Annotated in this window: 51 protein-coding genes and 1 pseudogene (1 of these 52 cut by a window edge); 20 read left to right on the forward strand and 32 right to left on the reverse strand. The window is 64.6% G+C overall.

The features are described 5' to 3' along the window. Window positions 1-1,171: the 3' portion of a DegQ family serine endoprotease gene (locus tag FHP89_RS19335; RefSeq protein WP_144176101.1), read on the forward strand. Its footprint begins 305 nt before the window's first position; 1,171 of the gene's 1,476 nt are visible here — the last part of the coding sequence; its start codon lies beyond the left edge, outside the window; it ends in the stop codon at window positions 1,169-1,171. 159 nt (window positions 1,172-1,330) lie between these two features. After that, a complete protein-coding gene (locus FHP89_RS19340; RefSeq protein WP_186300246.1) occupies window positions 1,331-3,361 on the forward strand; it encodes a TonB-dependent receptor plug domain-containing protein in 2,031 nt (676 codons plus the stop codon). 6 nt (window positions 3,362-3,367) lie between these two features. On the opposite strand, the gene FHP89_RS19345 is transcribed toward FHP89_RS19340, so the two are convergent. The 11 genes from FHP89_RS19345 to FHP89_RS19395 form a co-directional block, all read right to left on the reverse strand. Then, window positions 3,368-3,721 (reverse strand): YbaN family protein, encoded by a 354-nt coding sequence (locus FHP89_RS19345; protein ID WP_144176103.1) that lies wholly within the window; start codon window positions 3,719-3,721, stop codon window positions 3,368-3,370. A 13-nt stretch (window positions 3,722-3,734) separates the two neighbouring features. Next, window positions 3,735-9,317, reverse strand: a complete 5,583-nt coding sequence (uvrA, locus tag FHP89_RS19350; RefSeq protein ID WP_222105451.1) for an excinuclease ABC subunit UvrA — start codon at window positions 9,315-9,317, stop codon at window positions 3,735-3,737. A 163-nt stretch (window positions 9,318-9,480) separates the two neighbouring features. Continuing rightward, on the reverse strand, window positions 9,481-10,275 hold the full coding sequence (locus FHP89_RS19355) for a metal ABC transporter permease (RefSeq protein ID WP_144176104.1): 795 nt from the start codon (window positions 10,273-10,275) through the stop codon (window positions 9,481-9,483). Beyond that, window positions 10,272-10,847, reverse strand: a complete 576-nt coding sequence (locus FHP89_RS19360) for an ATP-binding cassette domain-containing protein (RefSeq protein ID WP_144176105.1) — start codon at window positions 10,845-10,847, stop codon at window positions 10,272-10,274. The genes FHP89_RS19355 and FHP89_RS19360 overlap by 4 nt, the downstream gene beginning before the upstream one ends. Further along, a complete protein-coding gene (locus FHP89_RS19365; protein ID WP_222105452.1) occupies window positions 10,844-11,743 on the reverse strand; it encodes a metal ABC transporter substrate-binding protein in 900 nt (299 codons plus the stop codon). The genes FHP89_RS19360 and FHP89_RS19365 overlap by 4 nt, the downstream gene beginning before the upstream one ends. A gap of 10 nt (window positions 11,744-11,753) precedes the next feature. Further along, window positions 11,754-13,109 carry a TonB-dependent receptor gene (locus FHP89_RS19370; protein WP_144176107.1) on the reverse strand — a complete coding sequence of 452 codons (1,356 nt, stop codon included), beginning with the start codon at window positions 13,107-13,109 and terminating at the stop codon, window positions 11,754-11,756. 93 nt (window positions 13,110-13,202) lie between these two features. After that, complete coding sequence (locus FHP89_RS19375; RefSeq protein ID WP_144176108.1) at window positions 13,203-13,556, reverse strand: hypothetical protein; 354 nt, start codon at window positions 13,554-13,556, stop codon at window positions 13,203-13,205. Window positions 13,557-13,566: 10 nt separating this feature from the next. Further along, window positions 13,567-14,172 (reverse strand): DUF3299 domain-containing protein, encoded by a 606-nt coding sequence (locus FHP89_RS19380; RefSeq protein WP_144176109.1) that lies wholly within the window; start codon window positions 14,170-14,172, stop codon window positions 13,567-13,569. Window positions 14,173-14,179: 7 nt separating this feature from the next. Next, window positions 14,180-15,445, reverse strand: coding sequence for an ABC transporter permease (locus tag FHP89_RS19385; RefSeq protein WP_144176110.1), 1,266 nt, complete (start codon window positions 15,443-15,445; stop codon window positions 14,180-14,182). Further along, on the reverse strand, window positions 15,442-16,158 hold the full coding sequence (locus tag FHP89_RS19390) for an ABC transporter ATP-binding protein (RefSeq protein ID WP_144176111.1): 717 nt from the start codon (window positions 16,156-16,158) through the stop codon (window positions 15,442-15,444). Before FHP89_RS19390 ends, FHP89_RS19385 begins: the two co-directional genes overlap by 4 nt. Continuing rightward, on the reverse strand, window positions 16,134-16,679 hold the full coding sequence (locus tag FHP89_RS19395) for a DUF2796 domain-containing protein (RefSeq protein WP_260851680.1): 546 nt from the start codon (window positions 16,677-16,679) through the stop codon (window positions 16,134-16,136). Before FHP89_RS19395 ends, FHP89_RS19390 begins: the two co-directional genes overlap by 25 nt. 114 nt (window positions 16,680-16,793) lie before the next feature. Here FHP89_RS19395 and FHP89_RS19400 point away from each other — a divergent pair, with 114 nt between their 5' ends. The 4 genes from FHP89_RS19400 to FHP89_RS19415 all read left to right on the forward strand — a co-directional run bounded on the left by FHP89_RS19400 (window position 16,794) and on the right by FHP89_RS19415 (window position 19,935). Then, window positions 16,794-17,228: a Fur family transcriptional regulator gene (locus FHP89_RS19400; RefSeq protein WP_144176112.1), complete on the forward strand. Its 435-nt coding sequence runs from the start codon at window positions 16,794-16,796 to the stop codon at window positions 17,226-17,228. A 192-nt stretch (window positions 17,229-17,420) separates the two neighbouring features. Next, on the forward strand, window positions 17,421-18,152 hold the full coding sequence (locus FHP89_RS19405) for a metal ABC transporter ATP-binding protein (protein WP_186300247.1): 732 nt from the start codon (window positions 17,421-17,423) through the stop codon (window positions 18,150-18,152). Continuing rightward, window positions 18,149-19,003 carry a metal ABC transporter permease gene (locus FHP89_RS19410; protein ID WP_144176114.1) on the forward strand — a complete coding sequence of 285 codons (855 nt, stop codon included), beginning with the start codon at window positions 18,149-18,151 and terminating at the stop codon, window positions 19,001-19,003. Before FHP89_RS19405 ends, FHP89_RS19410 begins: the two co-directional genes overlap by 4 nt. A gap of 17 nt (window positions 19,004-19,020) precedes the next feature. Next, entirely contained in the window at window positions 19,021-19,935 is a 915-nt protein-coding gene (locus FHP89_RS19415) for a metal ABC transporter solute-binding protein, Zn/Mn family (RefSeq protein ID WP_260851681.1), read from the forward strand. 38 nt (window positions 19,936-19,973) lie between these two features. On the opposite strand, the gene FHP89_RS19420 is transcribed toward FHP89_RS19415, so the two are convergent. The 4 genes from FHP89_RS19420 to FHP89_RS19435 form a co-directional block, all read right to left on the reverse strand. After that, window positions 19,974-21,056 carry a potassium channel family protein gene (locus FHP89_RS19420; protein WP_260851682.1) on the reverse strand — a complete coding sequence of 361 codons (1,083 nt, stop codon included), beginning with the start codon at window positions 21,054-21,056 and terminating at the stop codon, window positions 19,974-19,976. Window positions 21,057-21,126: 70 nt separating this feature from the next. Then, window positions 21,127-21,459 (reverse strand): VanZ family protein, encoded by a 333-nt coding sequence (locus FHP89_RS19425; protein ID WP_144176117.1) that lies wholly within the window; start codon window positions 21,457-21,459, stop codon window positions 21,127-21,129. A 7-nt stretch (window positions 21,460-21,466) separates the two neighbouring features. Continuing rightward, on the reverse strand, window positions 21,467-22,375 hold the full coding sequence (locus FHP89_RS19430; protein WP_144176118.1) for a recombination-associated protein RdgC: 909 nt from the start codon (window positions 22,373-22,375) through the stop codon (window positions 21,467-21,469). Window positions 22,376-22,397: 22 nt separating this feature from the next. Next, window positions 22,398-22,871 carry an SRPBCC family protein gene (locus FHP89_RS19435; protein WP_144176119.1) on the reverse strand — a complete coding sequence of 158 codons (474 nt, stop codon included), beginning with the start codon at window positions 22,869-22,871 and terminating at the stop codon, window positions 22,398-22,400. A gap of 69 nt (window positions 22,872-22,940) precedes the next feature. On the opposite strand from FHP89_RS19435, the gene FHP89_RS19440 reads away from it, so the two are divergent. The 9 genes from FHP89_RS19440 to FHP89_RS19480 all read left to right on the forward strand — a co-directional run bounded on the left by FHP89_RS19440 (window position 22,941) and on the right by FHP89_RS19480 (window position 30,447). After that, on the forward strand, window positions 22,941-23,660 hold the full coding sequence (locus FHP89_RS19440) for a pseudouridine synthase (RefSeq protein ID WP_144176120.1): 720 nt from the start codon (window positions 22,941-22,943) through the stop codon (window positions 23,658-23,660). Between the two features lie 504 nt (window positions 23,661-24,164). Next, window positions 24,165-25,295, forward strand: coding sequence for an elongation factor P maturation arginine rhamnosyltransferase EarP (gene earP / locus FHP89_RS19445; RefSeq protein WP_144176121.1), 1,131 nt, complete (start codon window positions 24,165-24,167; stop codon window positions 25,293-25,295). 56 nt (window positions 25,296-25,351) lie between these two features. After that, window positions 25,352-25,909 carry an elongation factor P gene (gene efp / locus FHP89_RS19450; protein ID WP_144176122.1) on the forward strand — a complete coding sequence of 186 codons (558 nt, stop codon included), beginning with the start codon at window positions 25,352-25,354 and terminating at the stop codon, window positions 25,907-25,909. A gap of 167 nt (window positions 25,910-26,076) precedes the next feature. Further along, window positions 26,077-26,556 (forward strand): hypothetical protein, encoded by a 480-nt coding sequence (locus tag FHP89_RS19455; RefSeq protein ID WP_144176123.1) that lies wholly within the window; start codon window positions 26,077-26,079, stop codon window positions 26,554-26,556. A 15-nt stretch (window positions 26,557-26,571) separates the two neighbouring features. Then, window positions 26,572-27,885, forward strand: coding sequence for an AmpG family muropeptide MFS transporter (locus tag FHP89_RS19460; RefSeq protein WP_391525966.1), 1,314 nt, complete (start codon window positions 26,572-26,574; stop codon window positions 27,883-27,885). Then, window positions 27,882-28,604: a uracil-DNA glycosylase family protein gene (locus FHP89_RS19465; protein ID WP_144176124.1), complete on the forward strand. Its 723-nt coding sequence runs from the start codon at window positions 27,882-27,884 to the stop codon at window positions 28,602-28,604. The genes FHP89_RS19460 and FHP89_RS19465 overlap by 4 nt, the downstream gene beginning before the upstream one ends. Window position 28,605: 1 nt before the next feature. Next, window positions 28,606-29,505: an ROK family protein gene (locus FHP89_RS19470; protein ID WP_144176125.1), complete on the forward strand. Its 900-nt coding sequence runs from the start codon at window positions 28,606-28,608 to the stop codon at window positions 29,503-29,505. Beyond that, the gene (locus tag FHP89_RS19475) at window positions 29,502-30,197 is read left to right on the forward strand and encodes an MOSC domain-containing protein (RefSeq protein ID WP_260851683.1); all 696 of its coding nucleotides are present in this window, start codon (window positions 29,502-29,504) and stop codon (window positions 30,195-30,197) included. Before FHP89_RS19470 ends, FHP89_RS19475 begins: the two co-directional genes overlap by 4 nt. After that, entirely contained in the window at window positions 30,190-30,447 is a 258-nt protein-coding gene (locus FHP89_RS19480) for a PGDYG domain-containing protein (protein WP_222105453.1), read from the forward strand. Before FHP89_RS19475 ends, FHP89_RS19480 begins: the two co-directional genes overlap by 8 nt. 6 nt (window positions 30,448-30,453) lie before the next feature. Here the strand turns inward: FHP89_RS19480 and FHP89_RS19485 are convergent, their stop codons facing one another. The 17 genes from FHP89_RS19485 to rpmH all read right to left on the reverse strand — a co-directional run bounded on the left by FHP89_RS19485 (window position 30,454) and on the right by rpmH (window position 49,875). Beyond that, entirely contained in the window at window positions 30,454-32,625 is a 2,172-nt protein-coding gene (locus FHP89_RS19485) for a primosomal protein N' (RefSeq protein WP_144176126.1), read from the reverse strand. A gap of 406 nt (window positions 32,626-33,031) precedes the next feature. Continuing rightward, window positions 33,032-34,102, reverse strand: a complete 1,071-nt coding sequence (gene hemE, locus FHP89_RS19490; RefSeq protein WP_144176127.1) for a uroporphyrinogen decarboxylase — start codon at window positions 34,100-34,102, stop codon at window positions 33,032-33,034. A 91-nt stretch (window positions 34,103-34,193) separates the two neighbouring features. Continuing rightward, window positions 34,194-35,657 (reverse strand): TrkH family potassium uptake protein, encoded by a 1,464-nt coding sequence (locus FHP89_RS19495; RefSeq protein WP_144176128.1) that lies wholly within the window; start codon window positions 35,655-35,657, stop codon window positions 34,194-34,196. Between the two features lie 16 nt (window positions 35,658-35,673). Next, window positions 35,674-37,131 carry a TrkH family potassium uptake protein gene (locus FHP89_RS19500; RefSeq protein WP_144176129.1) on the reverse strand — a complete coding sequence of 486 codons (1,458 nt, stop codon included), beginning with the start codon at window positions 37,129-37,131 and terminating at the stop codon, window positions 35,674-35,676. Window positions 37,132-37,198: 67 nt separating this feature from the next. Further along, window positions 37,199-38,602, reverse strand: coding sequence for a Trk system potassium transporter TrkA (gene trkA, locus FHP89_RS19505; protein WP_144176130.1), 1,404 nt, complete (start codon window positions 38,600-38,602; stop codon window positions 37,199-37,201). Between the two features lie 97 nt (window positions 38,603-38,699). Continuing rightward, entirely contained in the window at window positions 38,700-39,950 is a 1,251-nt protein-coding gene (locus FHP89_RS19510; RefSeq protein ID WP_144176131.1) for a sigma-54-dependent transcriptional regulator, read from the reverse strand. Window positions 39,951-39,954: 4 nt separating this feature from the next. After that, window positions 39,955-42,075: a sensor histidine kinase gene (locus tag FHP89_RS19515; protein WP_144176132.1), complete on the reverse strand. Its 2,121-nt coding sequence runs from the start codon at window positions 42,073-42,075 to the stop codon at window positions 39,955-39,957. Further along, window positions 42,072-42,632: a DUF4390 domain-containing protein gene (locus FHP89_RS19520; protein WP_260851684.1), complete on the reverse strand. Its 561-nt coding sequence runs from the start codon at window positions 42,630-42,632 to the stop codon at window positions 42,072-42,074. Before FHP89_RS19520 ends, FHP89_RS19515 begins: the two co-directional genes overlap by 4 nt. Window positions 42,633-42,639: 7 nt before the next feature. Beyond that, window positions 42,640-43,965: a 16S rRNA (cytosine(967)-C(5))-methyltransferase RsmB gene (rsmB, locus tag FHP89_RS19525; protein WP_260851685.1), complete on the reverse strand. Its 1,326-nt coding sequence runs from the start codon at window positions 43,963-43,965 to the stop codon at window positions 42,640-42,642. After that, window positions 43,962-44,834 (reverse strand): polyamine aminopropyltransferase, encoded by an 873-nt coding sequence (gene speE, locus FHP89_RS19530; RefSeq protein ID WP_222105454.1) that lies wholly within the window; start codon window positions 44,832-44,834, stop codon window positions 43,962-43,964. The genes rsmB and speE overlap by 4 nt, the downstream gene beginning before the upstream one ends. Before the next feature lie 18 nt (window positions 44,835-44,852). Continuing rightward, window positions 44,853-45,317, reverse strand: coding sequence for an adenosylmethionine decarboxylase (gene speD / locus FHP89_RS21110; protein ID WP_260851686.1), 465 nt, complete (start codon window positions 45,315-45,317; stop codon window positions 44,853-44,855). A gap of 21 nt (window positions 45,318-45,338) precedes the next feature. After that, window positions 45,339-46,109 carry a sulfite exporter TauE/SafE family protein gene (locus FHP89_RS19535; protein WP_144176134.1) on the reverse strand — a complete coding sequence of 257 codons (771 nt, stop codon included), beginning with the start codon at window positions 46,107-46,109 and terminating at the stop codon, window positions 45,339-45,341. 51 nt (window positions 46,110-46,160) lie between these two features. Beyond that, complete coding sequence (mnmE, locus tag FHP89_RS19540; RefSeq protein WP_144176135.1) at window positions 46,161-47,507, reverse strand: tRNA uridine-5-carboxymethylaminomethyl(34) synthesis GTPase MnmE; 1,347 nt, start codon at window positions 47,505-47,507, stop codon at window positions 46,161-46,163. Further along, window positions 47,491-49,137, reverse strand: a complete 1,647-nt coding sequence (gene yidC, locus FHP89_RS19545) for a membrane protein insertase YidC (RefSeq protein WP_144176136.1) — start codon at window positions 49,135-49,137, stop codon at window positions 47,491-47,493. Before yidC ends, mnmE begins: the two co-directional genes overlap by 17 nt. A gap of 24 nt (window positions 49,138-49,161) precedes the next feature. After that, window positions 49,162-49,371, reverse strand: a complete 210-nt coding sequence (gene yidD / locus FHP89_RS19550; protein WP_144176137.1) for a membrane protein insertion efficiency factor YidD — start codon at window positions 49,369-49,371, stop codon at window positions 49,162-49,164. Further along, entirely contained in the window at window positions 49,368-49,739 is a 372-nt protein-coding gene (rnpA, locus tag FHP89_RS19555) for a ribonuclease P protein component (protein ID WP_144176138.1), read from the reverse strand. Before rnpA ends, yidD begins: the two co-directional genes overlap by 4 nt. A 1-nt stretch (window position 49,740) precedes the next feature. Beyond that, window positions 49,741-49,875 (reverse strand): 50S ribosomal protein L34, encoded by a 135-nt coding sequence (gene rpmH / locus FHP89_RS19560; protein ID WP_144176139.1) that lies wholly within the window; start codon window positions 49,873-49,875, stop codon window positions 49,741-49,743. Window positions 49,876-50,133: 258 nt separating this feature from the next. Between rpmH and dnaA the strand changes: the two genes are divergently transcribed. The 5 genes and pseudogenes from dnaA to FHP89_RS19585 form a co-directional block, all read left to right on the forward strand. Continuing rightward, on the forward strand, window positions 50,134-51,585 hold the full coding sequence (dnaA, locus tag FHP89_RS19565; protein WP_144176140.1) for a chromosomal replication initiator protein DnaA: 1,452 nt from the start codon (window positions 50,134-50,136) through the stop codon (window positions 51,583-51,585). A 49-nt stretch (window positions 51,586-51,634) separates the two neighbouring features. Then, window positions 51,635-52,741, forward strand: coding sequence for a DNA polymerase III subunit beta (gene dnaN, locus FHP89_RS19570; protein ID WP_144176141.1), 1,107 nt, complete (start codon window positions 51,635-51,637; stop codon window positions 52,739-52,741). 155 nt (window positions 52,742-52,896) lie between these two features. Continuing rightward, window positions 52,897-55,380 (forward strand): DNA topoisomerase (ATP-hydrolyzing) subunit B, encoded by a 2,484-nt coding sequence (gene gyrB / locus FHP89_RS19575; RefSeq protein ID WP_144176142.1) that lies wholly within the window; start codon window positions 52,897-52,899, stop codon window positions 55,378-55,380. A 204-nt stretch (window positions 55,381-55,584) separates the two neighbouring features. Continuing rightward, window positions 55,585-56,634: a Fic family protein gene (locus tag FHP89_RS19580; RefSeq protein WP_144176143.1), complete on the forward strand. Its 1,050-nt coding sequence runs from the start codon at window positions 55,585-55,587 to the stop codon at window positions 56,632-56,634. Window positions 56,635-56,712: 78 nt separating this feature from the next. Beyond that, a pseudogene (locus tag FHP89_RS19585) lies at window positions 56,713-56,943 on the forward strand (hypothetical protein); the annotation flags it as partial. Between the last annotated feature and the right edge of the window lie 279 nt (window positions 56,944-57,222).

The raw sequence follows: 57,222 nt of genomic DNA on the forward strand, positions 1-57,222 counted from the left end.
CAATATTCCAGGCATCCCCGGTCAAGGCCAGGGGGGTCGGCAGATCGCCCGCGGCGTGGGCTCGGGTTTCATCGTCAGCGCCGACGGCTATGTGCTGACCAATGCGCATGTGGTCGACGATGCCACCGAGGTGACCGTGCGCCTGACCGACAAGCGCGAGTTCAAGGCCAAAGTCGAAGGCGTGGACAAGCGCACCGATGTGGCCCTGCTCAAGATCGACGCCAAAGACCTGCCCACCGTCCGCATTGGCGACCCGGAAGCGACCCGCGTCGGTGAATGGGTGGTGGCGGTCGGTTCGCCCTTCGGCTTCGACAACACCGTCACCGCCGGCATCATCTCGGCCAAGGCGCGCCGCTTACCGGATGAAACCTATGTGCCTTTCATCCAGACCGACGTGGCGATCAACCCGGGCAACTCGGGCGGGCCGCTATTCAACCTGGACGGCGAGGTGGTCGGCATCAACTCGCAGATCTACTCGCGCTCGGGCGGCTTCATGGGCATCTCCTTCGCCATCCCCATCGATGTGGCGATGAAGGTCAAGGACCAGTTGCAGACCTTCGGCGTGGTGCGTCGCGGCCGCCTCGGCGTCATCATTCAGGGGCTGGACAAGGAACTGGCCGACTCCTTCGGGCTGGACGATCCTAAGGGCGCGCTGGTCTCCAGCGTCGAGCCCGGCTCGGCCGCCGCCAAGGCCAAGCTGCAACCCGGTGACGTGATCCTCGGCGTCAATGGCGACCGCGTCGCCGATTCGGCCGATCTGCCGCGCATCATCGGCGAGATGCCCCCGGGCACCACGATTCGGCTGGAGATCTGGCGCGACCGCAAAGCGCGCAGCATTGAAGCCACGCTGGGCGGCCAGGACAATGAGCGTCTCCAGGCGCGTGGCGGTGGTCAGCAAAATGCCGGCGGCAAACTGGGCCTGTCGGCTCGCCCCCTGAGCGCCGCCGAAGCCGAACAGCTCAAGGTGCCCGGCGGTCTGGTGGTTGAAGACGTTGATGGCCCCGCTGCACGCGCCGGTATCCAGAAGGGCGACGTGGTGCTGGCGCTGAACAACACGCCCGTCAAGGACGTGGCGGGCTTTCGCAAGCTGCTGGAACAGGCCGGCGACCGCTTCGCACTGCTGGTGCAACGCGGCGAGGGTCGGCTCTACCTCGGCGTTCGACTGAAGTAATCGCTTGATCCCGACAGCACGCCGCCCGTCGGCGGCGTGCTGTCGGGGTATGCCAAATCGCTATCACACGGCACTGCGGTCATTTCGCACAAACTTTTTGCGCCCTTGCGGTATAGTCTGCGGGTTTGTCCGATCGCCGCGTAGATGATGATGAATGCGATGACTGCTGCCGTCGGAGAGCGCATCCGGCGTGGGTCAGCGGTCTCCCTGTTGCTGAGCCTGCCTGCGCTCGCATCGGCGTCGCCGATTCTGGACGAACGCGAAAGCGCGTACTTCGAACACCTGCCGGTCGTGCTCACCGCCTCCCGACTGCCCCAGGCGCTGCAAGACGCCCCCGGCGCCATGACCGTCATCGACCGCGGCGTCATCGAGCGCAGCGGCTATCGCGATCTGGCACGCCTGCTGCGGCTGGTGCCCGGCATGCTGGTGGGGCAGGAGCGAGGCAACGCCAGCTGGGTCAGCTATCACGGCCTCGGACAATCCATCCCGGGTGAGCTTCAGGTGCTGATCGACGGTGCGCCCACCTACGTGCCGGTGAGCTTTGGCACCTCTGCCTGGAGCGGTCTGCCCGTCTTTCTCAGCGAAATCGAACGTATCGAGGTGGTGCGCGGTGCCAGTGGCAACAGCTATGGCGCCAGTGCGCTGCAAGGCGCGGTCAACCTGATCACCCGTCCGGCGGCGGAAGACCCCGGCAGCCATGTGCAGATCGCCATCGGCGACCCATCGATACGCGATGTCGAAATGGGCTGGGCCGGCGGCACCGCCCCACTGGCCTTGCGCATCACCGCCGGCGAACACACCGACGGCGGCTTTCGCGGCCTGCATGATCACCGCCGCACCCAGCGCGTCAGCCTGCGCGGCGACGCGCAGATCAACCCGGAAAACACCTTCAGCTTCCGACTCGGCAGCACACACGAAACCACCGGTCGCGGCTACCCGGACTCGCCCTTCGGCAACAACGCCCTGCGTGACGGCGAAGACACCGCTCATCTACTCCACCTGCGCTGGCAGCATGTCGACAGCATCGATAGCGAATGGTCGCTAAGTGCCTATCATCATCAGCTCGACTACCGCGACCGCTGGATCGGTGGCATCCCCAGCATCCCGGACGTTCCCCTTTCACGCGACCGCCGGGATCTGCGCAGCAGCATCGAATTCCAGCAGCGCGATCGCTGGTCAGAGCGCGTTCGCGGGGTCTGGGGGGCCGAGGCCACCCAAACACAAACGCGCTCGCCCTTCAGCTTCTCCAGCAACGCCTCGGTCCGTGTCCCGATCTATCGCTTGTTCAGCAATATCGAATGGCAAGCCACCGATGCAACCCAGCTCAATCTGGGCCTCGCCCTGGAACGCAGCAACGATGACGGCTGGCGTTTCAGCCCGCGCCTGTATGCCAACCATCGCCTAACGCCGGCCGACACACTGCGAATCGGCGTCGCGCGGGCCTGGCGAAGCACCAGCCCGTTCGAGCGCCACAGCGACACGCGTATCTATCACCCCGCGAATCCTGCCTTGCTGCTGGCGCGGCCCTTCCTCCCCAATCCCGATCTTCGCCAGACGCGTGCCGACACCTTTGAACTCGGCTACATCCGGCAACTGCACTGGGCGCGCAGCACCGCCGAAATCCGCATCTTCCAGGAGCGTCTGCGCGATCTGGTGATCCGTCAGCAGGTCACGCCGCCACCGCCCACACCCTTGCTTGCGGCGCAGATCCCCACCACGCGCGAAGAGAACTTCGGCAACGATCTCTACGTCCGGGGGGTTGAGTTGCAGTGGGAAGCGCACCCGTGGCGAAACGGCGATATCCGCCTGGCCTGGAGTGTCTTGCAACGCGACGCCGGCGACGCTCAGGTGGAAGCGGGAATCGCCCCCTACACGGCCAGCCTGATGTGGATGCAGCGCTGGCCGCAACGCTGGAGCAGCATGGTGCATCTCAACCGGGTCGGTCCGGTGGCCAGTGGCGACAGCTACATCGCCGGCCAAACCTATGTGGTGCGCGCTTACACTTCACTGGATATCGCCCTTTCCCGGCCGATCCGGCTAGCGGGGCAATCCGCCCGACTGACTTTGGCGGCGCTCAATCTCGGCCCGCGCCACCAGGAAGTGGCCAACCCGGCGCAGCAACTGAACAGCACTCAGCCCGTCAACCGTGTGTCACGCCAAGTCTATCTTGGCCTCGACATGCGCTTCTGAGCGCGCTCAGGCCGACGGCCGGGTCAGCACCCAGGCGCCCACCACAGCGCAAAACCCCGCCGGCACCATGTGCCAACCGGGCGGCAACAAGAACCAGCCCCCCAACGCGCTGACCAGCATCATCAGCACCGCCAGGCGCTTACCCTGCGCGGGAATCGCGCCGCGCTCGCGCCAGGCACGGATCGACGGTCCGAAGCGCGGATCAGCCAGCAGCCGCGCCTCCCAGGCCGGGTTGCCGCGCGCAAAGCAGAAGGCCGCCAGCAGCACGAAAGGCGTGGTCGGCAGCAGCGGCAGGAAGATGCCAGCAAAGCCGAGCACCAGCGACAGCGCCCCGGCGGTCAGGTAGATCGGTTTTCGCATCCGCTCATCCCGCTCATGTCATCGCCTCGGCCCGCGTGCGGCGCGCCTGCAGAAACTCGCCCAGCAGCCGCGCGGTGTGCCCCGCACCCGCCTTCAGCACCGTATCGACCGCACCGCAGCCAACCACGCTGCCGCCGCCGTCGCCGCCTTCCGGCCCCAGGTCGACCAGCCAGTCGGCCTCGGCCATCACGTCCAGATCGTGTTCGATCACCACCACCGTGTTGCCGGCCTCGACCAGCCGGTGCAACACATGGATGAGCTTTTCCACGTCGGCCATGTGCAGGCCGACGGTCGGTTCATCCAGCACATACAGCGTGTTCGCGCCGCCGCCGCCGCGGCCTGGCCGAGTCGGCGTGCGCGCCTTGGCCAGTTCGGTGACCAGCTTGATGCGCTGCGCCTCGCCGCCGGACAGCGTCGGGCTGGCCTGGCCGAGCGTGAGGTAGCCGAGGCCGACATCCTGCAGCAACGCCAGGGTGTGATGAATGCGCGGATGGGCGGCGAAGAAGTCCACCGCGGTATCCACGTCCATCGCCAGCACCTCGCCGATGTTCTTCTCGCGCCAGCGCACCGACAGCGTCTCGCGGTTGAAGCGCTTGCCGGCGCAGGTCTCGCAAGGCACTTTCACGTCCGGCAGAAAGCTCATCTCGATGCGTTGCTGGCCCTGGCCCTCGCAGGTCGGGCAGCGCCCGGCGCCGGTGTTGAAGGAGAAGCGCGCCGCCGTCCAGCCGCGCATGCGCGACTCGTTGGTGTCGGCGAAGCACTTGCGGATGAGATCCCAGAAGCCGACATAGGTCGCCGGGCAGGAACGCGGCGTCTTGCCGATGGGGGTCTGATCGACCTCCAGCACCCGGCCGATCTGCTCCCAGCCCTCGACGCTCGCACAGCCCACCGGCGCCCCGCCGGCCACCAGCTGCTTGAGGCTGTCGAGCAATACGTCGCGCGCCAGCGTGGACTTGCCGGAACCGGAGACGCCGGTCACCACGCTCAGGCGCGCCAGCGGCACGCGCACATCCACGGTTTTCAGGTTGTGCAGGCTGGCGCCACGCAGCCACAGACTATCGGTGTCTTTCTTGACCGGGCGCGGCGGGGCCAGCGGGTGCTGCAGCGGCGACCGCAGATGCCGGCCAGTCACCGAGTCCGGCGAGGCCATCAGCGCCGCGGCATTGCCCTCGGCCACGATATGCCCGCCCCGGCTGCCGGCGCCCGGCCCGAGGTCGATCACATGGTCGGCGCGGCGGATGGTGTCCTCGTCATGCTCGACCACCACCAGCGTGTTGCCCTTGGCTTCCAGCCGCGCCAAGGTGTCGAGCAGCACCTGGTTGTCGCGCGGATGCAGGCCGATGGTCGGCTCGTCGAGGATATAGCACACACCGGTCAGGCTGGAGCCGAGCTGCGCCGCCAGCCGGATGCGCTGCGCCTCGCCACCGGAGAGCGTAGGCGCGGCGCGATCCAGCGCCAGATAGCCGAGGCCGACCTGCTGCAAAAAACTCAATCGACTGCCCAGTTCGCTGACGATGTCGCGCGCGATCTCGGCCTCGCGGCCAGCCAGCGGCAGGTCGGTGAAGAAGCCGGCCACCGCATCCACCGAGCCGGCGGTCAGCGCCGAAATCGGCTGCTCGCGATAACGCACATTGCGCGCGATCGGGTTCAGGCGCGTGCCCTCGCAGCTCGGGCAGGGCGTGCTCGGTTCTTCGTCAAAGCTGGCGAAGTCGAGCTCGTGCACGTCCTCGGCCTTCACCTTGCCGACGACCAAGCCGGTGCCAAAACACGCGCCGCACCAGCCATGCTTGCTGTTGAAGGAGAACAGGCGCGGGTCCAGCTCGGGGAAACTCTTGCCGCAGCAAGAACACGCGCGGTGGATGGAAAAGGTCTCCGGCGTCGCGCCCAGCGTGCCCAGCCGCAAGACTCGCAACACGCCCTTGCCGATGTCGAGTGCCTCGCGCACCTGCTCGCGCAGCAGCGCCTCGTTCTCGGGCACCACCTTGACCATGCCGACCGGCAACTCCAGCGTGTGTTCCTTGTAGCGGTCGAGGCGCGGCCATTTGCGCGTGGGCAGATATTCGCCATCGACACGCAACTGCTCATAGCCCTTGCCGCGCGCCCACTTGGCCAGATCGGTGTACAAGCCCTTGCGGTTATTCACCAGCGGCGCCAGCAACTCCACCGACTCGCCGCGATGCTCGGCGCTGATCCGCGCAATGATCGCCTCGAAGCTCTGCGGTGCCACCGGCACCTGACAGTCCGGGCAGTACTGCGTGCCCAGCTTCACATAGAGCAGACGCAGAAAGTGGTACAGCTCGGTCAGCGTCGCCACCGTGCTCTTGCGCCCGCCGCGGCTGGTGCGCTGCTCGATGGCGACGGTGGGCGGAATGCCGTAGATGGCATCCACGTCCGGCCGCGCCGCCGGCTGCACAAACTGTCGCGCGTAGGCATTGAGCGATTCGAGATAACGCCGCTGGCCCTCGCCGAACAGGATGTCGAAAGCCAGCGTGGATTTGCCCGAGCCGGACACCCCGGTGATCACCGTGAAGCCGCTGCGCGGGATCTTCACGTCCACGTTCTTGAGGTTGTGTTCGCGCGCATGGTGAATGCTGATGTGGCCGGCGCCCCGCGCCCGGTAAGCCACGGCCGGCTCGGCCGCGAGACGCACCGGCGGGGCGGCCAGCGCCGCTTCGTACTCGGCCAGCGCGCGGCCGGTGTGCGAGGTCTTGTGTTTCGCCACCGCCGCCGGCGGCCCTTCGGTCACCAGCAGTCCGCCACCTTCGCCGCCCTCGGGGCCGAGGTCGACCAGCCAGTCGGCGGCGCGAATCACGTCGAGGTTGTGTTCGATCACCAGCAGCGAATGGCCGGCATCGACCAGCTTGCGGAAGGCGCCAAGCAGGCGCGCGACATCGTCGAAATGCAGGCCGGTGGTCGGCTCATCAAACAAAAACAGCGTGCCACCGGCCGTCGTCGGCTCGGTGGACTTCTTGCGCTTGCCCGCCTTGGCCGCAAACGCCGCCAGATGCCCCGCCAGCTTGAGGCGCTGCGCCTCGCCGCCGGACAGGGTCGGCACCGGCTGGCCGAGGCGCACATAGTCGAGGCCGACATCGATGATCGGCTGCAGCGCGGTGGCCACCGCCTTGTCACCATCGAAGAAGGCCAGGGCTTCGGAGACGGTCATCGCCAGCACGTCGGCCACGTTGCGGCCGTCGATCTCCAGTTCGAGCACCTCGGGGCGGTAGCGCTTGCCGTCGCAGTCCGGGCAGCGCAGATAGACGTCCGACAGGAACTGCATCTCCACATGCTCGAAGCCCGAGCCGGTGCAGGTCGGGCAGCGACCCTGGCCGGCGTTGAAGCTGAAGGTGCCCGGCGTATAGCCGCGCTGCTTGGCGGCGGGCAGGGCGGCGAAGCGGGCGCGGATCGCGTCCCAGGCGCCGACATAGCTCACCGGATTGGAGCGCGAACTCTTGCCGATGGGCGACTGATCGACCATCACCACATCCGTGATGTGTTCGATGCCATCAATGCCGGCGTGCGCGCCGGGGGTCTCGGTGGGCTGGCCGAAAGATTTACGCAGGGCGGGGTAGAGCACGTCCTGCACCAGCGTCGATTTGCCCGAGCCGGACACGCCGGTGATCACCACCATGCGGTTCAGCGGCAGGGCGACGTCGATGCCTTGCAGGTTGTGGTCGCGCGCCTCGCGAATGGTGAGGCGCGGGGTGTCGGCATCGACCGGGCGCTGCGCGGTGCCGGGGTCGACATGCTTGCGGCCAGACAGATAGTCGGCGGTCAACGTCGAGCCCTCGGCGCGCAGCGCAGCCGGCGTGCCGGAGAACACGATCTGCCCGCCGCGCTCACCGGGGCCGGGGCCGATGTCGAAGATGTGGTCGGCGGCCAGCATCACCGCCGGGTCGTGCTCGACCACCACCAGCGAGTTGCCGGCGTCGCGCAGCCGGCGCATGACCTGCACGATGCGATCCATGTCGCGCGGATGCAGGCCGATGGACGGCTCGTCGAGCACGAACAAGGTGTTCACCAGCGAGGTACCCAACGCCGTGGTCAGGTTGATGCGCTGCACCTCGCCGCCCGACAGCGTGCGGCTCTGGCGATCGAGCGTGAGATAGCCGAGGCCGACTTCGGTGAGGTAGCGCAGACGGGCGCGAATCTCGTCACAGACCATGCGCGTGGCTTCGTCTTCAGCGGTGGTGCCGGTGGCTTCGATGCGCTCCACAAAACCGGCCAGCCGGTCGATGGGCAGCTGCATCAGGTCGTGCAGCGTGAGGCCCGGCAGCGTGGCGAGGCGGTCGCGGCCACCAGCGAGTCCCGGCGGCAGGAAGCGCGCGGCGGCCGGCATCACCGCGTCGGCGGCTGCGGCATCACCAACTCGCCACAACAGGGATTCGGGCTTCAGACGCGAGCCCTGACACGCCGGGCATTCCGTGTAGCTGCGGTATTTCGACAGCAGCACGCGGATGTGCATCTTGTAGGCCTTGCTCTCCAGCCAGTCGAAAAAGCGCCGCACGCCGTACCACACGCCCGGCCAGGATCGGCTCCAGTTCTTCCACTGCGGCTCGCCTTCGAGCACCCAGTGGCGCTGTTCGTCGGTGAGATCGCGCCAGGGCACGCCGAGCGGAATGCCGGCCTTGGCGGCCATCTTTTCCATGTCGTCCTGGCATTCGGAATAGCTCGCCGTCTGCCAGGGTTTGACCGCGCCCTGCGCCAGCGTCTTGCTCTCGTCGGGCACCACCAGGCCGTGATCGATGCCGATCACCCGACCAAAACCGCGACAACTCTCGCAGGCGCCCAGCGGCGAGTTGAAAGAGAACAGGCTGGGCAGCGGCTCGCCGTAGTGGATGTCGCAGTCGGCGCAGTGGAAGTCGTCCGAGAAGCGCCACGCCGCCGTCTCGGCGCCGTCGCCATCGACGGCCCGCACGGTGAGCCGACCCTGACCGGTGCGCAGCGCCGCCTCGATGGCCTCGCCGACCCGCGCCGCCTCGGTATTGCCGAAACGGAAACGGTCCTGCACCACCCAAAGCTTGTCGCCCTCGCGACCATGAATGCGGGTGTAGCCCTGCTGCTCGAGATAGCCGCGGATCTCGTCCTCGGTAAAGTTGGCCGGCACCTCGACCGGGAAAGTCACCAGCAGACGCGGGTCGCCCGCCGCCGCCGTGCGCTCGGCCAGCGCGGCCGCGATGCTTTGCGGCGTATCGCGCTGCACCGCCGCGCCACAGCCCCGGCAATGCAGATGCGCGGTGCGGGCAAAGAGCAACTTGAAGTGGTCGGTCAGCTCGGTCATGGTGCCAACCGTCGAGCGCGAGGTGCGCACCGGGTTGGTCTGATCGATGGCGATCGCCGGCGGCACGCCCTCGATGCGCGTCACATGCGGCTTGTCCATGCGGTCGAGAAACTGCCGCGCATAGGGCGAGAAGGTCTCGACGTAACGGCGCTGGCCCTCGGCATACAAGGTGTCGAACACCAGCGAGGACTTGCCCGAACCCGACGGCCCGGTGAACACCACCAGCTGCCCGAGCGGGATCTCCAGGTCGAGGTTTTTCAGATTGTTCTGGGTGGCACCGACAATGCGGATGCTGTCGGCGCTCATGGGGTCGGGCATGGAGATCTCGGCGGGCGGCGTGAACCTCAAGAGAATACCCAATTGACGGAAAAGTTCTCGCTCTGTGCACCGCCGCCGTCAGCGGCTGGGCCCATCCGTCACAGGATGGCTGCGTAAGACACTGAACTCAGTGGAGTTTTCCGATCTCACCGTCCGCTGTCCGTCACCCAGCCCCGCGACCCGCGCGCCGCCGCCACGGCGGCGCCAGCCCGGCAACCAACAACACCGCGGCCACGCCGACCGGCCCGAAGGGCTGATCGAGCACCAGCGCCAGCACAAAGCCCAGCACATAGGCCGTCACACTGATCGCCATCGCCCGCCACAACGCCCCTCGCCATGACGGCGCCGTGGCAAAAGCGCGCCAGGCCGGCACGAAAGCCAGCGCGAAGCTGGCCATCACCCCAAGCGACAGAATCGCCACACCCACGCTGGCGCCGGCCACCAGGTCGAAGGCCAGCCGGATCGCCGCCCCCGGCGGGCCCAACGCGGGATGCACGCGTGCGCGCAGCAGCGCACGATGGCTCCACAACAACACCTGCACGCCGATGCCCAGCACTGCCGCTGCCGCCGCCAGATGCCCGCCGCCGGTGAAATACAGTTGCCCGTCGAACACCGCGCCCGCGGCCTGCTCAGCCAGCGGGTGGTTGCTCATCACCGCCACCGCCGCGGCCCAGCCGAGCAGCAGCATGGCCGCATAGGCGCTGTCGCTCGGGCGCTTCAAGCCCCACTTGGCCAGCGCCGCGAGCAGCCCGGCGCCGGCCCCGCCGGCCACCGCCGGCAAGCCCAGCACCGCCCCGCCGAGCGCGCCGGCCGAGGCCAGCTGCGCCATGCCGAGCACTGCCAGCCATTCGCCGCGCAGGCGCAGGTAGAGGCCGAGCACCGGCAGCCACACGGCCAGCAACAGGCCGGTGAGGAAGGGCAGGCGGAACAGCGGGTCGAACAGCAGATCGATATTCATGAGGCGATCCGGATCACGGACTGGCGCGCGGTGTCGACCAGGCTGTCGTCATGCGTCACCAGCACCACGGCCTGGCCGGCCGGTGGCGTGTGCAGCCAGTCGCGCAGCGCGGCCAGCCCGCGCGCGTCGAGGTTGTTACCCGGTTCGTCGAGGCACAGCACATCGAAGGGCGCGGCGGCGATCGACCAGAAACGCAGGTATTGCAGCTGCCCGCCGGAGAGGCGATCGAGGCGGGCGTCCAGACAGTCGGCCAGCCACGGCGGCAGGCCATCGGCGGTGGCGCCGGTCAGGGCCAGCAGCTCGCGACCGCTCAGCGGCAGCTCGGCCTGCCCCTCGGCAGCCTGCGCCAGATGACCGAGGCGCAGGCCGGGCGCCTGCCACACCCGCCCGGCCAGGCGCAACCGCGCCTCGCCGAGCGCGCGCAGCACGGTGCTTTTGCCGGCACCATTCGGCCCGAGCAGGGTGGTGACCCGGCCGGCCACCAGTTGCAGGTCCAGCCCCTTCAGCAGGGGCCGGTCGTAGCCGACGCTCAGCCCGAGTGCCTCGAGCAAAACGGTGCCCGGCGGTTTCATCGTCGCTGCGCCAGCAGACGATCGATGAGCTCGTCAAACCAGGCGGTCAGCCCGGCTTCGTCCGCCGATGTCTCGACGCTGACCGGCAGGCGCAGCAGCGGGATACCGCTGTGCTCGGCCAGCCACTGGCCCGGCCCCTCCGACGCATACGGTGGCCGCACGATGGCCAGCACCCGTTGCCCGGCCAACGCATCGCGCAGCGCGGCCAGATGCGCCGACCCCGGCGCCACGCCGGGCTTGGGCTCCAGCGTGCCGGCCCGGCTCAGGCCGAGCCAGTGGGTGAAGTAGGGATAGGCGGTGTGATGCACCACGATGGCCTCGCCCCGAAGCGGCGCGGCGCGCTCGGCCCAGCGCGCGATGGCAGCCTGCCAGCGCGTGCGGAAGGCCGCCCAATTGGCCTCATACACCGCCGCCTGCGCCGGATCGCGCGCCGCCATGCGTTGTTGCAAGGCCGCGCCGACCGTCAGCATCACACGCGGGTCGAGACCGATGTGCGGATTGCCAGCGGGGTGCACATCGCCATCAGCACGGTCGACGCGCACCGGCACCTCCAGCAATGCCACCTGCGCGGCGGCCTCGAAATAACCCGGCTGACCGGGCTGGATGACTGGATTACCGGCCGAAGACAGCACCGCCGGCAGCCAGCCGATCTCCAGTTCGGCGCCGTTGGCCACCACCAGGTCGGCCTGCCGCGCGCGGGCAATCAGCGAGGGCCGGGCCTCGATGTGGTGCGGGTCCTGCCGCGCATGGGTCGCGACAAACACCGTCACCGCATCGCCGCCGATCACCTGCGCCAGCGCCCCCCATTCGGGGAGCGTGGCAAACACCTTGAGCCCGGCACTGGCCGGGCCGGTCAGGCCCAGACACAGCAGGGCGAAAAGAATGCGTCGTATCATCCTCATCCCCTCAGAAGCGGTGCGCGCCATGGGCGCCCAGGCTCATCACGTATTGCAGCCACAGCTGGTTGTCGACTTCACCGGCCATCGACTGATCACGCGCCAGCTGCAGACGCAGGCGGGAGAACTCGCTCGGGCTCCAGTCCACCATCAGGCTGTTGCGCTTGGGGGTGTGGTTCTCGCGTTCGATGTTGGCGTTGTTATCGCCATAGTCGCGGGTGCCCGGATCGAGCCGGTCGTGCCGCAGGCCGACGCGCCACTGCGGGTGAAACTTGTAAACTGCCTGCACATACCAGCCATGTTGTCGGGTGCGGTAGTCGTCCTCGACCGCCACCGCGCAGGCGCTGCCGGCCTCGCCCTGGCAATTCAGCTCACCGTCTTCGCGGCGCTGAAAATATTCGGCCTGCAGGGTCAGTGCACGCGCACTGGCGTTGCCGTCGGGCGCCCATTTCCACACCGCGTCGGCGATCCACGTGCGGCTGCGGCCGGTGAAGTCGCCCGTCACCTCCTCGCCGCCGACATCCTTGAAATGCGAATGCCGGTCGGCGGCGCGGGCATTCAGGTAAGACAACCCCGCACGCCAGCTGTGGCTGCTGCCGACGTCACCGCCCAGGTGGGCGAAGATGGCGCTGCTACCAATGCCGTTCACATCGCGGTCGGTGCCCGGAAACCTGGCGCCGCGCCCGATCTCGACACCAACCTCGGCGAACAGGTCGGTCGGCAGCACCCACTTGAGCTGCAGGCCGTCGTTGCCGTAGTTTGCATGCTCGCCGAACAGCGCGGTGTACATCAGCGGCGCGTCGGCGAAGTCCCAGGCATGGGCATGCTGGGCGTTGAGGTAGCCGATGCTGGACAGGAAGCGGCCACCGCGCAAGCTCAGGCCGTGGCCCATGCCGGTGGTCTGGAACCAGGCTTCTTCCACCTCGACCTCACCGTCGGTGATACCGAAGTTCACCAGGCCGCGGTAGTGGCTATCGATATTGGCAGCCAGCACCAGCTCGGTGTGGTCGAGCGAGAAGCCGCGCTCGCCGCCGCCGTGATCATGGTCGTGGTCGGCGAGGGCGGCGAAGCCGCTGATGTGGCGCTCGTCGATGTCCTTCATGCGACGGTACTGGCCTTGCAGGGTCAGCGAGATCTCGGGGTTGAAGCCCTTGCCGGTCGACACCGGTTGCGCGGGCGCCGCGACGGGCGCGGTGTGCTGGCTCACCAGACGCTGTTCGAGTTCGGCCAGGCGTTTTTCGTACTGGGCACGCAGTTGCTGGATTTCTTCGCGCAGGCTGGCCACTTCGGGCGATGCGGCGGCAAAGGCGACGGGGGAAGCGAAGGCGAGCGCCAGGGCGCCGGCCAGAATGCTGGGGTTTTTCATCATCTGATACCTGTGTGTGTGCGCAAATCGGGCGCACAAAAACTCACGCCGGCGCCGCGGGGTGGGGCCGGTAAGGACGTTGCGAGAAGGGGCTCAGACGGTCGGGGGCGAACGGTTTCGCGCGCGGCGCGCGCGAGAGGCGGGGAATGGTCTCGACGACACCGTCGCCGCAACGAGGCCCGGCGACGGCAAGCACGCGGTGGCGCCACCATCGACCAGCATGTCTGCGGTGGCCGTCGCGGCCACGCAGTCCAGACACAGCAGATCCGCCGCATGCTCGGCCGGATCACCGATGTGCGCGGTGCCCGCCGGGTGCGCCTCGGACGCCGGCAGATGCTCGTACGCGTGCGTCAGCGGCACGCCCATCGAGAACTGCAGCACCGCGGCCAGCAACAGCGCCGGCAGCCAGTTCAGGCGACCTGAGAATGGAGAGCGTGATGCCCGCATGATCAAGTGATCATTCGAGATACGGCTCGACCTTGACCGCCGCGATGCGGTAGCCGGCATCGCCCAGGTCGGTCTTGGCGGCGGCCAGACGCATCGTTCCGCTGACCCACACCGCGCCCATGTCGGGCCCGACCGGCACCGGCTGGTCGGGGATCACATGCACCACCTGGTTGGCCGGCGGCGGCGGCACATGGATGCAGGCACCAAAATAGGGCACCAGCAGGAACTCGCGAATGTGCTTGTCGTCGCCCTCGAGGCGCACCAGGAAACCGGCCATGCGAATCTTCTGGCCGTTGAGCGCCGGCACCACCGGCGCGGCCTCCCAGGCCTGCTTGATCTTGGCCATCACCTCCATGGCGCGCGGATCGTTGTCCTTCAGGCTCTCCATGTCGAGTTGTTTGAAGATCGCGTTGGGATCCCAGTCGGCCGGCATGAGGTCGTCGAAGGTGATGGTACGAAAGCTGCCCGCGGTTTTCGGCGCCGGTTTGGCGAGGCGGTCGCCGACGGCGTAGTCCTTGCCGGCCTGCGCTTGCACGTCGGTGCTAGCCAGACCAAACCACAGCGGCACGGCCGCCAGGCCCACCACAGCCAGCATCATCAGAAGTTTTGTCTTCATGTCGGTCTCACATGCGAACGGTCATGCCGTCCACGAGGGAATAGCGATAAGCGCGCCAGGCGGGGATCACACTGGCCAGCAGTGCGGCGGCGATCACGCCAGCCAACCACACCAACTCACTCTGATCCACAAACCGGGCGACAAGTTGCACCCCGTGTTCGGCCATCAGCCACGGCGACAGGGCGGCACTGAGGCCCCACAACAGCAATACGCCCAACGCGCAACCCGCCACCGCCAGCAACACGCTCTCGGTCATCAGCAGCACAAACACATCACCCGGCCCGGCGCCCAGCGCCCGCAGGATGGCCAGCTCGCGCCGCCGCGCCGACAGGCTGCTGACCAGCGTCGCCACCAGCCCGGCCAGCCCGACTGCCACCACAAAGGCCGACACCGCCAGCAGCACCCGCTCGACCACGCCGACCACGCGCCACAGCTCGTCCAGGGTCACGCCGGGCAGAATCGCCAGCAGCGGCTCGCCGTCCGAGGTGTTGATTTCGCGCTGCACCCGGAACACGGTCGAGCGCCGCTCCAGGCCGATCAACGCGGCGGTGACGCGTTTTGGTGTGAGATCGAACTTGCCCACAAACTGCGCCGGAATCTCCACCCCCGGAATACGGCTGCCGCCCTGCCAGTCGAGGTGGATGGCCTCGATTGCCGGCAGACCGACCAGCACCGAGCGGTCGACCGGGGTACCCGTGCGCGCCAGCACGCCGGTCACGGTAAAGGGTTTGTCGCCATGCTCGGCCGCCGCAAACTCGCCGGCGCCATGACTGAGTACGATCTTCGCCCCCGGCGCATAGCCCAGGCTCGCGGCCACCTCGGCGCCCACCACGGCGTCGAACACGCCGTCGAAAGCCTGCCCGGCGGCAAAACGCAAGGGCTGGCGATCACCGGTCTGCACATGAGCGAAGAAATCGGCGGTGGTGCCGACCACCCGGAAACCGCGATGCGAGTCGCCCAGCGACACCGGCACCAGCCAGGCCACATCCTTGTGACCGCGCAAGGCGTCGATGCGTGACCAGCTCACATCATGCGTCGCGTCGCCAATATGAAAGACCGAATACAGCAGCAACTGCACCGCGCCGCTGCGCGCGCCGACGATCAGGTCGGTGCCCGACAAAGTGTTGGCGAAGCTGGCGCGGGCGTCATTGCGCAGGCGCTCGACCCCGAGCAGCAGGGTCACGCTGAGCGCGATGGCGATCAAGGTGAGTGCCGTTGCCAACCCGCGATTGCGGACGCTGGCGAGCGTCAGATGCCATAGCGGCAGCCTCATGCCGCCACCTCGGTCGCCGTGTTGAGATCGGTCAGCGCCTCGCTGCGGTCGAAGCGCTCGGCCAGCCGCAGGTCATGGCTGACAAACAGCAGGCTCGCGCCCACCGACGCGCACTCATCGAGCAGCAGGTCGAGAAAGGCCGCTTGTCGTGCGGCATCGAGCGCCGAGGTGGGCTCATCGGCAATCACCAGCGACGGTGCACCGATCAAGGCCCGCGCCGCGGCCACGCGCTGCTGCTGGCCGACACTCAGCTCGGCCGCCGGTCGCTTCAGGAGATTCGCCGGCAAATCCAGATGCCCCGCCAAGCGCGCCACGGCGGCATCCACATCGCCGGCTCGCTGCGTCCGCACGGGCGAAAAGCGGCACGGCAGGGCGATGTTGTCGGCCGCCGACAGATAGGGAATCAGGTTGAACTGCTGAAAGATGAAACCGATGTGATCGGCCCGAAAACGGTCGCGCTGCGACCCGGACAGCGCCAACAAATCGGTGCCCAGCACCTGCAGCGTGCCAGCGTCGGCGCGCAGCACCCCGCCGATCAGTGACAACAGCGTGGTCTTGCCGCTGCCGCTGGGGCCATGCAGAAACAGCCGCTCACCGGCCGCCAGCGTGAAGTCGGCGATGTCGAGACAGTCCCGCGCGGCGCCCGGCCAGCCAAAGCGCAGCCCGTTCAGCGCAACCGCCGGATGGCTCACCGTGCCGCCGGCAGCGACCATGTCGCCTGTGCGGGACGCAACACCGACTTGCCTTGGCCGGCCACCGTGGCGGCCTCGGCATCCAGGCGCTGCAGTCGTGGAAACGCCTTGAACAGACCGACCGTGACCTGTGTCAGCGCGGTCGGCTGCGCGCAGTCGAAAACATATTCCGCTTCCGCATCGGAATGCCCGGAGTGGTCATCCGCGTGCGCTGCGTGCTTGTCGCCAGGCTCACCAAAGGGCAGCTCAACGTCGACCGATGTCAGTGTGCAAGCGGCCGCAGCGGGCAGGGTAAGTACCTGTGCTGCGTTCTCCAGCGTCACGCGGGCCTGCGTCAGGGCCTTTTTCTGTGCCTCGGTGCGGGGCGCGTGTTCAAAGCCCACGAGGCTGTCGAGCGGGCTGTCGAAACCGAGGGTAATTGTGGTGTCGTCCTGCACCAGGCTCAAACGGGCCACGCCGTGTTCATGGGCGCCACCGGCGGCGCTCGCCCCCAGCGAGACAGCCATCAGGCACAGGCCACTGAGCATCTGCCGTGTTGTCATTGAATCCGTCATCCATTCGAAGTGATCAGGCGGGCTCCACCTGTCGAAGGCGTGCCTTTGCATGGCGCAAATGCTACTATGTTGCAAAACCACCTGCAACTGACTTGCAAGCCTATGTCGACTCACACCCATCCCAGTTCTGCCGAATCGCTGATCACCGCCCAGGGCGGGCGCATCACCCGCACCCGGGTGGCGGTGCTCGAGATCCTGCTCGCTGCAGACCAGTCGCTGACCCATGACGAGATCGGCCTTGCGCTGGCCGAGCAGGGCATCAAGCACGACCGCGTCACGCTGTATCGCACGCTGGACTGGCTGGTGGAATCAGGTGTGGCGCACAAGATGGCCGGTGATGACCGCGCGCGGCGCTTTGGCGTGGCCGCCTCCGGCCCGCATGAACATGCGCACTTTCATTGCGATCGCTGCGGCAAGGTGGTGTGCCTGGAAGGGCTGCAGCCGGCCGTGGCGGTGAATCTGCCCGGCGGCTACCAGCTCGATCGTGCCGAACTGGTGCTGCATGGCGCCTGCCCGACCTGCGGCAAGGGCGCCTGAGCGCCCCATCGACGCCTTGATTAAAACGCAACATTGTTGCAATATAAACCCTGATTTTGTTGAACTGGTTGCATTCATGCCTTTGCACGCCCGCCCCTTTCATTCCCTGCTGACCCTCGGTGTCGGCGCCCGGCTCGCCATTGCCGCAGGCGCGGCGGCCGTGCTGTGGGCAGTCATGGCCTGGGCGCTGCTGTGAGCGCGGCGGCCCTGACGCTGACCGGCGTGAGCGCCGGCTATGGCGGCCAGACCACCGTGTCCGACGTGTCGCTGGCGGTGCCGGCCGGCGCGCGTGTGGCCGTCATCGGGGCCAACGGCGCGGGCAAGTCGACGCTGCTGCGTACCATCGCCGGCGAATTACCGCTGATGGCCGGCCAGATGCGGCGTTGCGAGACCTGCGCACGCATGGGCTACCTGCCGCAATCGGCAACGGTAGACCGACGCTTTCCGATCACGGTGTATGAATTCGTGGCCATGGGTGCCTGGCAGCGCATGGGCGTGTTCCGTCGCATGAGCCCGGCGGTGCGCCAGTCGATTGCCAATGCGCTCGAGCGTACCGGCCTTGCCGCGATGTCACGTCGCCCCATCGGCGAGCTCTCGGGTGGCCAGTTGCAGCGTGCCCGGTTTGCCCGACTGATCCTGCAAGACGCCGCCATGCTGCTGCTCGACGAGCCCTTCGCCGGTGTCGATCGGCCGACCCGCGAAGCGCTGATGACCTTGGTCGATGGCTGGCATGCCGAAGGCCGCACGACCTTGGTGGTGCTGCACGATGTCGAACTGGTGCGCCAGCGTTTCGAATTGTGCCTGACCATCGACGACGGCCACGCCCAGCTCACCCCCACGGTCGAACTGCTGACCCTGCGTCCCACCTCGGCGGACGGTGCCAGCACGCGCCACGACTTTCTGCGGAACGCCTTGCGCGCATGAACTGGCTGATCCAACCCTTTGAATTCGAGTTCATGCGCGGCGCCCTGGCCGCCTGCGTGGCCTTGTCGCTGGGCGCGGCGCCGATCGGCGTGTTCATGCTGCTGCGCCGAATGAGCCTGATGGGCGATGCGATCTCGCATGCCATTTTGCCGGGCGCGGCAATCGGCTATCTGGTGGCCGGCATGTCGCTGGGGGCGATGACGCTGGGCGGCATCGTCGCCGGCGTGGCGGTCGCCCTGGCCGCCGGTGCCGTGGCACGGCGCTCGGCCCTGCGTGAGGACGCCAGTCTGGCGGCGTTTTACCTGATCTCGCTGGCGATCGGCGTGCTGCTGGTGTCGCTGCGCAGTCGCAATGTGGACTTGCTGCATGTGTTGTTCGGCTCGGTGCTCTCGCTCGATGCCGACACGCTGATGCTGATCGCCGGCATTGCCACCGTATCGCTGTTTGGCCTGGCACTGCTCTACCGGCCGCTGGTCATCGAATGTGCCGACCCGGCCTTTCTGCGGCAGGCCGGCGGCCCGGGTGCGGTCGCGCACATGGGCTTCCTGCTGCTGGCGGTGCTGAACCTTGTTGCGGGCTTTCATGCCCTCGGCACGCTGATGGCGGTCGGCATCATGGTCTTGCCCGCCGCCACCGCCCGCCTGATTTCCGACCGGTTGGACGCCATGCTCGCGCTGGCCATTGTCTTTGCGCTGAGCGGCAGCCTGGGCGGCCTGCTCCTGAGTTATCACATTGATGTGCCGGCCGGCCCCTCGGTGGTCATGTCGCTGGGCCTCATTTATCTGCTGGTATTGATGACCAGCGCACTGCGGCCACGCCGCCACTGGCACACGGGAGAAGCCACCGGATGATGCGCCGCTTTGTTTTAATGAGTCTGCTGTGTTTGATGTCCGCCAGCACGCTGGCCGAAAAAGCCCCGATTCGTGTGCTCGCCGCCTTCAGCATTCTGGCGGATCTGGCGCATCAGGTCGGCGGCGAGCGGGTGGTGGTGACCAGTCTGGTCGGGCCTGATCAGGATGCCCACGGCTTCGACCCGCGGGCCTCGGATATCCGCCGGATGAGTCAGACCGATCTGGTAATCGCCAACGGCCTCGGCTTTGATCCGTGGATCGCTCGTATGGTCGCGGCTGCCCGTTACAAGGGGCGTGTGCTGACGGTATCGGACGGCATCACGCCACTGATGGCCGATGCGCATGAAGACCATGCGGATCATGAGGACGAAAAATCGGTGTCGCATGCGCATGCCGACCATGGCGCGGCCGATCCCCATGCCTGGCTCGATATCAATCATGCCAAGCACTATGTTCGGGCGATCGCCGCCGCACTCGGGGTAATTGATCCGGCGAGCGCCGCGCATTACACCGATCGAGCAAAGTCCTACATCACGCAACTCGATACCCTTGATGTCGAACTGCGCAATCGCTTTGCGGCGCTACCCGATCACCGGCGCACGGTGGTGACGCCGCATGACGCCTTCGGCTATTTTGCCCACGCCTACGGTCTGCACTTTGTTGCCCCGGCCGGGCTCTCCAACGAAGCGTCGCCCTCGGCGGCCAGTCTGGCCACCCTGATCGAGCAGTTGCGTGAGCTGAAGGTGCCGGTGGTGTTTCTGGAGTCATTTGCCGACGAGCGTCTGATCGAGCGCATCCGCACAGCGACCGGTGCCCGCCGTGGCGGCACGCTATACGCCGACGCGCTGGCCAGCGACGGCCCGGCCAGTACCTATCTGGGTCTGATGCGCCATAACGCCAACACCCTGCTGAGCGGCCTCGATACGCAGTAAGGCCGGCTACGGCCCGTTCTGATTGACCGCTGACGGGCCTAGCGAAAGATCGCCCGCTCCAGCGCCTTGCGCGCTTCCGGGGCGCACATCACCACCAGCACCTGCCCCGGCAGCAAGGCGAAATCCAGGCTCGGATTGAAGTGGAAATGACCGTGTTCACGCACGCCTAGTAACACCACATCGAAATCCGGCAGATCGAGCGAACCGACGGTGGTCGGTTCAAAGCTCGCTGACAGGGGAATATCTTCCAGGCGGTGCGCCGTTTCGGATCGCGCCATGTCATCCATGAAGCTGAGCACGCCCGGGCGCAACATGGCCGAGGCGATCCGCAAGCCGCCGGTGAAGTCCGGCGAGATCACCACATCCGCGCCGGCCTTGCGCAGTTTTGGGCTGTTGCGCACCTCCATGCAGCGCGCGACCACCCGCACGCTTGGATTGAGTTGCTTGGCGGTGAGCGCAATCATCATGTTGCGACCATCATCATCGGTCACCGCAAAAACACCGGCCGCGTTGCCGATGTCACCGGCGAGCAAGATGTCATCATCGCTGCCATCGCCATCCAGATAGAGCAGATCGGGCTGTCGCTCGCGCGCCGTGACAAGGCAGTCGGTGTCGATATCGATCGCCACGTAGTGCCGGCGGGTGGCGTCGAGTTCTTCGGCGATATTGCGGCCAACGCGCCCGAAACCGCAGATCAGATAATGATTCTTGAGTTTGCCAATCTGCTTTTCCATGCGTCGTCTCCGCAAGGTGTCGTCCAGGTCGCCTTCCAGAAAGAATACCGACAAGGTGGTGAACGTGAAGGTCACCACGCCGAAGCCAACCAGCGAGATCACCCCGGTAAAGAGCCGCGGCCAGACGCCGACAATGGGCACCACCTCGTCATAACCGACCGTCGATAGCGTGATCAGCGTCATGTAGAGCGCGTCTGACCAGCTCGTCGTGGCACCGCCGATCACCAGAAAGCCGATCGTGCCGATCGCCACCATGCCCAACAGCACGATGCCGGCCACCACGATACGACGGCGGATGCGATCGAGCTGACGGCTGCGATGGGCATGGATGGGCAGCGTGCGCGGCGCGGCACGCCACAGACGCTGGAAGAAACGGGTCAGATACACGCGGGGCGGCGCCTCGGCAAGTCCTGGCAACCGCCACAGCATAACCCCCGGCTCACGCCGGAACAATGCGTCAGGCGAGCCGGCGCCGGTACATCAACAGGATTGCCAGGCCGACGCCCAGCGCATCGGCCAGCCAGTCCCAGCCATCGCCCATGCGGTGGGCCGTCATCGATTGTGCGATCTCGATCAGCGCACCATAGGCCAGCAAACCGGCAGAGACCGCCCACAAACGACCGCGCCATGCCAGGTGACCCAGCACCCCCAGCGCAAGGAAGGCGAAGGCGTGCTCGAGCTTGTCCTGCCAGGTGAACACCATGAGACCAGGCGGCACCGGCAGCAACGACAACACCAGCACAGCGGCCAGCGCCGCCCAGAAGAACAGACGCAGGACGGCCGGTGTCATGTCGCGATCAGACCGCCGGTGTGGCCAGCTCGCCGCCGAGAATGCCGATCACGGCCGGGATCAACTGGCGCAGCTCACCGGTCATCAGCGCGAAGTGCGCGTCGAACAGTTCGGCCGCATCTTCGCTGCCGGCACTGGCTTCTTCCTGCACCACATCGAGAAACTGCAGACGCTTGATCTCGCCCTTCTCCGTCAGCAGGAAAGACACCCGGTCATTCCAGGTCAATGCCAGCTTGGTCGGCAGCTTGCCTTCCTGCAAGTGGGTTTTGATCTCATCGCCGTCGAGGCTGTGACGCACATAGCGCACCGCCGCCTTGTCTTCGGTCACCGACTTGAGTTCGCAGTCCATGTCGATGGTGAAGTTGCCCGGCACGTCGCCGCCGGCGAGCCAGTCGCTCATGGCGGCCACCGGACTCAGTTCGGTGCGCACCAGGGTCAGCGGGAACGCATCAAGGCTCTGACGCAACGCTTCGAGGATGTCCTCGGCGCGGGTCACGCTGGCCACATCCACCGCCAGCCAGCCGTCCTGCGGGTCGATCCAGGCGTACACCTTGTTGCGACGGGTAAAGGCGCGGGGCATGAACTCCTGGGTCACCTCGTCGCGCAGATCTTTCATCTGCTTGCGACCGGGTTTGAAGCCTTGCTCCAGCTCGATGCGCGCCGCGCGCTCTTCGGCTTCCTGCTTGACCACGGAGGACGGCAGCAGGCGATGTTCGATACCCAGCGCGATCAACCATTGACCACCCACGGCGTGCACCAGCGGGCCATTGGCCACCGGCGGCAGCCATCCGCGAGATTCCGGGTCTTGCGAACCGCAGGGCGTGAACGCGCGGCGGGCAAGCTGGTCTTCGAGTTGGTCGATGCGCATATCCCAGCGCACCGGCAGACGATACAACTGCAGGTTACGAAACCACATGAGTCAGGATTCTCTTCAGAAACTAGTCGGTTCGGGTGGACTCGGCGATCATGCGCACCACCTTGACCGTATCCAGATCGGATTGGTGATAGGCAGAGCGCACATAGTCGGCGTATTTCGCGTCGTCGCCAGCCGTCTCCGACAAGCCGGTGCGGTAGGCAAAACGCAAGAACAGCGCCGCGCTGTCCGGTTCGGGTTGTTCAAGGGTGATGGTCAGCCGGCCGCTGGGATGCTCGGCCGTCGCGGCCGATTCGAAACAGATCCAGTCCATTGCCTGCCAGCGCACGGCATCGAAAATCTGCAGCTTGCCGAAGCTCAAACATCGCGTCAGCGCGGTTTCGCTGCGGGTGAGCACCTCGCAGGACTCAAGCCCGGGCAGAAAGGGGCGTGGATCCTCGGCTCGGCACAACAGGCCAAACCACACTTCTTCGCGGGTCAGATCCGGAACGGCAGGGTCGTCGAGGAGATTGACCTCGACCAGATGTTCGAACTCCAAAACACCAGCTCCAATCGGTTGAGGCGGGAGTGTAGCGTAAAGCGCCGGGCCTTTCGGTAAACTGTGGCCATGCAAATCGCTCGCCTCCTTCAAACCCAGGGTTTCGGCAGCCGCAAGGACTGCCGACTGCTGGTCAGTGCCGGCCTGGTCACCGTTAACGGTGCGGTCATCGATAATCCCACCGCCGAGGTCGATCCGGCCGGGCTGGTGTTTACCGTGGAGGGCGAAGAATGGGCCTACCACGAAAAAGCCTACCTGATGCTCTACAAGCCCGAAGGCTTCGAGTGCAGCCGGGTGCCCAAGCACCACCCCTCGGTGTTCAACCTGCTGCCGCCGCAACTGGGCGAACGCGGGGTACAGACCATCGGCCGGCTCGATCAGGACACCACCGGCCTGATCCTGCTCTCGGACGACGGACAGTTCATCCATGTGTGGAGCTCGGGCAAGAAGCAGACGCCCAAGCGTTACCGCGTCACGCTAAAGCATGGTCATACGCCGGAAATGCTGACCGCGCTGCGCGACGGGGTGGAGCTGGTCGATGAACCCGGTGAGCTGGTCGCCGCGGTGTCTGTCGAAGCCATTGATGCCCACACCATCTGGATGACCATCACCCAGGGCAAGTACCACCAGGTCAAACGCATGGTCGCTGCAGCGGGAAACCGGGTTGAGGCCTTGCATCGTGATCGCATCGGCGGATTTGAACTGCCCGCCGTACTCGAACCTGGTGACTGGGCCTGGCTGACCGAAACGCACATTGCCGCCTTGGCCGACTTTCCCCACTTCGACTGATCGACCCGCCTCTCGGGGCAATCGTCCTGATTGCCCCATGCCTGATCCCGTTCCCGTTGTTTTCCTGCTAGCCAGAAACCTGGTCAGATCCGCTGTCATTCATGGCCTGTGAATGATTGCGCCCTGAGTTGGGTTTTTCCGAGCATTCGTCTTTGAATCGAGGCGCCATCCTAACGGAAAAACCGGTGGGATTGTGGGCTTTGCAAATCAAAAAAAGCGCGGGGTTTTCTGGCCGCAGCTTTTGTCTACAGGGGTGTTAACTGTTTTATTTATATAAATAACAATAATGTATACGCTCGGCACTTTTCTGTGGAAAGGTGCTTTTTTGTTAGTTAATTCATGGGCTTATGACAATGATAAAGCTGGTGATAAGCCTGCCCCCGTTGTGTGAGTGGATTGTTCATGGTTTTTGAGCCGGGCCGTAAACCACGGCTTGTCCACAATTCATCCCATGGATGTAAGGCCAGTTGTGTACATTCGACCGATCGTCGGGAGTGTTGAGCAATGCAGTGGGATATTTACTGTCGGGTTGTGGATAACTTTGGGGATATCGGTGTTTCATGGCGCTTGGCGCGTGCTTTGGCACAGCGTTCTCCACATGCGGTGCGATTGTTTGTGGACGATTGGGCTACCTTACGCCGACTGCTGCCGCGAGCGCCGGCGGTGCCGGCACCGTTCGTCGATTCCAAGGTTTCGGTGCAGCCATGGGCAGTCGCCGAGGTGCCGACAACGTTGGCGGACTGCGTGATCGAAGCATTCGGCTGCGCGCTGCCGCCGATCTATCTGGCCGCCATGCGGGATGCGCAGACCCCGCCGGTGTGGATCAATCTGGAGTACCTGAGTGCGGAAGACTGGATCGAGGATTGCCATGGACTGCCCTCACCGGATCCGGCCACCGGTCTGGCCAAGACCTTTTTCTTTCCTGGCTTTACCGCGCGAAGTGGCGGCCTGATTCGTGAGCCTGATGTGTTTTCACGACGTGATGCGGCGCAAGCTGAAACAGGCCGCCACCAATGGTTGGCGGCGCATGGCGGTGCGGACGTGTCGGCGTCGGCGCAGTGGATTTCCTTGTTTTCCTACGACAACCCCCGCTTGGTGCCGCGTCTGACGGACTGGCAGGTCAGCGAGACGCCGGTCGTGCTGTGGGTGCCGGAAGGTACGGCCTGGCGAGGGCTTATGCCGTGGCTGGGTGAATCGCATGCGGCCCAGACATGTTGGCAGCGCGGGGCGCTCACCGTGTGTGCTTTGCCTTTCTTGTCGATGGCGGACTACGACCGATTGTTGGCGATGTGCGATGTCAATTTCGTGCGTGGTGAAGACTCCTTTGTTCGTGCACAGTGGGCGGCACGGCCTTTTGTCTGGCAGGCTTATCCACAGGCCGACGCGGCGCATGTGGATAAAATGGACGCGTTTCTCGGTCGCTACCTGACAACGGCCGACACCGAGAGTGCCGCGGCGTTCGAGGCCATGTGGCGAGACTGGAATGGCCTTGGCGCCCAAGAACAGGCGTGGCAGCGCTTCAGCGCGGCCTTGCCGACGCTTCGCCAGCATGCGCGGCAATGGTGTGATCAGATCGCGGCGACGGACGGTCTGGTCGAGAGGCTGGTGAAAATGGTTCAACCCGACGTAAAATAGCCGGTTTTAAATGACGAGCAGCCTCGCTGCTGTCCGAAGACCCTCAGGTATACGCGATGAAAACTGCTCAGGAACTGCGCTCCGGTAACGTGATCATGGTGGGCGGCAACGCGCTCGTCGTGCAGAAAACCGAATACAACAAGTCTGGCCGCAACTCTGCGGTCGTGAAAATGAAGCTGAAGAACCTGCTGACCGCAGCGCCTTCGGAGTCGGTTTACAAAGCCGACGACAAGTTCGAAGTCGTTCAGCTCGAGCGCAAGGAAGTGACTTACTCCTACTTTGCCGACCCGATGTATGTGTTCATGGACGCCGACTACGAGCAGTACGAAGTCGAAGCCGATAACATGACCGACGCGCTCAAGTACCTCGAAGACGGCCTGGCCTGCGAAGTGGTGTTCTACAACGGCAAGGCCATCTCCGTCGATCTGCCCAACTCGGTGGTGCGTGAAGTCACCTACACCGAACCCGCCGTCAAGGGCGACACCTCGGGCAAGGTGCTCAAGCCGGCCAAGATCGCGACGGGCTTCGAGCTGATGGTGCCGGCCTTTGTCGAGATCGGTGACAAGATCGAAATCGACACCCGTACCGACGAGTACAAAAACCGCGTCAAGTAAGCGCGGTCAGGTGTTGGACGACGAGGCCCGCCAGGGCCTCGTGTCATTTCAGGGCTGGATTGATTCAATCGGTATCGGCGATATCGGCCAGCGGATCGTAAAGCGTGAGCTGTGGGACAATCCAGGCATTGATCGATCGATTCAAGTCGACGCGCTGGAGACGAGTGATGGGCCAGGTGCCCCCGTTGGTTTTGCTGTTGAGTGGAAGCTTGTTGGCCGGCTGCGAGCCGGCGCCAAACACCGAGCCTGTGCAGGCACCGGTCGAAGAGCGCGCTGACCCCGCCTTGCGTGATGCCGGCGTGGCAGCCCGCGAAGCCCTCGAAAAAGCGGGCGAAGCCCTCAAAAAACTGGGTGAAGCGGCAACCGGCAAGGCCGAAGAAACCCTCCCCGAACCGCCAGAGATGACGCAACCGGACGCGCCGGTTGAAGAAAGAACGCTGGTGCCCATTGATCTGGCGGGTGACGGGCCGATTGATGAAGTCCGCGATTCCGGCGCAGCCACCGCCGAAGCCGCAGCGCGTTTTCTGGACGCGACCCGTAAAGCCGCAGCCAAGGTGAAGGAGGCGGGCAAAGGTGTGGTCGAGGCGATGCGTGATGACGCGCCCGAAGATGCGCCGGCAGATGCTGCCGATCATGTCGTCAAATAAGGTCTTCACCCCGTCGTGACCCAGCCCGCCAATGTCGCGCCCGCCAGCGCCGAGCGTCGTAACTGGCGAGATGTGCTGCTTAATCGGCGCATGCTGGTGTGCATCTTCACTGGTTTTGCCTCCGGCCTGCCACTCTATCTGCTGCTCAATCTGATCCCCGCCTGGCTGAAGACGGAAGGCTTGTCGCTGAAGGCCATCGGTGCGTTTGCGCTGATTCAGTTTCCCTACACCTGGAAATTCCTCTGGGCTCCCCTGCTCGATCGCTTTGGCATTCTGCCGGTGCTCGGTCGGCGTCGCAGCTGGATGCTGGTCACACAACTCGGGCTGTTGGCGTCGATTGCGTGGTTGGGCCGGCTGTCACCCACCGATCAGCTCACCCTGGTGGTGGCTCTCACCGCGGTCATCGCGCTGTGTTCGGCCACGCTCGATATTGCGCTGGACGCGTTTCGTCGTGAGATTCTGGCGGACGAAGAACTCGGTCTGGGCAATGCGATCCATGTGAATGCCTACCGTATCGCCGGCCTGGTGCCCGGTTCGCTGTCGCTGATCCTGGCCGATCATCTGCCCTGGTCGCAGGTTTTCCTGATCACCGCGGCCTTCATGCTGCCCGGCATGATCATGACCTTGATGGTGAATGAGCCCGCGGCGGCAAGCAATCGGCCGCGCACCCTGCGCGACGCGGTGGTCGAGCCCTTCCATGAATTTTTCAGTCGCCATGGCGTGCAATCGGCGTTGTGGGTGCTGGCGTTCATCTTCTTGTACAAGCTAGGCGATTCGTTGTGCACCGCGTTGGCCACGCCCTTCTACCTCGACATGGGTTACAGCAAGACCGAGATCGGCGTGATTGCCAAAAATGCCGGACTGTGGCCAATGGTCATCGGCGGCATCCTCGGTGGCATCTGGATGGTCAAGTTGGGCATCAACCGGGCGCTGTGGCTGTTCGGCGTGGTGCAGATCGTCACCATTCTCGGTTTCGTGTGGCTGGCCTGGCTGGGGCCGGCACCGTCTGACGCGGCCCGACTGGTGGTGCTGGCGACGGTGATCGCCGGCGAAGCCGTTGGCGCCGGGCTGGGCACCACGGCCTTCGTGGCCTACATGGCGCGCACCACCCACCCGGCCTATTCGGCGACTCAGCTGGCCTTGTTTACCAGCTTGATGGCGGTACCGCGCACCTTCATCAATGCCTCCGCCGGCTGGCTGGTGGAGGGCATGGGCTGGTTCAATTTCTTTCTGTTGTGCTTTGTGTTGGCGATTCCCGGCATGGTGTTGCTGCTCAAGGTGGCGCCATGGCGGGCGGGGCCGGCGCCCGCCTTGGGGGCAAGGGCATGAGCGCATCTCACCCGCTGATCACGGCGGCAAAAAAACTGTCGGCACAGGTGGATGCCTTGCAGTTTTCACCGCCGGTGTCCTATGTGTATAACCCGCTCAGCTACGCGTGGCCGGTGCATGAAGCCTATCTGCGCCGCTATGGCAGCGGGCGAAAAAAAGTGGTGTTGATGGGTATGAATCCCGGCCCCTTTGGCATGGTGCAGACCGGTGTGCCCTTTGGTGAAGTGGCCATGGTGCGCGACTGGATGGGCTTGTCTGGCGAGATCGGCCACCCTGCCGTCGAGAACCCGAAGCGCCCGATTGAAGGCTTTGGCTGTACGCGTTCCGAGGTCAGCGGTCGGCGTCTGTGGGGACTGTTTCAGGACCGCTTCGGCACCGCCGATGCCTTCTTCGCCGATCATTTCGTGGCCAATTACTGTCCGCTGGCGTTCTTTGATGGCGGGCGCAACCTCACGCCCGATAAATTGGCCGCGGTTGAAATGGCGCCGGTGATGGCCGCCTGCGATGCCCATTTGCGCACGCTGATCGAAGCGCTGTCGCCCGAGTGGGTGATTGGTGTCGGCGCCTGGGCCGAACAACGTGCGGCCAAGGTCGCCGCCGGCTTGCCGGTGAACATCGGCCGGGTGTTGCACCCCAGCCCGGCCAGCCCCGCCGCCAATCGCGGCTGGAGTGAAGCCGCGACGCGTCAGATGCTGGCGCTCGGGGTGTGGGCCGACTGAGATGTTACGCATCGGGGTGGATCTGGGCGGCACCAAGATCGAGGCGATCGCACTCGATGGGGCCGGTCGGGCGTTGGTGCGCGAGCGCATCGCGACGCCGCAGAACGATTACATGGCCACGGTGATGACGGTGGCTGGTCTGGTCGAGCGCATGGAACAGTCGCTGGGTGAGCGTGCTCACGTCGGCGTTGGCACGCCGGGGGCGATCTCGACGCTGACCGGCTGCATCAAGAACGCCAATTCCACCTGTCTGAATGGCCAGCCCCTGCTGCGGGATCTTCAAACCGTGCTGCGCCGTAAAATTCGTCTGGCCAACGATGCCAATTGCTTTGCCGTGTCCGAAGCGACGGATGGCGCAGCGCGCGGCGCCAGGACGGTGTTCGGGGTCATTCTGGGGACCGGCGTGGGCGGTGGTCTGGTCATTGATGGCCGTGTGCTCGGTGGTGCGAATGCGATTGCCGGGGAATGGGGTCACAACCCGCTCGCCGATGAGGACGCCGCCCCGCCCTGTTATTGCGGCCGCAGCGGCTGTGTCGAGACCTGGCTGTCGGGGCCGGGCATGGCGGCGGATCATCGTCGCCACGGCGGCGAGGCCATTGATGCGGCCAGCATCTCGGCGCGCGCCGAGGCCGGCGATGTGGCCTGCGAGGCGAGCTTTCTGCGCTATGCCGATCGCTTGTCGCGCGCGCTGGCAAGCGTCATCAATATCGTGGATCCTGAGGTGATCGTGCTCGGTGGCGGCTTGTCGTCAATGGCCCGCTTGTACACCGAGGTGCCGGCGCGCTGGGGTCGGCACGTGTTTTCGGATGCGGTGTCCACCCGGCTGCTGCCGCCCATGCATGGCGACAGCTCTGGCGTGCGCGGCGCAGCGTGGTTGTGGCCGTTGGAGGATGGTGAGTGAACGAGATACTGGGTGGGCCGGTGACGGTGTTTGCCGGCGGGCTTCGGCCGCTGCCCCCGGAGGGGCAGATGACGGGCATGTTCAAGACGCGGCTGGACGCACCCGTGCTGTGCACCCGCGAGGGTCTGGTCGGCGACATGCAGGCCGACCGACGCTATCACGGCGGGCCGGACAAGGCGGTGCATCTTTACCCGGCGGACCACTACGCGCGGCTGGTTGCGGCGTTTCCCGCGCTGGCCGGTCAGGTGGGGCCGGGCACGCTCGGCGAGAATCTGTCGGTCGCCGGCGTGGATGAAACGCAGGTGTGTCTGGGCGATGTGTTTGCCTTGGGCGAGTGCCGATTGCAGATCACCCAGTCGCGGCGTCCGTGCTGGAAGATTGACCATCGATTGGGTGTCAGTGGCGCATCGCGCCGGGTGGCCGATGAGGGCATCACCGGCTGGTATTTTCGGGTGCTGGACGAAGGCTTGATTGCGCCTGGCGATGACATGATGTTGGTTGAACGGCCGAATCCGGACATTTCGCTGGCCCGGCTGTGGGCCGTGGAGACGGCGCATCGACCGGCGGTGGATGAAGTACGCGCGTTGTCACGCGCAGAAGGTCTGTCGGCGGGTTGGGCCAAGAAGCTGGCCCAGCGCGCGGACTGGCTGGAACGGCAAGCGGATGGGACGAACGGAGGCTCGAATGATTGAGATCAAACGCCTGCCCGATGGCAGCCATGAATGCGCCAGCGCCCTGCCGGACGCCGTGCGAGCGGTCAAGAAGCCGATCCCGCTCGAGGTGCGCCGCATGCCCGAGGCCTTCGTGGTCGAGACCATGGAGGGGCGCATGCAGGGCAAGGCCGGCGACTGGCTGATCACCGGCATCGACGGGGAGATGTATCCTTGCGATGCGGCGATCTTTGCCAAAACCTATGACGTGGTCGACGGCGACGCGACTTAAGCCGGGCTAGACGTCCAGCGGATCCACATCCACCCGCCAGCGCAGCTCGCGACCAGCCGGCAGGCGATACAGGCGCGGCACCCACACCCCGAGAAACTGTTGCAGCGCGGCGCGCTCGGTCGATTCGACCAGCAGCTGCGCACGTTCGCGTCGGGCCAGCCGGTGCATGCGCATGGGTACCGGGTCGTAGAGCATCAGCGCGGCTGGCAGGTCGGCCATCGCGTCGTCGCGCGCGCGTTGCAGGAAGGCGATGGCGTCTTCGAGTTGCGGCGCGTCGGCGCCGAGCATGGCCTGGAAGGTGAAGGGCGGAAAGCCGGCCTGACGGCGCTCGTCAAGTGCGAGGCGGGCAAAGGCGTCGGCGTCCTGGCGCTTGAGACACTGGAACAGCGGATGATCGCCGAACTCGGTCTGGATCAGCACTTCGCCGGCGAGGTGGCTGCGCCCGGCCCGCCCACCGACCTGCATCAGCTGCTGGAACAGACGCTCCGGCGCGCGAAAATCCGAGGCGTAGAGCGCGGCGTCCGCGCCGACCACGCCGACCAGCGTCAGGCGTTCAAAGTCGTGCCCCTTGGCCATCATTTGGGTGCCGACCAGGATGTCGGCCTCGCCGGCATGGATTTTGGCCAACAGCGCCAGCCAGTCGCTGCGCGTGCGGGCCACGTCACGATCGACCCGCAGTACACGCGCGTCCGGGAAGCGCTCGGTCAGATGGACTTCGAGTTTTTGCGTGCCGCGCCCGAGCGGTTGCAAGTCCTGCTCGCCGCAGTCCGGACAGGCGATGGGAATCGGGCTGTCGAAGCCGCAGTGATGACATCGCAGGCGCTTATCCTTGAGGTGTACCACCCGGTTGGCGGCGCAATGCGGGCAGGCACTCACCCATTCGCAGGACGGGCAGGCCAGCACCGGGGCGAAGCCGCGCCGGTTGAGAAAAATGAGGCTCTGTTCCTTGCGCGCCAGGCGCTGCCCGATGGCCTCGATCAGCGGCTTGGACAGGCCGCCGTCGAGTTTGGCGCGGCGGGTGTCGATGAGGCGTACGGTCGGCATCTGCGCGGCCACGGCGCGGCGGGTGAGGCGCAGGTGACGGTAGCGGCCGTCGGTGGCATGACGCCAGCTTTCGAGCGAGGGCGTGGCCGTGCCGAGCACGATGGGCACGGCTTGATGATGCGCGCGCCAGACGGCGACATCGCGCGCCGAGTAGCGCACGCCTTCCTGTTGCTTGTAGGAGGGGTCGTGCTCTTCGTCGACGATGATCAGGCCGAGCCGTGGCAGGGGCGTGAACACCGACAGCCGGGTGCCGAGCACGATGTCGGCGTCGCCTTCGAGGGCGCGCAAAAAACCGCGAGAGCGGGCCATGTCGCCGGCGCCGGAATGCAGCGCGACGATGCGAGCATGCGGAAAGCGTTCGGTGATGCGAGACTCGAACTGCGGGGTGAGGGCGATCTCCGGCACCATCATCAGCACCGTTTTGCCCTCGGCCAGGCTGCGCTCGGCCAGACGCAGATAGACCTCGGTCTTGCCGGCGCCGGTCACGCCTTGCAGCAAGACCGGGAAAAAGCCCGGTTTGGCGGTGGTGATGGCCTCGAGAACGGCGCTTTGCTCGTCGGTCAGCGTCGGCAGCTTGGGCGGCGTCAGCGCCGGGTTGGCGGGTGCGGCCGGATACACCCACTGGCGGCGTAATAGGTCGGCGGTGGCGTCGCCATCGGGCCATTGGCGGGCGACCGATTTGCGGGTCGGGCCGGCTTCGACCAGCGCGGCGAGATGACGCCGGGCCTTGGAGGGGCGGCCGCCTTCGTTCAGTGCGGTGTGGCCGGCGGGGGTGAGTGCCAGCAGGGGGTCATCGTCACGGATGTCGACCGTCGTGGCGCGGCGAAGCTCGGGCGGCAGCGCCAGCGCCATGACTTCGCCCACCGGGGCGTGGTAGTAGCGGGCGACGAAACGGGTCAGCGCCAGCCAGTCGGCGCTCATCGCCGGGGTGTCACGCAGGATCTGTTCGACGGGTCTCAGGCGGGCCGGCGAGATGTCGCTGGTGGCCGGCAGTTCGACGATGACGCCGGTCTCGATCCGGCGGCCGAAGCGCACCCGAACACAGCGGCCGACATCGGTCAGGACGGCATGATCACACGTGTAATCAAAGAGTTGCGGAACCGGGACAGGGATCGCAACGCGAACGATGCTCATTAAAAGCGATGCCTGTTTTCATCAAAACCATTTAAAACAATGGTTTACGTGATGTTCTAGAGAATGAGTCTGGGAAAAGCGACTAAACCCTTGCCGAGAAAACGCATTCGCGGCTTGCTCACAAAACCTGTGGATAACTTTGTGAGCAATACGGGGAAATGCCGCCTAAGCCCTTGATTCGCCGAGGCATGAAAACCGTCAGCCAGACAAATAAACCGCAAAATTCTTTGTAAATCAATAAATTAGCTTGTAATGCAAATGCCATCTACCAAGAGTCGCACTTTTAGGGTGCAGTGTGGATCTTGTGTATAAGTCAACCCCGAAAACACGATTATTCGGCTTGACGCCCCAGGGTTTTTCCTGAGACTGCGCGCCCTGGCCGGCATGCCGACCAGGGCGCGTGGCGTCAAGCCGATTGCCGCAGCTGTCGGCTGTATTGGTGGACGGTGTCGACCAGCACGCTGACGTTTTCGGGCGGCGTGAATTGCGAGATGCCGTGGCCGAGGTTGAACACATGGCCGGCGTGCGGGCCGAAGGAGTCGAGCACGCGGCGGGCTTCCATGGCGATGGTGTCGGGGGTGCCGAACAGGATGGACGGGTCGATGTTGCCTTGCAGGGCGACCTTGTCGCCGACGCGCTGGCGCGCTTCGCCGATGTCGATGGTCCAGTCGAGGCCGACGCCGTCGCAGCCGATGGCCGCGATCGATTCCAGCCACAGGCCACCGCCCTTGGTGAACACGATGTTGGGCACGCGGCGGCCGTCGGCTTCCTTGGTCAGGCCGGCGACGATGCGTTCCATGTATTGCAGCGAAAACTCGCGATACGCGGCATGCGACAACACCCCGCCCCAGGAGTCGAACACCATCACGGCTTGCGCGCCGGCGGCGATCTGGGCGTTGAGGTAGGCAATGACCGCTTCGGTGGTGATGTCGAGGATGTGGTGCAGCAGATCCGGGCGGGTGTAGGCCAAGGTCTTGATGTGCTGGTAATCGCGCGAGGAGGCGCCTTCGACCATGTAGCAGGCCAGCGTCCAGGGGCTGCCGGAGAAGCCGATCAGTGGCACACGGCCGTCGAGCGCGCGGCGGATTTCGGAGACGGCGTCGACCACGTAACGCAGCTCGCCGTGCGGATCGGGGGCGTGCAGCGCCTTGATGGCGGCTTCGTCACGCAGCGGGCGCTCAAAGCGCGGGCCCTCGCCTTCGGCGAAGTACAGGCCGAGGCCCATGGCGTCGGGGACGGTGAGAATGTCGGAGAACAGAATGGCGGCGTCGAGCGGGAAGCGATCCAGCGGTTGCAGCGTGACCTCGCAGGCCATGGACGGGCTCTTGCACAGCTGCAGGAAGCTGCCGGCGCGCTTGCGGGTTTCGCAATATTCGGGCAGATAGCGGCCGGCCTGGCGCATCAGCCACAGCGGGGTGTAGTCGGTGGGTTGGCGCATCAGCGCGCGCAGGAAAGTGTCATTGCGCAAGGGGCTCACGAAGGTGTCCTTGTTCGTCTTGAATCGGTCAATAGGCGATTATCCGGTTTTTGACGCCAGACGCACACCGATGGCGTCAAATTCGTGCCGATTACTTGCGCCAGAAGGTCGGCGTGAGGACCACCAGCAGGGTAAATACTTCGAGTCGGCCGATGATCATGGCGATCGCGCAGACCCAGGTCTGGAAGTCGGTGAGTACGGCGTAGTTGCCGGCCGGGCCGAGGGCGTTCATGCCTGGCCCCGTGTTGTTGATGCAGGCAATGACCGCCGAGAAGGCGGTGACTATCTCCAGGCCGCTGCCGCCGAGCAGGAGGGTCAGGATGATGATGCTGACCATGTAGATGAAGCCGAAGGCCAGCACCGCGTGCAGGATGGTGTTGGGCACCACCGCCCGGCCGAGCTTGACCGGGCGCACGGCGGCCGGATGCAGGGCGAGGGTGATCTCACGAAACACCTGCTTGTAGAGGATGATCGCGCGCACCATCTTGATGCCGCCGCCGGTGGAGCCGGAGCAGGTGACGAAGCTGCACAAAAAGAGCAGCCACAACTGGCTGAACATCGGCCAGGTACCGTAGTCGGTGCTGGCCAGGCCGAGCGAGGTGGAAATCGACACCACCTGGAAGGCAACATGGCGCAGCGTGGTGGGCAGCGTCATGGGCGCGGGCTGCGCCATCAGGAAGGCGGTGAGCATGAGGATGCTGCCAAGCACAACCAGCGCGAAGAAGCCGACCTCGGTGTCCTCTCGGTAGGGCGTCAGACTCCGTTTGTGCAGGGCCCGGTAGTGGGTGGCAAAGTTCAGGCCGGCGGCGCAGGCGAAGACGATGATGACGCCTTCGATCAGCGTGCTGTCGTAGTGGGCGATGGAGTTGTCCCAAGACGAGAAGCCGCCCAGGCCCATCACTGAAAAGGCATGGATCAGTGCCTCCCAGCCTGGCATGCCGGCCAGCCACAGGGCGATGCCGCAGGCCAGCGTGAGGGCGGCGTAGGTGACCCACAGGGCTTTGGCGGTCTCGGTGATGCGCGGGGTGAGGCTGGACTCCTTCATCGGGCCCGGCGCCTCGGCGCTGAACATCTGCCGGCCGCCGATACCCAGCAGCGGCAGAATCGCCACCACAAGCACGATCACGCCCATGCCGCCAATCCAGTGCAGAAAACAGCGCCACAGGTTGATCGACAGGGGGAGCTGATCGAGGCCGGACAGCACGGTGGCGCCGGTGGTGGTCAGCCCGGAGGCGGCCTCGAAGTAGCCGTCGGTCAGCGACAGCTCCGGGAGGTACAGGACCAGCGGAAGCATGGCGAAGACCGGCAGAATCAGCCAGGTGGCGCTGACCAGCAGAAAGCCGTCGCGGGTGCGCAGGTCGCGGCCGGAGTGTCGTGCGCCGTACCACAGGGCCAGGCCGACGCCGAAGGTGATGAGGATGGACGCGTCGTAGGCGGTGGTCGCGCCGTCGTGCAGAAAGAACGAGACCGCCAGCGGAAAGCCCATCATCAGGCCAAAGATCATCGTGATCAGACCGAATGCACCAATGACCGGGGCGTAGCTTCGGGCGTTCATGCGGGGCGTGTGGGGCTTATTTACGCCAGAACGCGGGCGTCAGGACGACGATCAGGGTGAACAACTCGAGGCGGCCCAGCAGCATGGCGAAGGCACAGACCCAGGTCTGGAAGTCGGTGAGCACGGCATAGGTGCTGGCCGGGCCGACCGCGTTGAGGCCGGGGCCGGTGTTGTTGAGGCAGGCGATCACGGCGGAGAAGGCGGTGATCAGCTCCAGCCCGGTGGCCGACAGCACCAGAGTCAGCGAGACGATGGTGACCATGTAGATGAAGCTGAAGGCCAGCACCGCGTGCAGGATCTTGTCGGTGATCTGCGCCTTGCCGAGTCGCACCGGCTTGATCGCGCTGGGGTGGATAGCGCGGACCACCTCGCGGAACACCTGCTTGTACAGAATGATGGCGCGCATCAGCTTGATGCCGCCGCCGGTGGAGCCGGAGCAGGCGATGAAGCTGCCCAGAAACAGGATCCACAGCTGCGCAAACATCGGCCAGAAGGTGTAGTCGGAGGTGGCGAAACCTAGCGAAGTCGACAGCGAAATGGTGTGAAAGGCGACGTAGCGCAGCGTGTTGGCGAAGCCGTCGTACACGTTGAAGGTGCTCAGATACAGGCTGAGCGCGATGATGCTGACGGTAAGGACGCCGAAGTAGAAGGGCAGCTCCGGGTCCTTGAGGTAGGCCTTGGGCGAGCGCTGGCGCAAGGCCATGAAGTGGGTGGCGAAGTTGATGCCGGAGAGCAAGGCAAAGCTCATTGCCACCAGCTCGATGGGCACACTGTTGAAATGCCCGAGGCTGGCGTCCTTGGTTGAAAATCCGCCCAGCCCCATGATCGAGAAGGCATGCATCAGCGCATCCCAGAACTCCATGCCGACCGCAGTGAGGCTGCTCGTACAGGCAACGGTCAGCAGCAGATAGACCACCCACAGGCCCTTGGCGGTCTCGGCAATGCGCGGCGTGAGGCTGGATTCTTTCATCGGGCCCGGGGTCTCGGCCTTGAACATCTGCCGGCCACCGATGCCGAGCAGCGGGAGAATCGCCACCGCCAGTACGATCACGCCCATGCCGCCGATCCAGTGCAGGAAGGTGCGCCAGAAGTTGATTGAGATCGGCAGGTTGTCGAGGCCCGACATGACCGTGGCGCCGGTGGCGGTCAGCCCGGAGGTGGCCTCGAAATAGGCGTCGGTGAAGGACATGTCCGGCACGTAGAGCCACAGGGGCAGCGCGGCGAACACGGGCAGCGCCACCCAGGTCAGGACGACCAGCAAAAAGCCGTCGCGCACCCGCAGGTCGCGCTTTCGGCTGCGCGTCGTTGCCCACAGCAGCAAGCCAAAAGCGAAGGTGATGAAGATGGATTCGTCGTAAGCGGTGAGCGCGTTGTCGGCGTGCAGCCAGGACACCGACAGCGGAATGCCCATCAGCAGGCTGAAGATCAGGATGATCAGGCCGAGCGGATTGAGTACCGGGAAATAGCGCTGCATCTTAGCGGCGGGCCGGCGGCAGCGGATGGGTCGGGAGCATGGACAAAATCACGTGACAGCGCGTCGCTCAGAAGAACGAGAAGTCGACCTGGAACAGCTTCTCGACTTGTCGCACGAGCTTCTTGGACGTACAGAAGACGATCAGGTGGTCTTCGGGCTTGATCACGGTGTCGTGGTGGGCCATCAGCACGGTGGGGCGGCCGGGCGAGTCGTCGGTGACGTCTTCCATGCGCACGATCGCGCCAATGGTGGCGCCGCGCGGAAGGCGGATGTCTTCGATGGCGCGGCCGACCACCTTGGAGTTCTTCTCGTCGCCGTGGGCGATGATCTCCAGCGCCTCGGCCGCGCCGCGGCGCAGGCTGTGCACCGCCACCACGTCACCACGGCGGACATGTGCCAGCAGCGAGCCGATGGAGGTCTGTGCCGGCGAGATGGCGATGTCGATATGGCCGCCCTGCACCAGATCCACATAGGACTTGCGGTTGATCAGGGCCAGGGTGCGGCGTGCGCCCATGCGCTTGGCCAGCGAGGCGGACATGATGTTGTCTTCCTCGTCGTTGGTCAGCGCGACGAACATGTCCATTTCGTCGATGTTTTCGTTCTCGAGCAGATTCTCGTCGGTCGAGTCGCCGCGCAGCACCAGGGTGTCGTTCAGCTCGATGGCGATCATCTCGGCGCGGCGCTTGTCGTATTCGAGGACTTTGACCTCGTAGTCTTTTTCGATGGCGCGGGCCAGACGCAGGCCGATGTTGCCGCCGCCGGCGATCATGATGCGGCGCATCGGGCGGTCGACATGGGTCAGCTCGCGCATGACCCGGCGGATATTGGCGGAGGCGGCCAGGCAGAAGACTTCGTCGCCCGGCTTGATGAAGGTGTCGCCCTCGGGAATGATCGGCTCGCCGTCGCGGTAGATGGCCGAGACGCGCACTTCGATGTTGGGCATGTGATAGCGCAGCGCCTTGATCGGGTGGCCCACCAGCGGGCCGCCTTCAAAGGCGCGCACGGCGATCAGGCTCAGTGCGCCGTCGGCGAAGTCGACCACCTGCAGGGCTTCGGGGAACTCGATCAGCCGGCGGATGTAGTCGGTGACGATCTGCTCGGGGCAGATCGAGAAATCGACCGCGAAGTTATCCAGACTCAGCAGTTCCGGGTGGTCGACGAAGTCCGATGAGCGCAGCCGCGCGATGCGGGTGGGCAGGTTGAACAGGGTGCGGGCAATGCGGCAGGCGCACAGATTGGTCTGGTCGGACTGGGTGACGGCGATCAGCAGATCGGCGTCGTCGGCGCCCGCTTCCTTGAGCACCGAGGGCGAGGCCGCGTTGCCGCAGACGGTGCGCAGATCGAGTCGGTCTCGCAAGGTGGCCAGGTGGTCGGCATCGGTGTCGACCATGGTGATGTCGTTGGCTTCCGAGACCAGGTTTTCGGCCACCGAAGCGCCGACCTGTCCTGCGCCGAGGAGAATGATTTTCACGTGTCGAGTCGCTGAACCAGTGCGAAAGTTGGGCCGATTCTACGCCCTTTGTCTGAGCGATGGCCAAGTTTTTGTGCGGCGCACAATCTGCGCAAGATCATGCGTTCTCGTTCCGCCGACCGGTTTGTATGCCGAGTTGCTTGAGTTTGCGGTAGAGGTGCGTGCGTTCCAGGCCGGTCTTTTCGGCGAGGCGCGTCATGTTGCCGTTCTCGAGGCGCAGGTGATAGTCGAAGTAGATGCGTTCGAAGGCCTCGCGCGCCTCGCGCAGCGGCAGATCGAGTTGCAGGCCCGCGGCGGCGGGCTGGGGGTCGAGCATGCGATGCACGTCCTGGTGCTCGATGCTTTCCTCGAGCGTGCCCAGCGCCAGTGAGCGGACGGCGGCGCGCAATTCGCTATAGCCGCCCGGCCAGGCATGAGTGCGCAAGACATTGAGGGCCGCGGTGCTGAGCTTCCGGTTGGGCACCTCGCCGGCTTCGACCAGATGCACCAGCAGCTGCTGCGCCAGATCGGGGACGTCGTCGCGGACGTCCGCCACGGACGGCACCGGCAGGCTGATCTCGAATAGTCGGTGCAGCAGCGCGGTGTCCCAGCCGGCGGCTTCGAGGCTGTCGGCGCTTTGGTCGGTGGCGGCAACGAGGTGCAAGTCGTAGCGCTCGAGGCGCTCGAGTGCAAACGCGAGGTTCTTTTGCTGTGGCTTGGAGAGGCGCGACAGTTCGGCGATGTACACCGCCCCGCCCTGGTGTTTTTGCAGGAGTTCGACATCCAGGGGGCCGCTGATGGCGCTCAGGTCGAGCCAGGCGTCGCTGCGGCGGCCGGGCAGGCTGCGCGCGGTGAGTTCGGCCAGAGAGCCACTGCCGACCCGCAGCAGCAGGTGGCGGGAGCGCGCGGTGATCTGTTCGAGCTGCTTTTTGAGGTCGCGCAGGACGGTTGAGCGCGGAAAGGCGTCAAGCGTCAGCGCCGCGACCGTCTTGATGCCGCCACTGGGTTGGGCGGTCAGCGCCCGCTTGATGGCGGCGAGCAGTTTTTGCAGGCCGATGGGCTTTTCGAGATAGTCGATGGCGCCGATGCGGGTCGCTTCAACGGCGGTGTCGATGGTGCCGTGGCCCGACATCATGATGACAGGCATGTTGAGCTGGCCGTTGGCCGACCATTCCTTGAGCAAGGAAATGCCGTCGGCATCTGGCATCCAGATGTCCAGCAACACCAGATCGGGCCGGTTGGCGTGGCGGGCGGCGCGAGCGCTGGCGGCGTTCTCGGCCAGTCGAACGGTGTAGCCCTCGTCGCGCAGAATCTCTGAGAGCAGTTCGCGGATGCCGACTTCGTCGTCGACGATCAGGATGGATGGCATGGTGTCAGCGTTTTTCCGTGATGGCGGGGCGCAGATGAACACGCACTTCGGCGCCGCCGTCTTCGTGGTTGATCAGGCGGATGTCGCCGCCGTGTTCGTCGATGATTTTCTTGACGATGGCCAGACCCAGGCCGGTACCGCGGGCCTTGGTGGTGAAATAGGGTTCGAATGCGCGGCTGAGCATGTCGCCGGGAAACCCGGGTCCATTATCGCGCACACTCAGCCGAATGCGACCGTTGTCGCGCAGGCTGGAGCGGATCACGATGTGCGCGGCCGGGTGTTCGGTCAGCGCGTCTTCGGCATTTTGCAGCAAATTGTGGATCACCTGACGGAGCTGGGCGGCGTCGCCCTGCACGGCCGGCAGGCCGGCTTGCAGGTCGGGTTCGATACGCACCGGTGCGCCATCGTAGAGGGCGAGCACTTCGCGGACAAGCGCGTTGAGGTCCAGCGATGCGAGTACCGGTGCGGGGAGGCGTGCGTAGTCACGGAAGGCGTTGACCAGATTCTTCATCGCTTCGACCTGGCTGACGATGGTGCCGGTGGCGCGCTCGAGCATGTTGCGGCCGTCGTCGTCGAGGCGCGGCGCGAGCTTCATGGCGAGGCGCTCGGCGGACAGCTGAATGGGCGTGAGCGGGTTCTTGATCTCGTGAGCGAGCCGGCGGGCAACCTCTGCCCAGGCGGCGGTGCGTTCGACGGCTATGAGGTGCGAGATGTCATCAAAGACCACCACCGTGCCGCCGCCGGCGGCCTGCGGTAGCGCGGTGCCATGGATGAGCAGGGTCTTTTCGCCGCCGTCGGAGGCGCGCATCTCGATCTGTTGTTGCCAGTCGGCGTCTTCGCCCGCCAAGGCGGCGACGAGAGTGTCACGGAATTCGATGTGTTCGGGCCAGTCGGCGATGGTGATGTCTTCATAGCCGTCGAGCGGGTCGTCGAGAATTTCGGTCGCCCCCCGGTTGGCCGCGCGCAGGGTGCCGTCGGGCGAAAAGGCCAGCACGCCGGCGGACAGGTTGGCCAGCACGCTTTCGAGATAGCTTCGCGCGGCTTCGACCGCCGCCCGGTTGCGCTCGGCGAGCGCGCGCGCCTCGTCGAGCTGGCGGGTCATCTGATTGAAGGATTGGGTGAGCACCCCGAGTTCGTCATGCGCGGGCAAGGCGCGGCGTGGGCTGAAGTCGCCCTGGGCCACGGCCTCGGTGCCCTGCGCCAGAATGATCAGGGGTTTGGAGAGCTTGCGCGCGAGGACGAAGGCGATCGCGATGGCGGCGAGCAGCGCCAGCAGCAGCGATAGCGTCAGCGTGAGGCTGTAGATGCGCTTGAGGCCGTCGCGCCCGAGCGAGAGTTGTTGATAGTCGCGATACGCGGTCTGCACGGCGTTGGCATGGCGGCTGATGGACTCGGGCACCGGCTGGATGAGCTGCAGGTAGGTCGGTTCATCGGTAATGCTCCGATTCGGGATCGGAACGATGACCCGCAGCTCGATCCGGCCTTCGGGGTCTGAATCGACAAACAGCGTGCGCTGACCGTTGCGGGCCTGGCGCATCTGGTCGGTGTTGGGCAAGGCGGGTAGTAGCGTGGTGACGGAGTTGGAGGCGGTCGCCTGGATCCGGCCGCCACCGGAGAACAAGGTGGCGCTGTCAACGCCGGCCTGTTCGCGCAGGCGATTGAGACGGGAGGCAGCGAGCGCCGGCGAGTCGGACAGGCTCAGCGCCATATCGCTGGCGTGGCCCTGAAGTTGCCGGCCGAGGTAGTCGAGCGAGGTCTGGCCGAGGGCGATGCCGCCTTCGAGCGCCGCATCGACGCGGACGTCGAACCAGGTTTCGATACTGCGTACGACGAACTGCAGCGAGACGGTGTAGATCATGACGCCCGGCACGATGGCCATCAGCGCAAAGAAGGTGAGCAGCCGGAGCTTGAGTTGCGAGCCGAACACCTTGGCTCGGCGATCGGCCAGCAACTGGCGGACCTGCACCGTGACCAGGCCGGCCAGCGCGACGGCGATGAAGCCGTTGAGCGCCAGCAGGTAGGGATAACTGTCGGCGAACATGTCGGTGTTCGCGGTGGCGCTGGCGAGCAGGAACAGCGAGATCGCGGCAAGCGCAGCGGCGACGGTGAAGGCAATGCGCTTCATGGTGCGGCCCGGCCGGCGGTGAGGAAGATCCAGCTCATCTCTTCGGTGTCGATGGACCAGTCCCGGCTGCCGAGTGCGGAGACCTTGAACGGCCGGGGCAGCAGGTCGGTGTCGAGGCGAAAGCGCAGGGTGACCTTGTAGGACTGTCCGGGCTCGAGCGTGTCGATGCCGGCGACGCGCCAGCGGCGTACGCGCGTCATGGTGCGAACCGCCGCATCGAGGCTATCGAAACTTTGATGGAAGTTGCCAATGGCCAGCCGGAAGCTGCGGGTGAGCGCGTGATAGGTGAGGCGATAGCTGAGCGATTCGCTGACCAGGGATTTGTCGAGCCAGTACCAGCGGGGTGATTCGATGCTCGCTTCGAGGACGAAATACACCGCGATGCCATGGCGAATCGCGTCTTCCACCCGCGGGTTGAGCGTCAGTTCAATGTCGGCGTTGATGACATAGTCGGCGTTTTCTAGCTGGATCTCGCCGTAGGCGATACGCGGTGCCTCGCTGGCCTGTGCCGGCAAGACGAGCAGGCACAGCGCCAGGCCGATTGCACGGAGCAGCAAAGGGAGATCAACGCGCCTTTTCGAGCAAGGCGTAGTAAAAGCCGTCGTGTTCAGCATCGGGCAGCAGCTTGTGCTCCATTCGGCCTTGGATGGCGACCCGTTTGGCATCGGGGTGGCTGGCGCAGAATCGGGCGATCTGGTCGCTGTTTTCCTCGTCAAACACCGAGCAGGTCACGTAGAGCATTGTGCCACCGGGGGCGAGGGTGCGCCACAGCGCATGCAGGATGTCTGCTTGCTGGGCGGCAAAGCCGGCGATGTCGGTGGCACGCCGTAGCCATTTGATGTCGGGGTGGCGACGGGCGACACCGGAGGCGGAGCATGGGACGTCGGCGAGGATTCGGTCGAAGGCTTGACCGTCCCACCACTGATCAGGGTCGCGGCTGTCGCCGATGAGGACTTCGGCCTTCAGGCCGAGTCGGCTGAGCGTGTCATCGATTCGCCGGGCGCGGATCGGATCGAGTTCGAGCGCGGTCAGGGCGATGTCTGCGGTCTCGAGCAGATGGGCGCTCTTGCCACCCGGCGCGGCGCAGGCGTCGAGCACGCGGTCGCCAGGGCGCGGCGCCAGCCACTGGGCGGCCCATTGCGCGCCGGCATCCTGAACCGAGTATCGGCCTTCAAAGAAGTCGGGGATCTGGTCGACGGGCACCGGCGTGTCGAGCAGCAAGGCACCGTTGTCGAGGACGCGGTGGGCGATGCCCGCGCTGCGCAGGCGATCGGAGGCGTCGTCGAGTGTGCCTTGTCGCAGATTGGCGCGCAGCGACATGGGCGGGTGTTGATTGCCCGCGGCCAGCACGGTGATCCATTGATCAGGCAGGCGCTTCTGGAGCTTTTGAATCCACCAGTCGGGGTGTTGATAGCGACTGGCGGCGTCCCCGGCCAGCGCCTGCTCGAATGTGGCTTGCTGGCGCAGGAAGTTGCGCAGCACGCCGTTGGCGACGGGCCGAAGCCCGGGCGCGATCGCGCCTATGGCGGTGACGGCCTGGTCGACAACGGTGTGCGCAGTGTCGGGGCGCGCGGCCAGGCGATGAATGGCAACGAGGAGGATGGCGTGCAGTCGTGTCGGCAGCGGTTTGGAGAGCAAGCGCTTGAGCACGGCGTCGCCTTTGCCATACTCGCGCAGCGTGCTGTAGGTCAGGTCGAGAATGGCGCCGCGCACGGGGCGGGGCAGATCGGTGAGGCGAGCCTGCGTCATCATTTCGGTGAGGGCTTTGCCCTCAATGACGCCTTCAATGAGCCCGGCGGACTGATCGATCGCGAAGGCCAGGCTATCCACGGCCAGGGGCGGCGGCGGCGGCATGGGGGCGCGTCTGGGCTTGCGGTCGAATGGGGTCATGGTGTGAGGCACTGTCGAATGTAGTTGGGCTGGGCAAATGCCGCCCGGTGGGTGTCGCCGTTGTAATACTGGAGTTGCTGGATGCTGCGCGACAGAAGACGCTGGTCGACCTCGGCCGGGCTGAGGCTTAGCGGGTCGATGTGGTCCGACGCACAGGCCATGCCCCACAAGCTGCCGTACAAGGGAATGTAGTGGAAGTGCGGCCTGACGATGTCGAACACCTGACGCAAGCGTGTGACCAGCATGGCCACCCGCTCGCCTTGAAATACCGGGGCGCCCAGATGCAGTGAGAGCGCACCTTGATCGCTCAGCAGGCGCTTGCAGTCGGCAAAGAAGGCTTCGGTGTAGAGGGCTTCGGCGGGGCCGATCGGATCGGTGAGATCGAGCACGATGAGGTCGAAGCGCTCGCCGGCCGCAGGGGCGGTGGTGCGAACGTAGGCCAGACCGTCCGCGATCTGCAGATCGAGGCGGGGGTCGTCGAGGGCGCCGTTGTGAACCTTGGGCAGGTGGCGACGGGCGATATCGACAACCTTCTCGTCGAGTTCGACCAGCGTGATCTTCTCCATCGTTGGATGCTTGAACAACTCATCAGCGGAGCCGCCGTCGCCGCCGCCGATGATCAAGGCGCGGCGGGGGTCGATCTGGCCGATGCTCGGTACATGGATGAGGTTCTCATGATAGAAAAACTCATCGCCTTCCGAGGTCATGAAGAAGCCATCGAGTCGAAACAGTCGCCCGAACTGAGGGGTATCCCAGACCTCGTAAGACTGAAACGGCGTGTCGCCCGCTTCGATGAGCCGGCCGCTTTTGAGGTAGTGGCCGGCGTTTTCGTTCAGGGCTTCGATCAGCCGATCGTTGTCAGATGACATCGCGCGAAGATTCCTTGCTCAGGCCGATGTGGGCAGTTCGCCGCGCATGACATCTTTCTCGATCATCTCGCCGGGCTGCAACAAATCGATCAGGTGCTGGTAGACCGCGCGCGCACGATCGCTGTTGTCGCGAGAGAAGTTGCAGACGTAGACGTCGAGCGTCACGGCGTTGGTCTCGGGCCAGGTGTGAATGGCGACGTGTGACTCGGCCAAAACGACGGTGCCGGTAACGCCGGCCTTTTCGCCGTCGTCGTGCGTGAACTGGTAAAAGTAGGCGCCAAGCGGTGTGAGACCGGCTTCTTTGCAGAAATTGACGCAGCGCGTTTCGAGGACATTCCGATCAAGCAAGACGGCAGGGTCGCAGTCGCAGTGGTACAGATCGGCAATGAGATGAAGACCTTGCATGGCATCCCCATCCAATGGATTAAAAAAGGCCTGTGATTTTAACACCTTGGGGGGGGCTCTAGGCCCGCCGCGTTCCACGTGAAACAAATGGAGCGTGTGTCAGTTGGTGCCGATCATGTCCCACGCCATCTTGGCGATCAGCGCGCTCACGACCGCCAGGAAAAAACGTCGAACAAAACGGGTGCCGTGCTTGAGTGCCATGCTGCTGCCCGTGACAGCGCCAGCAAGATTACACGCGGCCATCAGCAGACCGACTTTCCAGAGAATGGCGCCGGTGCCCGCGAAGAAACTGATCGCGGCGAGATTGGTAGAAAAATTGAGGATTTTGGCGGATGCCGAAGCCTGCAGGAAATCCATGTGCAGGGCGCGGATGAACAGAAAGATGAAAAAACTTCCCGTGCCAGGGCCGAAGAAGCCGTCGTAGAAGCCGATGGTGACACCGATGATCGCAATCCTGAGGCGTGTGGTGGCGAGGGGTAGTGGTGCGCCGGCGTCAGTGCCAAAGTTGGGACGCAGGTAGGTGTAGATGGCGACGGCGATCAACAATGAGAGGACGAGCGGTCGGACGAGTGTCGGGTCGAGCAGCGCTACCGACTTGGCGCCAAACCAGGCACCAATAAGAGCGGCCGCAGCCCCGGGCAGGACGATTCGGAAATCAATGCGTACGCGTCGTGCGTACTGAACAGCAGCACTCGCCGTGCCCACGATGCTGGCGATCTTGTTGGTACCGAAAAGCGTTGCGGGCGCATGTTGCGGCAGGCTCGAAAACAGCAGGGGTATCTGGATGAGTCCGCCGCCGCCGACGACAGCATCGACAAAACCGGCAAAGAAGGCGCCGGCGCCTAGAAGAAGCCAGAGGGCATCAGTCATGAGAGGGAGTTTGTTTCACGTGGAACCGGAGTGCGGACGCGATGTTTTGCGCTACTTTCCGATACAGAAGCGGGAGAATATTTCGCCGAGCAAATCGTCGGGTGTGAACTCACCCGTAATTTCGCCCAAAGCATCGTGACTTTGGCGTAGCTCCTCTGCCATCAGTTCAAGTGCATGGTTTTGTTCGAGGGCCGTTTCAACATGAGCAAGCGCTGAGGACAAGGCGCCGAGGTGGCGCTTCCGCGCAAAAAACACATCTTCGCTGTGCGGGTGCCACCCCGCAAGTTTGAGCAAATGCTCACGCAGCAACGTAATACCGTCGCCCGTTTTTGCGGAGAGTCGAATCCGGGTGCTTTGGTCGGTCTCCGTCAGTTGTGTGTCGAGCTGAGCCAGGTCGCACTTGTTTTCGACGGTAATGCGCGGCACGCCGGATGGCAGGCGTGCATCGATGCCTTCATCTTCCGAGGTGATACCGTAACGCGCGTCGACAATGCGAACGATGACATCGGCATCTTCGATTTCTTTCCATGTCCGTTCGATGCCGATCCGTTCGACGGTGTCGCCGGTGTCGCGCAGGCCGGCGGTGTCGATGATGTGCAGCGGGATGCCGGCGAGCTGGATGGTTTCCTTAAGTGCGTCGCGAGTGGTGCCGGCGATATCGGTGACGATGGCGCGTTCATGGCCGGCCAGCTGATTGAGCAGGCTGGACTTGCCGACATTGGGCTGGCCCACCAACACGACGTGCAGACCTTGTCGAAGCAGCGCGCCTTGCTCGGCGCGGTCGAGAATGTCGCGCAGCGCGGCGGCGATGGCCTGCATGCGTTCGACCGCGCGTGCGGCGGCGAGAAAATCGATCTCTTCTTCGGGGAAATCGAGGGTGGCCTCGACCAGCATGCGCAGGTCGATGAGCCGGTCGCGTACGTCGCCAATGGCATCCGAGAACACGCCACTGAGCGAGCGCACGGCGGAGCGAGCCGCGGCGACCGTGGAGGCCTCGATGAGATCTGCCACCGCCTCGGCCTGCGCCAGGTCCATCTTGTCATTGAGAAAGGCGCGCTGGGTAAATTCGCCGGGTTCAGCGAGTCGGGCGCCGAGCGACAGGGCGCGCGCCAGCAGCAGTTGCATGACGACCGGGCCGCCATGGCCTTGCATTTCGATGACGTCTTCGCCGGTGAAGGAGTGCGGCGCGGGAAAGTACAGCAGCAGGCCTTCGTCGATCAGACGGCCGTCGCTGTCATGAAATGACCCGAAGATGGCTTGGCGTGGCGGAGGCAGTTTTCCGTTGCCAAGCGTCGCGGCCAGCGAACTGAGGTCGGGGCCGGAGATGCGAACAATGCCGACGCCACCACGCCCAGGCGCGGTGGCGACAGCGGTGATGATGTCAGGTCTTCTGCCCACTTTCGATCATCTTGGTGATCTGCCACTGCTGGGCGATCGACAGAGTGTTGTTAACCACCCAGTACAGCACCAGACCGGCCGGGAAGAACAGGAACATGAAGGTGAACACGATCGGCATGGCCATCATGACCTTGGCCTGCATGGGGTCCGGCGGCGTCGGGTTGAGGCGCATCTGGATCAGCATGGTGGCACCCATGATGATCGGCAGGATGAAGTACGGGTCTTTCACCGACAGGTCGGTGATCCAGCCCAGCCAGGGCGCCTGGCGCATTTCGACGCTGCCGAGCAGCACCCAGTACAGCGCGATGAAGACCGGGATCTGCACCACGATCGGCAGGCAGCCGCCGAGCGGGTTGATCTTCTCTTTCTTGTAGATCTCCATCATCTCCTTCTGCATGCGCACCTTGTCGTCGCCATGCTGCTCCTTGAGCCGCTGCAGGCGCGGGCCCAGGGTGCGCATCTTGGCCATCGACTTGTAGGACGCGGCGGAGAGCGGGAAGAAGATCAGCTTCAGGCAGATCGTGACCAGGATGATGGCCCAGCCCCAGTTGCCGGTCAGGTTATGGAACCACTGCAGCACCCAGAACAGCGGTGCGGCGATGACCGTCAGCCAGCCGTAGTCGACCACCAGGTCGAGACCCGGGGCGATGGCTTCGAGGTGTTCCTGTTCCTGCGGGCCGGCGTAGAGGCGGGTGCTGACCGTGGCGGTGGCGCCAGGGGCGATCTCGTCGACGGGCAGGATGGTGCCGGCGGTGTAGAGGCGGTCGTTGATCTTGCGCGCGAAGTACTCGCGCGCCACGCCTTGTTCGGGCAGGAAGGCGCTGACGAAGTAGTGCTGCACCATTGCCACCCAGCCGTTGTCGTCCTTCTTGGCGAACTTGGCGCTGCCGTCGGCGATGTCTTCAAAGCTCACTTTCTGGAACTTGAGCGCATCGGTATAGAAGGCCGGGCCGGTGAAGGTGCTCACGCCCATGGCTTCGGTCGTTTCGGCGGCTTCACCGTCGCGCTGGAACTGGAAGTAGGCATCGGTGCGCACCGGTGCGTCGCTACCGTTGCTGATCTCGTAGGCCACGTCGATGATGTAGCTGTCGCGATGGAAGGTCAGCAGTTTGCTGACATTGATGCCGTTATCAGTCGGTGCGTCCAGGCGCACGGTGAGCGTCTTGGCATCGGCGGCCATCACCTGCTCGCCTTCTGGCAGGGTGAAGCGTGTCTTGTGGTTGGGCAGGCCCTGGCCGGTCAGGCCGGACTGCGCAGCGTAGATATGGCGGGTGCCGTTATCGAGCAGGACGTAATTCTTGGTCTTGTCGGCCGTGGCTTTGTGGCGCGTGAGCTCCAGGCGGACGATGTCACCACCGTCGGCGGAGATTTGCGCCAGCACGGAGTCGGTGCGAACGGTAAGTGTGGGGGCTGCGCCGCCGCTGCTGCTGACCGCGTCAACCGGTACGCTGCCGTCGGCGCTGAGTTGCGTGCGTGCCTTAGGAATGCTCGCATCGGTGCTGGCTGCGCCGCCGGCTTGATTGCTGGCGACCTGGGCGACCGGCGGATTGGTGTACTTTCCCCAGCCGTCCCACAGCATGAAAATGGAGAAGGCGAAGATCGTAAGCAGGATGAGGCGACGATTGTCCATCGAAACGAGACCGTAGTTAGCAGGTTAGGGAACCGGGTCGTGACCGCCGTTGCACCAGGGGTGACAGCGCGATACCCGCTTGGTCGCCAGCCAGCTACCGCGCAAGGCGCCGTAACGATTGATGGCTTCGACCGCGTATTCCGAGCAACTGGGGACGAATCGGCAATTGCTGCCCAGCATGGGGCTGATCGCGTAGCGATAGACCTTGAGCAGGGCCAGCAAGAGTGATTTCATCCCGGTAGTCGCCTCAGCAGGCCAGAGAGATCCTCGTGCACGCTGGTGCGCGTGGCATCTTTCAGTGGCCGATGTAGCCGAACGATCATGTCCAGCGCCGGTAGTGTGCCACGTTGCAGGCGAAATCCCTCGCGCACGACGCGTTTGATGCGGTTGCGCTCAACCGCGCGCCGAGCAAGTTTTTTTGCCACCACCACGCCAAGGCGGGCGGTATCTCCGCCATTGGGGCGGAAATGCACGATCAGGTAGCGACCTTTTATCGCGCGCTTAAATGCAAAAACGGATGAATACTCATCCGTTTTTCGCAATCGGTAAGCGTCGCGGAAATGGTGATCAGCCTGATCGACATCCGGCGACTGGTCGCCCACCTTAGACGGCGAGGCGGTGACGACCTTTGGCCCGACGGGCACGGATCACGGCGCGACCACCGCGGGTACGCATGCGAACCAGAAAGCCATGGGTGCGCTTGCGCTTAATAACGGAGGGTTGGTAAGTACGTTTCATGTTGACTAGCCAAGTGTTAAGTCAAACGAAGAATTTCAACCTAATCACCTTGTTTTGTCAACGATTCTTTTTGGACGGCCTTGTGGATAAGTCTCGCGTAGCGGGGTAGAATCGTCCTTTGCCCGCCGAGCCTCCCTCGCAATCGGTTCGTCAGAAACCGGCGGCGGCACTCCCGAAAAACAGAGAACGGCCGTGGCGTCCCGGTATCCCCGGCTGACCACGGACCATGTTCCTACTCGATGTGACCCGCCAAAGCCTGTGACGCAAGATTTCTGGACCTTCTGCTTGACCCGTCTTCAGGGGGAGTTGCCGCCTCAGCAATTCACCACCTGGATCAAAGCCCTGCGCGCCGATGATGACGCCGGGACGGATACGGCTGCGCCGGCCGTTCACTTGGTCGCCCCCAACCGGTTCGTATTGCAGTGGGTGCGTGAGCGCTATGTGCGGCGCATTGGCGAACTGGGCGAAGAGTTTTTTGGTGCGCCCACCGAAGTGGCGCTGACGCTGCCGGTCAATGGTGAGGCCGTGCGTCGGCCGGTGACTGCGTCGGCCGCAAAGGCCGCGCCCTCCCCGGCCTCGGCCAGCGCACCAGCGACGCCGCCGGCCGCCGCAAGTTCGGCACCGGTTGCTGAACCGCCCCGGGCAGAGTCGCCCCGTCGTGCGCCGGCCGCTTCGACCAGTGCCTACGACAAGACCCGGCTGAACCCCGATTTTACGTTTGACACTCTGGTCACCGGCCGCGCCAACGATCTGGCGCGTGCGGCGGCCATGCAGGTGGCCGACAACCCCGGCGTGTCCTACAACCCGCTGTTTGTGTATGGCGGCGTCGGCCTCGGTAAAACCCACTTGATTCACGCCCTCGGCAACGAGGTGTTCCGGCGCAATCCCAAGTCGATCATTCGGTATGTGCACGCCGAGGACTACTACGCCGACGTGGTGCGCGCCTATCAGCAGAAGAGCTTCGACGTCTTCAAGCGTTACTACCGCTCGCTCGACGTGCTGATGATCGACGACATCCAGTTCTTCAATAACAAGAACCGCACGCAGGAAGAGTTCTTCCATGCCTTCAACGCGCTCACCGAGGCAAAGAAGCAGATCATCATCACCTGCGACACCTACCCCAAGGATATCCAGGGGCTGGAAGACCGGCTGATCTCGCGCTTCGACTGGGGCCTCACCGTGCAGATCGAGCCGCCCGAGCTGGAAATGCGCGTGGCCATTCTCAAGAAAAAGGCCGATAGCCATAGCATTACGCTGTGCGACGATGTCGCTTTCCTGATCGCCAAGAACCTGCGCGCCAACGTGCGCGAACTCGAAGGCGCGCTGACCAAGGTCGTGGCCTTTGCCCGCTTCCACAGCAAGCAGATCACACTCGATGTGGCCAAGGAGGCGCTCAAGGACTTGCTCAATGCCCACAACCGGCAGCTGACCATCGAGCATATCCAGAAGACCGTGGCCGATTACTTCAAGATCAAGGTTGCCGACATGCACTCCAAGAAGCGCACCCGGGTCATCGCCCGGCCGCGCCAGGTGGCCATGGCGCTGGCCAAGGATCTGACCCCGATGAGCCTGCCGGCCATTGGCGATGCCTTCGGCGGGCGCGATCACACAACCGTGTTACATGCATGCCGTACCATCGCAGAATTGCGCCGGAACGACACCCAACTCAACCACGACCTGCACGTGCTGACGCAGGTCCTGCGCGGCTAAAATGCCGATGCGATATAACAAGAACCCGATTCACGGAGATTGAACGACGATGCAACTGCTGACCACCACCCGGGATGCTCTGCTTGGCCCACTCCAGTCGGTGTCCGGCATTGTGGAGAAGCGCCACACCCTGCCGATCCTGTCCAATGTGCTGATCGAAAAGCACGGTGACCGCCTCACCCTGCTGGCGACCGACATCGAAATCCAGATCCGCACCACCGCCATCGTCACCGGCGGGCCGGACGACCTGAACATCACCGTGGCCGCGCGCAAGCTGCAGGACATTCTGCGTGCGCTGCCCGGCGACACCGACATTGCCCTGTCGCTCGACGAGAGCCGCATGACCGTCAAGGCCGGCCGCAGCCGCTTTCAGCTGCAGACCCTGCCGGCGGCCGACTACCCGCGCCTCACCGTGGCCGAAGACGAAGGCGTGCGCTTTACCGTGTCGCAGCGCGCCTTCAAAAAGCAGCTCGCGCTGGTGCAGTACGCCATGGCCCAGCAGGACATCCGCTACTACCTCAACGGCCTGCTCACCATGGTCGACGGCTCCACCCTGCGCATGGTCGCCACCGACGGCCACCGCCTCGCCTACATCGAGAGTGAAATCGAGGGCAACTACCCGCGCACCGACGTGATCCTGCCGCGCAAGACGGTGCTCGAACTCGCCCGCCAGCTCTCCGACAGCGACGAGCCGCTCGAAATCATCATCGCCGGCAACCAGATCGTGTTCCGTTTTGGCGATGTCGAGCTCATCTCCAAGCTGGTGGATGGCAAGTTCCCCGACTACGAGCGCGTCATCCCGCAAAACCACCCCAAAGAGCTTCGTCTGGCCCGTCAGCCGCTGCATGCGGCGCTGTCGCGCGTGGCGATTCTCACCAACGAGAAATTCCGTGGTGTGCGCATCGTCCTGTCGAGTGGCAGCCTGAAGATCCTCAGCACCAACGCCGAGCAAGAAGAAGCGCAAGAAGAGCTCGAGATCGACTACGAAGGCGATGGCCTCGATATCGGCTTCAACGTCACCTATCTGCTCGACGTGCTCAACAACGTATCGAGCGACGACGTGCTGGTGCGCCTCAACGACGGCAACTCCAGCGCGCTGATTTCGCTGCCCGGCAACGACGCCTTCAAGTATGTCGTGATGCCGATGAGAATTTGACGGGCACTGGCGCGCCGACACAAACGGCGCGCCAGTCGGTCTGTCAGCCATCGAGGGCGTTGGCCCTGTCGATGGCATCGCGCCCCACCGGGCGCACCTAGCAGTCTGATGAGTATTGAGGGGCGCCCCAGGTGCTCCGGAGTGAAGAGAATCCTATGTCCGAATCGCAGAACACGCCGCAGGGCGGCTACGACGAATCCAGCATCCAGCAGCTCGAAGGTCTGGAGGCCGTGCGCAAGCGCCCCGGCATGTACATCGGTGACACCTCCGACGGCACCGGTTTGCATCACATGGTTTTCGAAGTGGTCGATAACGCCATTGACGAAGCCCTGGCGGGCTACTGCGACGACATCCTCGTCACCATCCACACCGACAACTCCATTTCCGTCACCGACAACGGCCGCGGCATCCCGGTGGGCGTCAAGCTGGACGACAAGCACGAGCCCAAGCGCTCGGCCGCCGAGATCGTCATGTGCGTGCTGCACGCCGGCGGCAAGTTCAACCAAAACAGCTACAAGGTGTCTGGCGGTCTGCACGGCGTGGGCGTGTCCTGCGTCAATGCCCTGTCCAAGTGGCTGCGCCTGACCATCCGTCGCGACGGCAAAAAGCACTTCATGGAGTTCCAGCGCGGCAAGGCCGCCGACCGCATCATCGAAACGGTCAATGGCATCGAAGTGTCGCCGCTCAAGGTGGTTGGCGAATCCGCCAAAAACGGCACCGAGCTGCACTTCATGGCCGATGAAGAAATCTTCGGCGCGGTCGAGTTCCACTACGAGATCATCGCCAAGCGCCTGCGCGAGCTGTCCTTCCTCAACAACGGCGTGCGCATCCGCCTGATCGACCAGCGCATCAACAAAGAAGAAGACTTCGCCTTTGCCGGCGGCGTGCGCGGCTTTGTCGACTACATCAACCGGTCCAAGACCGTGCTGCATCCCACCGTGTTCTACTCGGAGGGCACCGCCAAAACCTCCAACGGCACCGACCACGACATCGAAGTCTCCGTCGAAGTCGCCATGCAATGGAACGACAGCTACGCCGAACAGGTGTTGTGCTTCACCAACAACATCCCGCAGTCCGACGGCGGCACCCACCTCACCGGCCTGCGCGCGGCCATGACCCGCGTCATCAACAAATACATCGAAGAAAACGACATCGCCCGCAAGGCCAAGGTCGTCATCTCCGGTGACGACATGCGCGAAGGCCTCGCCTGCGTGTTGTCGGTCAAAATGCCCGATCCCAAGTTCGCCTCGCAGACCAAGATGAAACTGGTCTCCTCCGAAGCGCGCCCGGCGGTCGAAGAAGTCGTGGCCGCCAAGCTGGCCGACTACCTGCTCGAAAACCCCATCGACGCCAAGACCATCTGCGGCAAGATCGTCGAAGCCGCCCGCGCCCGCGACGCCGCCCGCAAGGCGCGCGAAATGACCCGCCGCAAAGGCCTGCTCGACGGCGTCGGCATGCCCGGCAAGCTCGCCGACTGCCAGGAAAAAGACCCCGCCAAGTGCGAAATCTACATCGTCGAGGGTGACTCCGCCGGCGGCTCCGCCAAGCAGGGTCGCGACCGTAAATTCCAGGCCATCCTGCCGCTGCGCGGCAAGGTGCTCAACGTCGAAAAGGCCCGCTTCGACAAGCTCATCTCCTCCGAACAGATCGCCACGCTCATCACCGCGCTCGGCACCGGCATCGGCAAGGAAGAGTTCAAACCCGAGAAGCTGCGCTACCACCGCATCATCATCATGACCGACGCCGACGTCGACGGCGCCCACATCCGCACCCTGCTGCTCACCTTCTTCTATCGCCAGATGCCCGAGCTGGTCGAGCGCGGCCACATCTACATCGCCCAGCCGCCGCTCTACAAAATCAAGCACGGCAAGTCCGAGCGCTACATCAAGGACGACACCGAGCTCAATGCCCACCTGCTCAAGCTCGCCCTCGACGGCGCCGCGCTCATCCCGGCCGAAGGCGCCGACCCGATCAGCGGCAACGCCCTGGCCGAACTCGCCCGCAACTACCTGCTCGCCGAAGCCGTCATCAACCGCCTCGCCGGCTACATCGAACCCGACGTGCTGCACGCCATGCTCGAGCGCAACGTCGCCGTCAGCCTTGAAGACGAAGCCGCCGCCAACGCCAGCGCCGCCGCCCTCACGCCGCACCTGTCGGGCGCCGTCACCGTGCGCGCCGAGTACAACGAAGAAGCCGAAGCCTGGCGCCTCGCCATCGAGCGCATGTACCACGGCAACCTCAAGTACGCCACGCTCGAAGAAGACTTCCTCATCTCCGGCGACTACGCCCAGATCCGCACCGCCGCCGAAGCCATCGCCGGCCTCATCACCACCGGTGCCATCATCGAACGCGGCGACAAACAACAACCCGCCATCAGCTTCGGCAAAGCCATCCGCTGGTTGCTTGCCGAAGTCGAACGCAACCTCGGCAAGCAGCGCTACAAAGGCCTCGGCGAAATGAACCCCGAGCAGCTCTGGGAAACCACCATGGACCCCACCGTCCGCCGCCTGCTCAAAGTGCAGATCGACGACGCCATCGCCGCGGATGAAATCTTCACCACCCTGATGGGCGACCACGTCGAACCCCGCCGCCAGTTCATCGAAAACAACGCGCTGTATGCGCGGAATATCGACGTGTGATGTTGTCGGGAATCATCAGCGCTAAGGCCTGAGCCAAACCGTCCGGCCATTTGCGCTACAGGTCGATGAAATAAAACGCAGTAAAGCTCCTCCGGGAGCTTTACTGCGTTGGATACTTCGGCTGCTGCCCGGCAGCGCCCTGGAGCGTCGGGACATTCCAGGGCGCTGTTTAAATGGGTGTTAATGGGTGTAGTATTGGCACCCATGATTCCCTCGAACGCCATTCAGATAACGCCAGAGATCCTGAGTCTCATCGCCGGTATCGATGAGTTCAAGGGCGCGTGGCGTGCGCTCGGCACGCTCGCACCCGACCGGCTATCCGCATTGCGACGGGTTGCCACCATTGAGAGCATCGGCTCTTCCACACGCATCGAGGGCAGCCGCCTCTCCGATCGCGACGTTGAGCGACTGCTGTCGAAGCTGCAGATCAAGTCTTTCGCGACCCGGGACGAACAAGAAGTGGCCGGCTACGCCGAAATCATGGAACTGGTGTTTTCGTCCTGGCAGGACATCACACTTACCGAAAACCACATCAAGCAACTTCACCGCGACCTCCTGGCCTACAGCGAGAAGGATGCCTGGCACCGGGGCAACTACAAGACCTCCACCAACAGCGTGGTGGCTTTCGACGAAGACGGCAAGCAGTTGGGTGTCGTCTTCGCTACCGCGACGCCATTCGATACGCCGGCCCTGATGACCGAGTTGATCACTTGGTTCAATGATGAAAGCGATTCGGCGCGATTTCACCCGCTGCTGTTGATCGGCATCTGGGTCGTCGTCTTTCTCGAGATCCATCCGTTTCAGGACGGCAACGGACGACTCAGTCGTGTCCTCACCACACTGTTGCTCTTGCAAGCCGGCTACGCCTACGTGCCGTACAGTTCGCTGGAAAGCATCATCGAGCAAAGCAAGGAGGCCTACTACCTCGCCCTGCGGCAAACCCAAGGCACGATCCGCAGCAACGCGCCCAATTGGCAACCGTGGTTGAACTTCTTCCTGCGAGCTTTGGCCGAGCAAGTTCGTCGCCTCAACCGCAAGGTCGAGCGCGAAAAACTCGTACTAGCTTCGCTACCTGAGTTGTCACTTCAAATTGTCGAGTTCGTCCGCGAGCACGGCCGCATCACCATGGGCGACGCGATCCGCCTCACCGGCAGCAATCGCAACACCCTCAAGCAGCATTTACGGGCATTGGTGGAGCAGCGCCACCTTGATCAGCACGGCGCAGGCAGGGGCGTTTGGTACGAGTTGCGATAGGGTGCTTTTATGTCCAGTGTCCGCCAATAAGGCAATTGTTCGCGACTCAAGGCCCATGCTGAGCAGCGAGACGAACGCTCAGACGTAGAGCGCAACCTTGGCAAGCAGCGCTACAAGGGCCTCGGCGAAATGAACCCCGAGCAGCTCTGGGAAGCCACCATGCCCCCCGTCCGCCGCTTGCTCAAAGTGCAAATCGATGACGCCATCACCGCCGACGAGAGCTTCACTACCCTGATGGGCGACCATGTCGAACCCCGCCACCAGTTCATCGAAAACAACGCGCTGTATGCGCGGAATATCGATGTGTGATGTTGTCGGGAATCACCGGCAGTAAGGTCTGAGCCAAACAGCCCGGCCGTTTGCGCTTCAGATCGATGAAATAAAACGCAGAAAAGCTCGTCCGGGCGCTTTTCTGGGTTCCGCGCAGCAGCTGTTGATGACCGTAGTTCGGCCAATGCTGTCGGCCACGCTGCGTCGATTGAGTGGCGGCAATGCATTGGTTACCTGCCGCTCAACGGCAGATTGGCATCAACGTCAGCTTTCCAATCTTGCGAACGCGAACTCCCGACCCTCAAGAGTCTTTCGCCG

Source organism: Denitromonas ohlonensis, from assembly GCF_007625205.1.
GTDB lineage: Bacteria > Pseudomonadota > Gammaproteobacteria > Burkholderiales > Rhodocyclaceae > Nitrogeniibacter > Nitrogeniibacter ohlonensis.

What these genes read in the sequence shown, in the direction of transcription:
- efp (WP_144176122.1), top strand. Translation starts at nt 25,352, where the DNA reads ATGAAAACTGCTCAGGAACTGCGCTCCGGTAACGTGATCATGGTGGGC.
- FHP89_RS19500 (WP_144176129.1), bottom strand. Translation starts at nt 37,131, where the DNA reads ATGCAGCGCTATTTCCCGGTACTCAATCCGCTCGGCCTGATCATCCTG.
- uvrA (WP_222105451.1), bottom strand. Translation starts at nt 9,317, where the DNA reads ATGCCCGACCCCATGAGCGCCGACAGCATCCGCATTGTCGGTGCCACC.
- speE (WP_222105454.1), bottom strand. Translation starts at nt 44,834, where the DNA reads ATGTCATCTGACAACGATCGGCTGATCGAAGCCCTGAACGAAAACGCC.
- FHP89_RS19340 (WP_186300246.1), top strand. Translation starts at nt 1,331, where the DNA reads ATGACTGCTGCCGTCGGAGAGCGCATCCGGCGTGGGTCAGCGGTCTCC.
- FHP89_RS19400 (WP_144176112.1), top strand. Translation starts at nt 16,794, where the DNA reads ATGTCGACTCACACCCATCCCAGTTCTGCCGAATCGCTGATCACCGCC.
- FHP89_RS19430 (WP_144176118.1), bottom strand. Translation starts at nt 22,375, where the DNA reads ATGTGGTTTCGTAACCTGCAGTTGTATCGTCTGCCGGTGCGCTGGGAT.
- FHP89_RS19355 (WP_144176104.1), bottom strand. Translation starts at nt 10,275, where the DNA reads ATGAATATCGATCTGCTGTTCGACCCGCTGTTCCGCCTGCCCTTCCTC.
- FHP89_RS19345 (WP_144176103.1), bottom strand. Translation starts at nt 3,721, where the DNA reads ATGCGAAAACCGATCTACCTGACCGCCGGGGCGCTGTCGCTGGTGCTC.
- FHP89_RS19375 (WP_144176108.1), bottom strand. Translation starts at nt 13,556, where the DNA reads ATGCGGGCATCACGCTCTCCATTCTCAGGTCGCCTGAACTGGCTGCCG.
- yidD (WP_144176137.1), bottom strand. Translation starts at nt 49,371, where the DNA reads ATGAAATCACTCTTGCTGGCCCTGCTCAAGGTCTATCGCTACGCGATC.
- FHP89_RS19510 (WP_144176131.1), bottom strand. Translation starts at nt 39,950, where the DNA reads ATGCCATCCATCCTGATCGTCGACGACGAAGTCGGCATCCGCGAACTG.
- FHP89_RS19580 (WP_144176143.1), top strand. Translation starts at nt 55,585, where the DNA reads ATGATTCCCTCGAACGCCATTCAGATAACGCCAGAGATCCTGAGTCTC.
- FHP89_RS19380 (WP_144176109.1), bottom strand. Translation starts at nt 14,172, where the DNA reads ATGAAGACAAAACTTCTGATGATGCTGGCTGTGGTGGGCCTGGCGGCC.
- FHP89_RS19425 (WP_144176117.1), bottom strand. Translation starts at nt 21,459, where the DNA reads ATGACACCGGCCGTCCTGCGTCTGTTCTTCTGGGCGGCGCTGGCCGCT.
- rsmB (WP_260851685.1), bottom strand. Translation starts at nt 43,965, where the DNA reads ATGACCCCATTCGACCGCAAGCCCAGACGCGCCCCCATGCCGCCGCCG.
- FHP89_RS19390 (WP_144176111.1), bottom strand. Translation starts at nt 16,158, where the DNA reads ATGGTCGCTGCCGGCGGCACGGTGAGCCATCCGGCGGTTGCGCTGAAC.
- rpmH (WP_144176139.1), bottom strand. Translation starts at nt 49,875, where the DNA reads ATGAAACGTACTTACCAACCCTCCGTTATTAAGCGCAAGCGCACCCAT.
- yidC (WP_144176136.1), bottom strand. Translation starts at nt 49,137, where the DNA reads ATGGACAATCGTCGCCTCATCCTGCTTACGATCTTCGCCTTCTCCATT.
- FHP89_RS19465 (WP_144176124.1), top strand. Translation starts at nt 27,882, where the DNA reads ATGAGCGCATCTCACCCGCTGATCACGGCGGCAAAAAAACTGTCGGCA.
- FHP89_RS19385 (WP_144176110.1), bottom strand. Translation starts at nt 15,445, where the DNA reads ATGAGGCTGCCGCTATGGCATCTGACGCTCGCCAGCGTCCGCAATCGC.
- dnaN (WP_144176141.1), top strand. Translation starts at nt 51,635, where the DNA reads ATGCAACTGCTGACCACCACCCGGGATGCTCTGCTTGGCCCACTCCAG.
- gyrB (WP_144176142.1), top strand. Translation starts at nt 52,897, where the DNA reads ATGTCCGAATCGCAGAACACGCCGCAGGGCGGCTACGACGAATCCAGC.
- FHP89_RS19395 (WP_260851680.1), bottom strand. Translation starts at nt 16,679, where the DNA reads ATGACAACACGGCAGATGCTCAGTGGCCTGTGCCTGATGGCTGTCTCG.
- FHP89_RS19440 (WP_144176120.1), top strand. Translation starts at nt 22,941, where the DNA reads ATGCAAATCGCTCGCCTCCTTCAAACCCAGGGTTTCGGCAGCCGCAAG.
- FHP89_RS19535 (WP_144176134.1), bottom strand. Translation starts at nt 46,109, where the DNA reads ATGACTGATGCCCTCTGGCTTCTTCTAGGCGCCGGCGCCTTCTTTGCC.
- FHP89_RS19515 (WP_144176132.1), bottom strand. Translation starts at nt 42,075, where the DNA reads ATGAAGCGCATTGCCTTCACCGTCGCCGCTGCGCTTGCCGCGATCTCG.
- FHP89_RS19415 (WP_260851681.1), top strand. Translation starts at nt 19,021, where the DNA reads ATGAGTCTGCTGTGTTTGATGTCCGCCAGCACGCTGGCCGAAAAAGCC.
- FHP89_RS19485 (WP_144176126.1), bottom strand. Translation starts at nt 32,625, where the DNA reads ATGAGCATCGTTCGCGTTGCGATCCCTGTCCCGGTTCCGCAACTCTTT.
- FHP89_RS19410 (WP_144176114.1), top strand. Translation starts at nt 18,149, where the DNA reads ATGAACTGGCTGATCCAACCCTTTGAATTCGAGTTCATGCGCGGCGCC.
- FHP89_RS19470 (WP_144176125.1), top strand. Translation starts at nt 28,606, where the DNA reads ATGTTACGCATCGGGGTGGATCTGGGCGGCACCAAGATCGAGGCGATC.
- FHP89_RS19495 (WP_144176128.1), bottom strand. Translation starts at nt 35,657, where the DNA reads ATGAACGCCCGAAGCTACGCCCCGGTCATTGGTGCATTCGGTCTGATC.
- FHP89_RS19360 (WP_144176105.1), bottom strand. Translation starts at nt 10,847, where the DNA reads ATGAAACCGCCGGGCACCGTTTTGCTCGAGGCACTCGGGCTGAGCGTC.
- earP (WP_144176121.1), top strand. Translation starts at nt 24,165, where the DNA reads ATGCAGTGGGATATTTACTGTCGGGTTGTGGATAACTTTGGGGATATC.
- FHP89_RS19480 (WP_222105453.1), top strand. Translation starts at nt 30,190, where the DNA reads ATGATTGAGATCAAACGCCTGCCCGATGGCAGCCATGAATGCGCCAGC.
- FHP89_RS19370 (WP_144176107.1), bottom strand. Translation starts at nt 13,109, where the DNA reads ATGAAAAACCCCAGCATTCTGGCCGGCGCCCTGGCGCTCGCCTTCGCT.
- FHP89_RS19455 (WP_144176123.1), top strand. Translation starts at nt 26,077, where the DNA reads ATGGGCCAGGTGCCCCCGTTGGTTTTGCTGTTGAGTGGAAGCTTGTTG.
- FHP89_RS19365 (WP_222105452.1), bottom strand. Translation starts at nt 11,743, where the DNA reads ATGATACGACGCATTCTTTTCGCCCTGCTGTGTCTGGGCCTGACCGGC.